The 57,671-nt window shown below is 73.1% G+C and carries 42 protein-coding genes; 9 read left to right on the forward strand and 33 right to left on the reverse strand.

The annotated features are described in order from the left end of the window. Window positions 1-459: 459 nt before the first annotated feature. The 9 genes from ACGF0D_RS30190 to eccD form a co-directional block, all read right to left on the reverse strand. On the reverse strand, window positions 460-2,145 hold the full coding sequence (locus tag ACGF0D_RS30190; protein ID WP_392921578.1) for a ribonuclease J: 1,686 nt from the start codon (window positions 2,143-2,145) through the stop codon (window positions 460-462). A 170-nt stretch (window positions 2,146-2,315) separates the two neighbouring features. Then, a complete protein-coding gene (gene dapA / locus ACGF0D_RS30195; RefSeq protein ID WP_392884251.1) occupies window positions 2,316-3,215 on the reverse strand; it encodes a 4-hydroxy-tetrahydrodipicolinate synthase in 900 nt (299 codons plus the stop codon). Between the two features lie 215 nt (window positions 3,216-3,430). Next, window positions 3,431-4,162 (reverse strand): FAD-dependent thymidylate synthase, encoded by a 732-nt coding sequence (gene thyX, locus ACGF0D_RS30200; protein WP_392884249.1) that lies wholly within the window; start codon window positions 4,160-4,162, stop codon window positions 3,431-3,433. Then, window positions 4,159-4,617 carry a hypothetical protein gene (locus tag ACGF0D_RS30205; protein WP_392884248.1) on the reverse strand — a complete coding sequence of 153 codons (459 nt, stop codon included), beginning with the start codon at window positions 4,615-4,617 and terminating at the stop codon, window positions 4,159-4,161. Before ACGF0D_RS30205 ends, thyX begins: the two co-directional genes overlap by 4 nt. 25 nt (window positions 4,618-4,642) lie before the next feature. Further along, complete coding sequence (dapB, locus tag ACGF0D_RS30210) at window positions 4,643-5,389, reverse strand: 4-hydroxy-tetrahydrodipicolinate reductase (protein ID WP_392884247.1); 747 nt, start codon at window positions 5,387-5,389, stop codon at window positions 4,643-4,645. A gap of 32 nt (window positions 5,390-5,421) precedes the next feature. Beyond that, window positions 5,422-6,774, reverse strand: a complete 1,353-nt coding sequence (locus tag ACGF0D_RS30215) for a M16 family metallopeptidase (RefSeq protein ID WP_392884245.1) — start codon at window positions 6,772-6,774, stop codon at window positions 5,422-5,424. 119 nt (window positions 6,775-6,893) lie between these two features. Further along, a complete protein-coding gene (locus ACGF0D_RS30220) occupies window positions 6,894-9,101 on the reverse strand; it encodes a polyribonucleotide nucleotidyltransferase (protein WP_392921580.1) in 2,208 nt (735 codons plus the stop codon). Between the two features lie 454 nt (window positions 9,102-9,555). Next, window positions 9,556-9,846, reverse strand: a complete 291-nt coding sequence (gene rpsO, locus ACGF0D_RS30225; RefSeq protein WP_209416808.1) for a 30S ribosomal protein S15 — start codon at window positions 9,844-9,846, stop codon at window positions 9,556-9,558. 213 nt (window positions 9,847-10,059) lie between these two features. After that, window positions 10,060-11,517 carry a type VII secretion integral membrane protein EccD gene (gene eccD / locus ACGF0D_RS30230; protein ID WP_392884241.1) on the reverse strand — a complete coding sequence of 486 codons (1,458 nt, stop codon included), beginning with the start codon at window positions 11,515-11,517 and terminating at the stop codon, window positions 10,060-10,062. Between the two features lie 359 nt (window positions 11,518-11,876). On the opposite strand from eccD, the gene eccCa reads away from it, so the two are divergent. Further along, complete coding sequence (gene eccCa, locus ACGF0D_RS30235) at window positions 11,877-15,821, forward strand: type VII secretion protein EccCa (RefSeq protein WP_392884240.1); 3,945 nt, start codon at window positions 11,877-11,879, stop codon at window positions 15,819-15,821. A 467-nt stretch (window positions 15,822-16,288) separates the two neighbouring features. Then, window positions 16,289-17,692 (forward strand): APC family permease, encoded by a 1,404-nt coding sequence (locus tag ACGF0D_RS30240; protein WP_392884238.1) that lies wholly within the window; start codon window positions 16,289-16,291, stop codon window positions 17,690-17,692. Between the two features lie 66 nt (window positions 17,693-17,758). On the opposite strand, the gene ACGF0D_RS30245 is transcribed toward ACGF0D_RS30240, so the two are convergent. From ACGF0D_RS30245 to ACGF0D_RS30270, 6 genes are all read right to left on the reverse strand, one after another. Next, window positions 17,759-19,024 (reverse strand): hypothetical protein, encoded by a 1,266-nt coding sequence (locus ACGF0D_RS30245; protein WP_392921582.1) that lies wholly within the window; start codon window positions 19,022-19,024, stop codon window positions 17,759-17,761. A gap of 83 nt (window positions 19,025-19,107) precedes the next feature. Continuing rightward, the gene (locus ACGF0D_RS30250) at window positions 19,108-19,647 is read right to left on the reverse strand and encodes a SigE family RNA polymerase sigma factor (RefSeq protein ID WP_392921585.1); all 540 of its coding nucleotides are present in this window, start codon (window positions 19,645-19,647) and stop codon (window positions 19,108-19,110) included. Between the two features lie 111 nt (window positions 19,648-19,758). Next, window positions 19,759-20,991, reverse strand: a complete 1,233-nt coding sequence (gene mycP, locus ACGF0D_RS30255) for a type VII secretion-associated serine protease mycosin (RefSeq protein ID WP_392884234.1) — start codon at window positions 20,989-20,991, stop codon at window positions 19,759-19,761. 98 nt (window positions 20,992-21,089) lie between these two features. Continuing rightward, window positions 21,090-21,380 (reverse strand): WXG100 family type VII secretion target, encoded by a 291-nt coding sequence (locus ACGF0D_RS30260; protein ID WP_392884232.1) that lies wholly within the window; start codon window positions 21,378-21,380, stop codon window positions 21,090-21,092. Between the two features lie 119 nt (window positions 21,381-21,499). Then, window positions 21,500-21,805: a WXG100 family type VII secretion target gene (locus tag ACGF0D_RS30265; protein ID WP_392884231.1), complete on the reverse strand. Its 306-nt coding sequence runs from the start codon at window positions 21,803-21,805 to the stop codon at window positions 21,500-21,502. A 180-nt stretch (window positions 21,806-21,985) separates the two neighbouring features. Further along, a complete protein-coding gene (locus tag ACGF0D_RS30270; RefSeq protein WP_392884229.1) occupies window positions 21,986-23,671 on the reverse strand; it encodes a type VII secretion protein EccB in 1,686 nt (561 codons plus the stop codon). A 186-nt stretch (window positions 23,672-23,857) separates the two neighbouring features. On the opposite strand from ACGF0D_RS30270, the gene eccE reads away from it, so the two are divergent. The 3 genes from eccE (at window position 23,858) to ACGF0D_RS30285 (ending at window position 28,310) form a co-directional block, all read left to right on the forward strand. Further along, window positions 23,858-25,285: a type VII secretion protein EccE gene (eccE, locus tag ACGF0D_RS30275; RefSeq protein ID WP_392884228.1), complete on the forward strand. Its 1,428-nt coding sequence runs from the start codon at window positions 23,858-23,860 to the stop codon at window positions 25,283-25,285. Then, entirely contained in the window at window positions 25,285-26,052 is a 768-nt protein-coding gene (locus tag ACGF0D_RS30280) for a hypothetical protein (RefSeq protein WP_392921588.1), read from the forward strand. Before eccE ends, ACGF0D_RS30280 begins: the two co-directional genes overlap by 1 nt. A gap of 131 nt (window positions 26,053-26,183) precedes the next feature. Beyond that, complete coding sequence (locus ACGF0D_RS30285; protein ID WP_392921591.1) at window positions 26,184-28,310, forward strand: MinD/ParA family protein; 2,127 nt, start codon at window positions 26,184-26,186, stop codon at window positions 28,308-28,310. Window positions 28,311-28,368: 58 nt separating this feature from the next. On the opposite strand, the gene ACGF0D_RS30290 is transcribed toward ACGF0D_RS30285, so the two are convergent. The 10 genes from ACGF0D_RS30290 to rimP form a co-directional block, all read right to left on the reverse strand. Beyond that, the gene (locus tag ACGF0D_RS30290; RefSeq protein ID WP_392921594.1) at window positions 28,369-29,313 is read right to left on the reverse strand and encodes a bifunctional riboflavin kinase/FAD synthetase; all 945 of its coding nucleotides are present in this window, start codon (window positions 29,311-29,313) and stop codon (window positions 28,369-28,371) included. Between the two features lie 65 nt (window positions 29,314-29,378). Continuing rightward, a complete protein-coding gene (locus tag ACGF0D_RS30295) occupies window positions 29,379-33,032 on the reverse strand; it encodes a serine protease (protein ID WP_392921597.1) in 3,654 nt (1,217 codons plus the stop codon). Window positions 33,033-33,243: 211 nt separating this feature from the next. Continuing rightward, window positions 33,244-34,173: a tRNA pseudouridine(55) synthase TruB gene (gene truB / locus ACGF0D_RS30300; RefSeq protein WP_392921599.1), complete on the reverse strand. Its 930-nt coding sequence runs from the start codon at window positions 34,171-34,173 to the stop codon at window positions 33,244-33,246. A gap of 35 nt (window positions 34,174-34,208) precedes the next feature. Beyond that, complete coding sequence (locus tag ACGF0D_RS30305; RefSeq protein WP_392921602.1) at window positions 34,209-35,312, reverse strand: bifunctional oligoribonuclease/PAP phosphatase NrnA; 1,104 nt, start codon at window positions 35,310-35,312, stop codon at window positions 34,209-34,211. 2 nt (window positions 35,313-35,314) lie between these two features. Then, a complete protein-coding gene (gene rbfA / locus ACGF0D_RS30310) occupies window positions 35,315-35,755 on the reverse strand; it encodes a 30S ribosome-binding factor RbfA (protein ID WP_392921604.1) in 441 nt (146 codons plus the stop codon). A gap of 153 nt (window positions 35,756-35,908) precedes the next feature. Further along, window positions 35,909-36,205, reverse strand: coding sequence for a DUF503 domain-containing protein (locus ACGF0D_RS30315; protein ID WP_238741325.1), 297 nt, complete (start codon window positions 36,203-36,205; stop codon window positions 35,909-35,911). Between the two features lie 150 nt (window positions 36,206-36,355). After that, window positions 36,356-39,478, reverse strand: coding sequence for a translation initiation factor IF-2 (gene infB, locus ACGF0D_RS30320; protein WP_392921607.1), 3,123 nt, complete (start codon window positions 39,476-39,478; stop codon window positions 36,356-36,358). A gap of 229 nt (window positions 39,479-39,707) precedes the next feature. Beyond that, complete coding sequence (locus tag ACGF0D_RS30325) at window positions 39,708-40,001, reverse strand: YlxR family protein (RefSeq protein ID WP_392884220.1); 294 nt, start codon at window positions 39,999-40,001, stop codon at window positions 39,708-39,710. A 75-nt stretch (window positions 40,002-40,076) separates the two neighbouring features. Next, window positions 40,077-41,078, reverse strand: a complete 1,002-nt coding sequence (gene nusA, locus ACGF0D_RS30330; RefSeq protein ID WP_392884219.1) for a transcription termination factor NusA — start codon at window positions 41,076-41,078, stop codon at window positions 40,077-40,079. Between the two features lie 55 nt (window positions 41,079-41,133). After that, window positions 41,134-41,673: a ribosome maturation factor RimP gene (gene rimP, locus ACGF0D_RS30335; protein ID WP_392884218.1), complete on the reverse strand. Its 540-nt coding sequence runs from the start codon at window positions 41,671-41,673 to the stop codon at window positions 41,134-41,136. A gap of 284 nt (window positions 41,674-41,957) precedes the next feature. Here rimP and ACGF0D_RS30340 point away from each other — a divergent pair, with 284 nt between their 5' ends. Together ACGF0D_RS30340 and ACGF0D_RS30345 are read left to right on the forward strand one after the other, a co-directional pair. Continuing rightward, window positions 41,958-42,878, forward strand: coding sequence for a ferritin-like domain-containing protein (locus ACGF0D_RS30340; RefSeq protein WP_392921609.1), 921 nt, complete (start codon window positions 41,958-41,960; stop codon window positions 42,876-42,878). Between the two features lie 93 nt (window positions 42,879-42,971). Then, entirely contained in the window at window positions 42,972-43,886 is a 915-nt protein-coding gene (locus tag ACGF0D_RS30345) for an aminoglycoside phosphotransferase family protein (protein ID WP_392921612.1), read from the forward strand. Between the two features lie 20 nt (window positions 43,887-43,906). On the opposite strand, the gene ACGF0D_RS30350 is transcribed toward ACGF0D_RS30345, so the two are convergent. The 5 genes from ACGF0D_RS30350 to dxr form a co-directional block, all read right to left on the reverse strand. Beyond that, the gene (locus ACGF0D_RS30350; RefSeq protein WP_392884215.1) at window positions 43,907-44,470 is read right to left on the reverse strand and encodes a GNAT family N-acetyltransferase; all 564 of its coding nucleotides are present in this window, start codon (window positions 44,468-44,470) and stop codon (window positions 43,907-43,909) included. A gap of 101 nt (window positions 44,471-44,571) precedes the next feature. Then, window positions 44,572-45,447: a GNAT family N-acetyltransferase gene (locus ACGF0D_RS30355; RefSeq protein WP_392921640.1), complete on the reverse strand. Its 876-nt coding sequence runs from the start codon at window positions 45,445-45,447 to the stop codon at window positions 44,572-44,574. A gap of 215 nt (window positions 45,448-45,662) precedes the next feature. After that, window positions 45,663-46,823, reverse strand: a complete 1,161-nt coding sequence (ispG, locus tag ACGF0D_RS30360) for a flavodoxin-dependent (E)-4-hydroxy-3-methylbut-2-enyl-diphosphate synthase (RefSeq protein WP_392884214.1) — start codon at window positions 46,821-46,823, stop codon at window positions 45,663-45,665. Window positions 46,824-46,966: 143 nt separating this feature from the next. Next, window positions 46,967-48,271, reverse strand: a complete 1,305-nt coding sequence (locus ACGF0D_RS30365) for a M50 family metallopeptidase (protein ID WP_392884212.1) — start codon at window positions 48,269-48,271, stop codon at window positions 46,967-46,969. Between the two features lie 69 nt (window positions 48,272-48,340). Beyond that, complete coding sequence (dxr, locus tag ACGF0D_RS30370; protein WP_392884211.1) at window positions 48,341-49,582, reverse strand: 1-deoxy-D-xylulose-5-phosphate reductoisomerase; 1,242 nt, start codon at window positions 49,580-49,582, stop codon at window positions 48,341-48,343. A gap of 150 nt (window positions 49,583-49,732) precedes the next feature. Between dxr and ACGF0D_RS30375 the strand changes: the two genes are divergently transcribed. Continuing rightward, window positions 49,733-50,398, forward strand: coding sequence for an NAD(P)H-binding protein (locus ACGF0D_RS30375; RefSeq protein ID WP_392921615.1), 666 nt, complete (start codon window positions 49,733-49,735; stop codon window positions 50,396-50,398). Between the two features lie 88 nt (window positions 50,399-50,486). On the opposite strand, the gene ACGF0D_RS30380 is transcribed toward ACGF0D_RS30375, so the two are convergent. The 3 genes from ACGF0D_RS30380 to ACGF0D_RS30390 all read right to left on the reverse strand — a co-directional run bounded on the left by ACGF0D_RS30380 (window position 50,487) and on the right by ACGF0D_RS30390 (window position 55,926). Continuing rightward, a complete protein-coding gene (locus ACGF0D_RS30380) occupies window positions 50,487-51,929 on the reverse strand; it encodes an aldehyde dehydrogenase family protein (RefSeq protein ID WP_392884208.1) in 1,443 nt (480 codons plus the stop codon). A 199-nt stretch (window positions 51,930-52,128) separates the two neighbouring features. After that, entirely contained in the window at window positions 52,129-53,697 is a 1,569-nt protein-coding gene (locus tag ACGF0D_RS30385) for a PucR family transcriptional regulator (RefSeq protein ID WP_392921618.1), read from the reverse strand. Between the two features lie 153 nt (window positions 53,698-53,850). Continuing rightward, a complete protein-coding gene (locus ACGF0D_RS30390; protein ID WP_392921621.1) occupies window positions 53,851-55,926 on the reverse strand; it encodes an ATP-binding protein in 2,076 nt (691 codons plus the stop codon). A 242-nt stretch (window positions 55,927-56,168) separates the two neighbouring features. On the opposite strand from ACGF0D_RS30390, the gene gabT reads away from it, so the two are divergent. Then, window positions 56,169-57,509 (forward strand): 4-aminobutyrate--2-oxoglutarate transaminase, encoded by a 1,341-nt coding sequence (gene gabT / locus ACGF0D_RS30395; protein WP_392884205.1) that lies wholly within the window; start codon window positions 56,169-56,171, stop codon window positions 57,507-57,509. Window positions 57,510-57,671: the final 162 nt, after the last annotated feature.

Raw genomic sequence — 57,671 nt, forward strand, 5'->3', positions numbered from 1 at the left:
ACACCCGCGTTGAGCGGCACGGCAACCACCGGAATAGGGCGGCCCCGCGCACTGCGTCCTCGCTAGTGTTTATTTCAAAAGGAATCTCCAACCCCGATCAAACGATCAGGGCCGGGGATGTCAACATATCTGGCGTTGACTTTTGGCACGCTGTTGAGTTCTCAAGGAACGAACGCTTCCTTCGGACTGCCTTCCAGCAGGCCCTCCGGGCTTCGTTCTTTCGTGTTTCCAGCTTATCAGATGTTTTCCGCTCCGTTTTCCGGAGTTTCATTCATCCGATTTGCTTTCGCCTTTCGGCGCTCCCGAACTCTATCAGAGTTACTCGGTCCGTTTTCCCCGTTCGTTCTCGAATTCAGATTCGAGCCCGTTTCCGAGGGGCCGTCCCGTGGGGCAACCCGGAGAACATTACGCACCGGGTCGCCCCACGTCAAACCGGCCTCAGCCGGTGTTGAGCGAGCGTCAGACCTCGACCACGACCGGCAGGATCATCGGCCGGCGGCGGTAGTTGTCCGCGACCCACTTGCCGATGGTCCGGCGGACCAGCTGCTGCACCTGACGGGGCTCCAGCACACCGTCGCTCGCCGAGCGGTCCAGCGCCTCCTGGAGCTTGGCGACCACCGGGGCGAACGCATTGTCGTCGATGCCGGAGCCGCGGGCCTGGATGGTCGGGCCGCCGACGATCTTGCCGTTGGCCGAGTCGACTGCGACGAAGACCGAGATGAAGCCCTCCTCGCCGAGGATCTTGCGGTCCTTGAGCGAGGCCTCGCTGATGTCGCCGACCGAGGAGCCGTCCACGTAGACGTACCCGGCCTGCACCTTGCCGGCGATCCGGGCGACGCCGCCCTCCAGGTCGACGCAGACGCCGTCCTCGGCGATGACCACGCGGTTGCGCGGCACCCCGGTGGCGATGCCCAGTTCGGCGGCCGCGCGCAGGTGGCGCCACTCGCCGTGGACCGGCATCAGGTTGCGCGGCTTGCAGATGTTGAAGAAGTACAGCAGCTCGCCTGCCGAGGCGTGGCCGGAGACGTGCACCTTGGCGTTGCCCTTGTGCACGACCTTGGCGCCCCAGCGGGTCAGGCCGTTGATCACCCGGTAGACGGCGTTCTCGTTGCCCGGGATCAGCGAGGAGGCCAGGACGACGGTGTCGCCCTCGACGATGCGGATCTGGTGGTCGCGGTTGGCCATCCGGGACAGCGCGGCCATCGGCTCGCCCTGCGAGCCGGTGCAGATCAGCACGACCTCCTTGTCCGGCAGGTCGTCCAGCTGCTTGACGTCCACGACCATGTTGCCGGGGACCTTCAGGTAGCCGAGGTCGCGGGCGATGCCCATGTTGCGGACCATCGAGCGGCCGACGAAGGCGACCTTGCGCTTGTACTCGTGGGCGGCGTCCAGGACCTGCTGGATGCGGTGCACGTGGCTCGCGAAGGAGGCCACGATGATGCGCTTCTCAGCGTTCGCGAAGACGTTCCGCAGCGCCGCCGAGATGTCCCGCTCGTGCGGGATGAAGCCGGGGACCTCGGCGTTGGTGGAGTCCACCAGCAGGAGGTCCATGCCCTCCTCCGCCAGCTTGGCGAAGGTCGGCAGATCGGTCAGGCGGCCGTCCAGCGGCAGCTGGTCCATCTTGAAGTCGCCGGTGGCCACGACCATGCCGGCGGGGGTCCGGACCGCCACCGCCAGGGCGTCCGGGATGGAGTGGTTGACCGCGATGAACTCGCAGTCGAAGGGGCCGATGCGCTCGCGCTGCCCCTCCTTGACCTCCAGCACGTACGGCCGGATGCGGTGCTCGACGAGCTTGGCCTCGATCAGCGCGAGGGTCAGCTTGGAGCCGATCAGCGGGATGTCCGGGTTCTCCCGCAGGAGGAAGGGGACGGCGCCGATGTGGTCCTCGTGCCCGTGGGTGAGGACGATGCCGTCGATCTTGTCGAGGCGGTCCCGGATGTAGCTGAAGTCCGGCAGGATCAGGTCCACGCCGGGCTGCTCGTCCTCGGGGAAGAGGACGCCGCAGTCGACGATCAGGATGCGGTCGCCGTACTCCAGGACCGTCATGTTGCGGCCGATCTCGCCGAGGCCGCCGAGCGGAGTGATGCGGAGGGCGCCCTCCTTCAGGGCCGGGGGCGCGCCGAGCTCGGGGTGCGGGTGGCTCAAAAGACTCTCCTCACGACGCACGCCATATGCCCGGGGTCCTCCCCCTGGAGACATATGGCGTGCGTTCTCAGTGTCGTTTTCCTACTGGGTCTGTGCTCTCGCGCCTTCGGTCCGGTCCAGCGGCGGACCCTGGGAGGTCCGGCGAGCCGGGGCGCGCACGTCCGTGTCTGTTAGAGGTGTACCCCGCCGGCGGCGAGATCCTGCTTCAATCGCTCGATCTCCTCGGGCGTCGCGCCGACCAGCGGCAGCCGCAGCGGGCCCGCCGGCCGGCCCTGGAGTTCCAGCGCGGCCTTGGCGAGGATGACGCCCTGGGTGCGGAACATACCGCTGAACACCGGCAGCAGGCGCTGGTGGATGCTGGTGGCCTTGACCACATCGCCCGCCAGGAAGGCCTCGACCATCGCCCGCAGGTCCCCGGCCACCACGTGCCCGACCACACTGACCACGCCGACGGCTCCGACGGACAGCAGCGGCAGGTTGAGGATGTCGTCGCCGGAGTACCAGGCGAGGTCGGCGCGGGCGATCGCCCAGGCCGCGGCGCCGAGGTCGCCCTTGGCGTCCTTGTTGGCGACGATCCGCGGGTGCGCGCCGAGGCGGACCAGCGTCTCGTGGCTCAGCGCGACCCCGCTGCGGCCCGGGATGTCGTACAGCATGACGGGCAGCCCGGTCGCGTCGGCGACGGCGACGTTGTGCCGGTACAGGCCCTCCTGCGGGGGCTTGTTGTAGTACGGCGTGACGACCAGCAGGCCGTGGGCCCCGGCCGCCTCCGCCTGGCGGGCCAGCTCGATGCTGTGGTGGGTGTCGTTGGTGCCGACGCCGGCCACCACGTGGGCGCGGTCCCCGACCGCCTCGACCACGGCGCGGACCAGCTGGGCCTTCTCGGCGTCGCTGGTGGTCGGGGACTCACCGGTGGTGCCGTTGACGACGAGGCCGTCGTTGCCGGAGTCCACGAGGTGCGTGGCGAGGCGCTGGGCGCCGTCGAGGTCGAGCGCGCCGTCGGCGGTGAACGGGGTGACCATCGCGGTCAGCACCCGGCCGAACGGCGTCTGGGGGGTGGAGGTCGGAGCCATGCGTCCAAAGCTACTCGTAGGCGGTGGGGCGGTACCCATGCCGGTCCGGTGTTCGGACAGGTGCGGCGCATTCGTGGCGCGGACGTGGGATTCCGGTGCTGCCCGCTCGGGGGTTCGGACAGCACCGGAATCCGTGTTCACGAATGTAGGGAGCGGCCAGAAAAGCCGCAATCCAGACATGCCAGACACTCTGCCCGTATGCCTGTCGTCCCAGGTCAGGGGGCGACTCGGCCGTGCTTCTCGAAGGCCGCATGGGTGAGCGGCATGAGCCGGGCCCACTGCTCCTCCATCTGCTCCGCGACCATCTCGATCTCGCGCTGCGGGAAGGACGGCACCGCCGAGTTCTCCCGCCGGGTGCGCAGCGACAGGAAGTGCATCAGCGAACGCGAGTTGCAGGTCGCGTACATCGAGGAGAACAGGCCCACCGGCAGCACCGCGCGGGCCACCTCGCGGGCGACGCCGGCCGCCAGCATCTCCTGGTAGCGGGCGTAGGACTCGACGTACGCGGCCTCCATCGCCTCGGTGGTGGTCCGGTGCTGCTCGGGCGTGCCCTCGTGGAACTCGTACTTGCCGGGGCGGCCCTGCTGGACCAGCTTGCGCTCCTCGCCCGGGACGTAGAAGACCGGCTGGAGCTCGCGGTAGCGGCCGGACTCCTCGTTGTACGACCAGCCGCTGCGGTGCCGGTGGAACTCCCGGAACACGAAGATCGGCGCGCTGATGAAGAAGGTCATCGAGTTGTGCTCGAACGGCGTGCCGTGCCGGTCGCGCATCAGGAAGTTGATCAGGCCCTTGGACTTCTCCGGGTCCTGGTCGAGGGCCTCCAGGGACTGCTCGCCCGCGGTCGAGACCCGGGCCGCCCAGATGACGTCCGAGTCGGCGGCGGCGCTGCGGACCAGCTCCACCGTCACGTCGCTGCGGAAGCTGGGGGCCGTCGGTTCGTCGCTCACGCGTTACTCCTTGCGGGTTCGGTGCTGTGCAGCTTGATGGCGTGCTGCATGGTCTTGCGGGCGCGCGGGGTGTCGCCGGCGTCGGCGTAGGCCACGGCGAGGCGGAACCAGACCCGCCAGTCGCCCGGCGCGTCCTGCGCCTCGGCCTGGCGGCGGGTGAACACCGCGTCGGCCGAGGCCCGGTCGATCCGCCCGCCCTTGCTGCGCTCCAGCTCGTCCACCGGAAGGCCGCCCTCGGCCTCCAGCTCGCGGGCCAGCCGCTCGCTGTCCCGGCCGAAGCGGACGGTCTGGCGCAGGAACCAGACGCCGATCACCGGGATCACGAAGGCGCAGATCCCGATGCCGATGCCGAGCGGCTTGCCGGTCGCGATCAGCTGGACGCCCTCGCCCACGCAGACCAGGGCGACCAGCAGCAGCACGCCGGACAGGACGAAGAAACCGGTACGAGAGGTCATGACGCCCTCCTGGAGGTCGACACTGTCACAGGTCCAGGAAGTGTTCGAGGCCGAAGGTCAGCCCCGGCGTCCCGACGACCTTGCGCACGCCCAGCAGGATGCCCGGCATGAAGCTGCTGTGGTGCAGCGAGTCGTGCCGGATGGTGAGCGTCTCGCCGGTGTCGCCGAACATCACCTGCTGGTGGGCGAGCAGGCCGCGCAGCCGCACCGCGTGCACCGGCACCCCGTCCACGTCGGCGCCGCGCGCGCCGGGCAGGCTGTGGGTGGTCGGGTCCTGCTGCGGCGGGCGGCCGGCCTCGGCCCTGGCGGCGGCGATCAGCTGGGCGGTGCGGGTGGCGGTGCCGCTGGGGGCGTCGGCCTTGCGGTCGTGGTGCAGCTCGACCACCTCGACCGACTCGAAGTACCGGGCGGCGACCTGCGAGAACTTCATGCCGAGGATGGCGCCGATGGAGAAGTTCGGGGCGATCAGCAGGCCGAGCTCCGGGGCCTGGTCCAACCAGCCGCGGACGGTGGCGAGCCGCTCGTCCGTCCAGCCGGTGGTGCCGGTGACCACGTGGATGCCGTGGTGCAGGCAGTGGTCCAGGTTCCCCATCACCGAGTCCGGGTGGGTCAGCTCGACGGCCACCTGGGCGCCCGCCTCGGTCAGCTCCTCCAGCTTGGAGCCGCGGCCGAGGGCGGCCACCAGCTCCAGGTCCGGCGCGGCCTCCACGGCCTTGACCGCCTCGGAGCCGATCCGTCCCTTGGCGCCGATCACGGCGACACGCAGCGTCATAGCAAAATTCCTCTCACCCGGAAATCGGCGGATCAGACCAGCAGATCGGCGAGCTTGGCGGCCCGCTTGTCGTTGACCGGGCCGATCAGGGCGAGCGACGGCCGGTACGCGCCCAGCACATCACGGGCCACCGCGTGGACGTCCTCCAGGGTCACCGACGCGATCCGCTCCAGCATGTCGTCCACCGACAGGTGGTGCCCGTAGCTGAGCTCGGCCTTGCCGATCCGGTTCATCAGCGAGCCGCTGTCCTCCATGCCGAGCACGGTGGAGCCGGAGATCTGGCCGATCGCCCGGTTCAACTCCTCCTCGGTGATGCCCTCCTCGACCACCTTGGCCAGCTCGGCGCGGCAGATCCGCAGCACCTCCTCGACCCGCTTGGGCTGGCAGCCGGCGTAGATGCCGAACAGGCCGCTGTCCGCGTAGGACGAGGAGTACGAGTAGACCGAGTACGCCAGGCCCCGCTTCTCGCGGACCTCCTGGAACAGCCGGGAGCTCATCCCGCCGCCGAGGGCCGCGTTGAGCACGCCCATCGCCCAGCGGCGCTCGTCGTGCCGCGGCACCCCGGGCACGCCCAGCACCAGGTGGGCCTGCTCGGTGGAGCGGTTGAGCACCTCGACCTTGCCGGCCGTGCGCAGCGCCTTGTGGCCGCGGCGGGCCTCGGCGGGGGCCGCGGTGGAGGCCGCCAGCACCGGCGCGAAGGCCTGCTCGACCTGCTTGACCACCTTGCGGTGGTCGAGGTTGCCGGCCGCGGCGACGACCAGGTTCTCGGGCCGGTAGCGGCGGCGGTAGAAGCCGGCGATCTGGTCCCGGGTGAGCGTCCTGATGGTCTCCTGGGTGCCGAGGATCGGGCGGCCGAGCGGGCCGCTGCCGAAGATCACCTTGGCGAACAGGTCGTGCACCACGTCGCCCGGGTCGTCCTCGGCCATCGCCATCTCCTCCAGGATGACGCCGCGCTCGGACTCCACGTCCTCGGGCCGGATCAGCGAGCCGGTGACCATGTCGCAGACCACGTCGACGGCCAGCGGCAGGTCGGTGTCCAGGACCCGGGCGTAGTAGCAGGTGTTCTCCTTCGCGGTGAAGGCGTTCATCTCGCCGCCGACCGCGTCCAGGGCCGCCGAGATGTCCAGCGCGCTGCGCCGCTCGGTGCCCTTGAAGAGCAGGTGCTCCAGGTAGTGGGTCGCGCCGTTGAGCTGCGGGGTCTCGTCCCGCGAGCCGACGCCGACCCAGATGCCGAAGGTCGCGGAGCGCACCGTCGGCAGGGTCTCGGTGACGACCCGAAGGCCGCCGGGGAGGACGGTGCGGCGCACCGTGCCGGCGCCGTCGACGCCCTTGAGCAGGGTCCGGGTGGTGCCGGGACGCTGCGTTACCGCCGGGGCCTGCGCCACGGGGGGTACCTCCAGAGAAAACGCACGTGCGGATGGGCACGTACGGACGAACGCGTGGACAACGGGGTGCGGCCCGCACGCCGGGAGGCGTACGGGCCGCGGGGTCAGCTAGCGGCGCTTCACTCGGAAGCGGCCTCGCCGCCCTCCTCGCCCTCGATGACCGGGATCAGGGAGAGCTTGCCGCGCGGGTCGATCTCGGCGATCTCGACCTGCACCTTGGCGCCGACGCCGAGGACGTCCTCGACGTTCTCGACGCGCTTGCCGCCGGCCAGCTTGCGGATCTGCGAGATGTGCAGCAGGCCGTCCTTGCCCGGCATCAGCGACACGAACGCGCCGAACGTCGTGGTCTTGACCACGGTGCCCAGGTAGCGCTCGCCGACCTCCGGCATGGTCGGGTTGGCGATCTGGTTGATCGTGGTGCGGGCGGCCTCGGCGGCCGGGCCGTCGGCGGCACCGATGTAGATGGTGCCGTCGTCCTCGATCGTGATCTCGGCGCCGGTGTCCTCCTGGATCTGGTTGATCATCTTGCCCTTGGGGCCGATGACCTCACCGATCTTGTCCACCGGGATCTTGATGGTGATGATGCGCGGCGCGTTCGGGGACATCTCGTCGGGCGAGTCGATGGCCTCGTTCATCACGTCGAGGATGTGCAGGCGGGCGTCCTTGGCCTGCTTCAGCGCGGCGGCGAGCACCGACGCCGGGATGCCGTTCAGCTTGGTGTCCAGCTGGAGGGCGGTGATGAAGTTGCGGGTACCGGCGACCTTGAAGTCCATGTCGCCGTACGCGTCCTCGGCGCCGAGGATGTCGGTCAGCGTGACGTAGTGGGTCTCGCCGTCGATCTCCTGGGAGATCAGGCCCATGGCGATGCCGGCGACGGCGGCCTTCAGCGGCACACCGGCGTTCAGCAGCGACATGGTCGAGGCGCAGACCGAGCCCATCGAGGTGGAGCCGTTGGAGCCGAGCGCCTCGGAGACCTGGCGGATGGCGTACGGGAACTCCTCGCGGGTCGGCAGCACCGGCAGCAGGGCGCGCTCGGCCAGCGCGCCGTGGCCGATCTCGCGGCGCTTGGGCGAGCCCACGCGGCCGGTCTCACCGACGGAGTACGGCGGGAAGTTGTAGTTGTGCATGTAGCGGCGACGCGTCTCCGGGGAGAGCGTGTCCAGCTGCTGCTCCATCCGGAGCATGTTCAGCGTGGTGACGCCCAGGATCTGGGTCTCGCCGCGCTCGAACAGGGCGGAGCCGTGCACCCGCGGGATGGCCTCGACCTCGGCGGCCAGGGTGCGGATGTCGGTGACGCCGCGGCCGTCGATGCGGACCTTGTCCGTGATGACGCGCTCGCGGACGATCTTCTTGGTCAGCGCGTTGTAGGCGGCGCTGATCTCCTTCTCGCGGCCCTCGAACTCGGGCAGCAGCTTCTCGGCGGCCAGCGCCTTGACGCGGTCCAGCTCGTTGTTGCGCTCCTGCTTGCCCGGGATGGTCAGGGCCTGGGCGAGCTCGTCCTTGACGGCGGCGCTCAGCGCGGCGAGGACGTCGTCCTGGTAGTCCAGGAAGACCGGGAACTCGCCGGTCGGCTTGGCGGCCTGGGCGGCCAGCTGCGACTGCGCGGCGCACAGGACCTTGATGAACGGCTTCGCGGCGTCCAGGCCGGAGGCGACGATCTCCTCGGTCGGCGCGTCGGCGCCGCCCTCGACCAGCTTGATGGTCTTGTCGGTGGCCTCGGCCTCGACCATCATGATCGCGACGTCGCCGTCCGGCAGGACGCGACCGGCGACGACCATGTCGAAGACGGCCGACTCCAGCTCGCTGTGGGTCGGGAAGGCGACCCACTGGCCGTTGATCAGCGCGACGCGCACGCCGCCGATCGGGCCGGAGAACGGCAGGCCCGCCAGCTGGGTGGAGGCGGAGGCGGCGTTGATCGCGACCACGTCGTACAGGTGGTCGGGGTTGAGCGCCATCACGGTGACGACGACCTGGACCTCGTTGCGCAGGCCCTTGACGAAGGACGGGCGCAGCGGGCGGTCGATCAGGCGGCAGGTGAGGATCGCGTCCTCGGAGGGCCGGCCCTCGCGACGGAAGAACGAGCCGGGGATGCGGCCGGCGGCGTACATCCGCTCCTCGACGTCCACGGTCAGCGGGAAGAAGTCGAAGTGCTCCTTCGGCTGCTTGGACGCGCTGGTGGCCGACAGCACCATGGTGTCGTCGTCCAGGTAGGCCACGGCGGAACCGGCGGCCTGACGGGCCAGACGGCCGGTCTCGAAGCGGATGGTACGGGTGCCGAAGGAACCGTTGTCGATCACGGCCTCGGCGTAGAACACGTTCTCTTCCACCTGGAAGATCTCCTCTTTCGTACGTCTCCGGGAGAGCGTCCCCGCGCACTGCCTGCGGTGGGCCCCGGGCCCTCGTCAGGGAGGGCGGCAGTCGGGCCGGTCTTCGATCGAAGCCTCCGGAGTGCCCCGCTCGGTCTGCGGGGGTTCCGACGGCCACTACCGAGGACCGGCGCCTCACGGCTGCCGGGCCGGGATGGGCGGTCCGCGTCTGGACGCTCTCTCGGATGCGGGCGGCTTCCGTTTGAAGCCTTCGTCCCGCGGGGGGGTCGGGTCCTACTGCCCGGGTGGCGCGCTGGTGCGCCATCACCCGACATGCCCACAACCCTACGGTGCAATCCTCGGCCACCTGGGGAGGTGCGCGCGAGTTGTTATCTCAGGGTGCCGCGGCCGGACGGCCACGGCATACGCGCGAGGGGCGGCTCCCCGGTGTGGGGAGCCGCCCCGTACGGCGGTCTTAGCGGGCGCCGCCGGCGGCACCGCGGCGGATGCCCAGGCGGTCGACGAGCGTACGGAAGCGCTCGATGTCCTTCTTGGCCAGGTACTGGAGCAGGCGGCGACGCTGGCCGACCAGGATCAGCAGGCCACGACGCGAGTGGTGGTCGTGCTTGTGCGACTTCAGGTGCTCGGTCAGGTCCGAGATGCGACGGGAGAGCATGGCCACCTGGACCTCGGGGGAGCCGGTGTCGCCCTCCTTCTGGCCGAACTCGGCGATGATCTGCTTCTTGACGTCAGAGGCGAGAGCCACTGCAACTCCTTCGGGGTCTACCGAGCGGTCCTGGTCGACAACACAGGACTCATCGAGAACTCGGTGTCGTGAGCGCGGCCGGCGCTCTGCCGCCCACGGGTGGGCTGCGGACACACGGCTGCGCTCGGTGGCCAAGCGTACCAGTGCCGCCCACCCGGCCGTCCGGCGGGTGGCGCAGGGCGACGGGTGGGCAGCACGGGTGGGCGGCGCGGGTCAGCTGGTGGCGCCGCGGACCAGCCGGTAGACGTCCAGGACGGCGAGCGCCAGCGGGACGAGCGAGATCAGGGTGAGGCTGTCCACCAGGTCCAGGATGCGCCCCCAGAACGGGGAGACCCCGAGCCGCGGCACCACCAGGGCGATCGCGGTGAGCAGCGCGGCGCCGAAGGCGATGGAGGCGGTCAGCCAGATCGTGCGCAGGTCGAGTTCGGTGGTGGAGCCGGCCACCCGCAGGAAGAACTGCGGGGTGTGCAGGGACAGCCCGACGATCAGCAGGCTCAGGCCGAGCAGGCCGGCCACGGTGAGGCTGAGCACCTGCGCGGTGTAGCGGAACAGTCGGGCGCGCAGCATGGTGGTCAGGCCCAGGGCGAGCGCGAGCAGCTCGGGGAAGGTCTCGTCGGTGAAGCCGAGGACGGCGCAGGCGCCGACCACGACCGCGGCGCAGCCGCCGACCAGGCCGACCAGCACCTCGTGGCCGCGGCGGGCCTGGTGCGCGATCCGCTCGTACTGGACGGCCTCGGCGCGCTCGGCCTCCTCGTCGTAGTCGCGGCTGCGGGTGCGGGTCTGGCCGGGGGCGCTGAAGCCGACCGGCAGCCGGGCGAAGCGGGCGGAGAGGCTGGGCAGGAAGCCGACCACGGCGACGGCGGCGACGCCGGTGACGGCGGCGATGTGCCCGGCCGGGGTCTGCGGGAGCAGGACGGCCGCGAAGGTGGCGAGCGCGCCGGCGGTGGAGACCAGGGCGGCGGCGACGAACACCGCGTCCTTCTCCGGCAGCAGGCCGGCCAGCAGGACGGAGACCACCAGCGCGGCGACGCAGCCGGCCAGGAACTGGAGCCGGCCAGGGCCCTCCCACGGGTGGGCGACGGCGATCAGTCCGCTGCCGCCGATCATGGCGTGCGGCAGCGCGCCGAGGCCGAGCGCGACGGCCGCGTGGGCGTCCTGGTAGACCCGGGCGCGCACCCCGGCGAGCGCGGTGAGCACGACGGCGGTGACGCCGGCCAGGACGCCGGGCAGGCCGTGCATGTCGTGGCGCAGGTCGGAGAACCAGAGCGCGAAGCCGAGCAGGGTGAGCAGCACCCCGGCGCCGATCAGGCCGAAGCCGCGCATCAGTTCGGCGGTCCAGAACCGGCGGTCGGCCTCGACGGCGCTGGCGATCGCGTCGGCGACGTCGTCGTAGACGGCCGGCGGGAGCGACTCGGCGAAGGGGCGCAGCGCCAGCAGGTCGCCGTCGCGGACCTGCTGGGCGGCCAGCGGCAGTCCGCTGTCGAGCACCGTGCCGTCGCGGCGGACCAGGTGGAAGCCGGTGGGGGTGCCGTCGGGCTGGCTCTGGTTGGCCAGGCGCAGCACCTCGGGGTAGACGTCCGCGAGCGGGACGTCCTCGGGCAGGGCGACGTCGATCCGGCGGTCCGGGGCGACGACGGTCACGCGGCAGTAGCCGGTTGTGGCGGCACTCATGCGCCCACCTCGCTGCGCTCGCCGATGCGGGCGCCCACCTCGATCCTTCGACGCACTTGGCGCTCCCCCTTGTTGACGGTGCCGAGGCCCGGCGGCGCTCGGTGTTGCTGCGGAACCGGCCCGACCGGGCCGCGAGTTGGCGCGGCGTTACCCTACCCGTTCGGTTCGCGTCCGCTGCCGGTGCGTACCCGGGCGCTGGCGGGCGGTGCGGGGGCGACCGTTAGGATCGGCGCCTGCGCAAGGTACGGGGGCTGCGCTGGGTGGGGCGTCCTCAGCCACCGGATTCCCGTACGGACCGTACGCAATCGCGTGAGGGCTGATGCCGAAGTGATCGATCGACGCCGCGGGGTGGATGACACATGGGTGTGATCACGGTCAAGCGACCGGCGAGGGCGTATCCGCCGACCGTGCCGGACGAACCGGTGGAGCTGGTGAGCCCGCCCGAACTGCCCAGGCAGGGCGGCGAGGACTGGCTGATGAGCATCCTGCCGATGCTGGGCATGGGCGGCTCGGCGGTCTTCTTCTTCTCGCCCGGGGCCGCGGCCCCGATGAAGATCATGGGCGGTCTGATGATCGCCTCGACGCTCGGCATGGTGCTGGCGCAGATCGTCCGGGCCCGCAAGGGCGGTTCGACCGCGATGGCGGACGAGCGGCGCGACTACCTGAAGTACCTGCAGCAGACCCGCCGCCAGGTGCGCCGCACGGCGGAGCGCCAGCGCGGCGCGCTGCTGTTCCTGAACCCGGCGCCGGACCAGCTCTGGTCGATCGTCGAGGACGGCCGGCGGCTGTGGGAACGGCGCATCGGGGACGGCGACTTCGCGCAGATCCGGGTGGGCCTCGGGCCGGTGCAGCTTTCCACCCCGCTGGTGGCGCCGCAGACCGCGCCGATGGACGAGCTGGAGCCGCTGTCGGCGGCCGCGATGCACTCCTTCCTGAAGGCCCACGGCACCCTCCAGGACCTGCCGTTGGCGGTCTCGCTGCGGGCCTTCTACCACATCACGGTGTGCGGGGACCCGGACTCGGTGTACGGGAACGTGCGCGCGATGATCGCCCAGCTGACCACCCTGCACTCGCCGGACGACCTGATGGTGGCGGTCGCGGCCGCGCCCGGTGCGGCCGAGGAGTGGGAGTGGACCAAGTGGCTCCCGCACAACCAGCACCGCAAGGAGGCCGACGGCGCGGGCTCGCGCCGGCTCTTCGCGAACGACCTGGGCGACCTGGAGTACCTGCTCCAGGACGAGCTGGCCGGCCGCCAGCGCTTCGTGCGGGAGGTGGCACCGCCCGCCGACCAGCCGCACCTGGTGGTCGTCATGGACGGCGCCGGGGTGCCGCACGACTCGCTGCTGGCGAGCCCGGAGGGCGTGCAGGGCGTGACGGTCATCGAGGTGGTGCCGGGCGAGGTCGACGAGCCCAGCGGGCACCTGATGGTGACGGTCGGCGCCGAGGAGCTGGTGCTGCGCTCGGCCTCCGGCGCGACGTACACCGGCAAGCCGGACCTGCTCTCGGTGTGGCAGTCCGAGGCGCTGGCGCGGCAGTTGGCGCCGTACCGGATCTCGGCCGGCGGGGACGACGAGCCGCTGCTGTCCAACCTCGACTTCACCGACATGATGAGCTCGGGCGACCCGGGCTCCTTCGACGTGGCCCGCAGCTGGCGTGCGCGCGCCCAGCATGAGCGGATGCGGGTGCCGATCGGCGTCGGCGCCAACGGCGAGCACGTCTACCTGGACATCAAGGAGGCCGCGCTGGAGGGCATGGGCCCGCACGGCCTGTGCGTGGGCGCGACCGGTTCCGGCAAGTCGGAGCTGCTGCGCACGCTGGTGCTGGCGCTGGCGATGACCCACTCCTCGGAGATCCTGAACTTCGTCCTCGCCGACTTCAAGGGCGGTGCGACCTTCTCCGGCATGGCGGACATGCCGCACACCTCCGCGGTGATCACCAACCTCGAGGGCGAGCTCACCCTGGTCGACCGCATGCGCGACGCGATCGAGGGCGAGCTGCACCGCCGCCAGGAGCTGCTGCGCTCGGCGGGCAACTACGCCAACATCCACGAGTACGAGCGGGCCCGGGCGGCCGGCGCGGCACTGGACCCGCTGCCCTCGCTGGTGCTGATCATCGACGAGTTCTCCGAACTCCTCACCGCCAAGCCCGACTTCATCGAGATGTTCATCCAGATCGGCCGGATCGGGCGTTCGCTGGGCGTGCACCTGCTGCTGGCCTCGCAGCGCCTGGAGGAGGGCAAGCTGCGCGGCCTGGACACCTATCTCTCGTACCGGATCGGTCTGCGCACCTTCTCGGCCGCGGAGTCCCGGGCGGCGATCGGCGTACCGGACGCCTACCACCTGCCGCCGGTGCCGGGCGTCGGCTACCTCAAGTTCGGCGAGGACGTGATGGACCGGTTCAAGGCCGCCTACGTCTCGGGCCCGTACCGGGCGCCGGGGCAGCAGCGGTCGACCGGCGGGCGCCGGGTCGACACCCGCCCGGTGGAGTTCACCGCGGCCTTCGTGGAGCTGCCGGACCCGGTGGAGGAGGAGGTCGCGCCGCAGGTCCCGGAGCAGGACGACGCGCTGGTGGACACCGTGCTGGACGTGTTCGTCCAGCGGATGGCCGGCCAGGGCCCGGCCGCGCACCAGGTGTGGCTGCCGCCGCTGGAGGACGCGCCCAGCATGGACCACCTGCTGCCGCCGCTGCAGGTGGTGCCGGAGCGCGGGCTGACCGCGCCCGGCTACCCGGCGGGCCGGCTGCGGGTGCCGATCGGCATCGTGGACAAGCCGCGCGAGCAGAAGACGGACATCCTCGAGGTCGACTACGCGGGGGCGGCCGGCCACGGCCTGATCGTCGGCGGTCCGCGGTCCGGCAAGTCGACCGTGGTGCGCACCATGGTCGCCTCGTTCGGCCTCACCCACACCCCGCTGGAGGTGCAGTTCTACCTGCTCGACTTCGGTGCGGGCAGCTTCCAGTCGCTGGCCGGGCTGCCGCACGTCGGCGGGGTGGCCGGGCGCCTGGACGTGGACAAGGTGCGCCGGATGGTCTCCGAGGTGCACGGGGTGCTCAACCGGCGCGAGGAGCTGTTCCGGGTCGCCGGGATCGACACCATCGCCACGTACCGGGCCACCCGGGCGGCCGGCCGGCTGCCGGACGAGGCCTTCGGTGACGTCTTCCTGGTGATCGACGGCTGGAACACCTTCAAGCAGGAGTTCGAGGGCCTGGAGCCGGTGATCGGCGACATCGCCCAGCGCGGTCTCGGCTACGGCGTGCACCTGGTCATCACCGCGGCCCGGTACGCCGAGGTGCGCCCGGCGCTGAAGGACCTGCTGCAGAACCGGACCGAGCTGAAGCTCGGTGACGCGATGGAGTCCGAGGTCGACCGCCGGGTGGCGCAGAACGTCCCGGCGCTGGCCGGGCGCGGCATCACCCCGGAGCGGCTGCACTTCCTGTCCGGCCTGCCGCGGCTGGACGGCTCCTCCTCGGTGGACGACCTGCAGAACGGCGTGGCCGGGCTGGTCGGCGCGGTGGACGGGGCCTGGACCGGCCCGCGCGCCCCGCAGGTGCGGATGCTGCCGGCCGTCCTGGACGGCGACTCGCTGCCGAAGGGCTTCGAGCACCCGGAGCGCGGCGTCGCGTTCGGCGTGGACGAGGCGGAGCTGGCGCCGGTCTTCGTCAACTTCGAGACCGACCCGCTGTTCATCGTCTTCGGCGACACCGAGTCCGGGAAGTCGGCGGTGCTGCGGATGCTGATCAAGCAGATCACCGAGCGCTACACCTCGGACCAGGCCGGCATCGTGATCGGCGACTACCGGCGCGCGCTGCTCGGCACCGTACCGCCGGAGTACCTGGTGGAGTACGCGGCCGCGCAGCCGGCCATGGCGGCCATCGTCGACATGCTGCGCGGCGCCTGTGCGCGCCGCCTGCCGGGCCCGGACGTGACCGCCGAGCAGCTGCGCAACCGCAGCTGGTACAGCGGCAAGGACATGTTCGTGATCGTCGACGACTACGAGCTGGTCTCGACGAGCTCGGGCAACCCGCTGGCCCCGCTGGCCGAGTTCCTGCCGTTCGCCCGTGACATCGGCCTGCGGGTGATCGTGGCCCGCAGCGCGGGCGGCGCCGGCCGCTCGCTGTACGAGCCGGTGCTGCAGCGGATGCGCGAGCTCGGTGGCCAGGGCGTGATCCTGTCCGGCAACCGGGACGAGGGCGCGCTGCTGGGGACGGTCAAGCCGCAGGCGCTGCCGCCCGGCCGAGGGGTCTACGTGTCCCGCCGCGCGACCGGCGGGCAGATGATCCAGACGGGCTGGCTGCCGGTGGCGTAGCCGCGCCGACCGTCACGGACGGTGAGCGAAAGGGGTCGGACTCGTGGAGTCCGACCCCTTCGGCGTCCCGGGTGCCGAAACGTTACCTAGATCTTTGCGGGCGGAAGCTGCGGTTCCCGCACCCGGCCGGGGAGTTGCCGGGCTCCTCGGGAGTGCCTGGGCGTACCACCGTCCACCCGGAGCACGACCTTTGAATCACGGCACTCCCCGCTTTGTTCACCTTCGATTCAATCGCGATGTGGCTTAGGTAACAAGTCGGACAAAGCTCACAATGACTGAACGTGATCATCGGATCGCATGTTTATGCCGTTCGCCACAACGGATTCCGAAGCAGTTCCGACATTGACGCAATCAATACGCCGATGTTCCATTGCGGCCAGGGAGCGACTGGAACCGGACACCGAGCAACCAGCCAGCGGAGGCGATACCGCTCCCACCCCAGCACCGCACAGCCGATCGGAAGCCACATGACCGACACGCTTCGTCCGCCACAGACCGTAGCCGCCACGGCGGCCGAGGCGGCAGCGCCCCAGCAGCTCAAGCGCTCGATCGGCGTCGTGGGCGGCACCCTGCTCACGCTGTCCTGCGTCACGCCCGCCTCGACGCTCTTCGTGATCGTGCCGGAGCTGTTCTCCAGCATCGGCAGCGCCACGGCGCTGGCGATCGCGATCGGCACCGTGCTCTGCGTCGCGGTCGCGTTCTGCTACTCCGAACTCGGCACCCTGATCCCCAGCGCCGGCGGCGAGTACGCGATGGTCGGCACCCTCGCCGGGCGGCTGATGGGCTGGCTGGTCTTCGTGCTCTCGCTGATCGTGGTGATGATCGTCCCCTCGGTCATCGCCCTCGGCACCGCCGACTACCTCGCCCCCGTCCTGCACCTGGACAAGGCCATGACCGGCGCCGCCGTGATGCTGGCCGCCACCCTGGCCGGCCTGCTCGACCTGCGCGCCAACGCCTGGATCACCGGCATCTTCCTGGTGCTGGAGGTCATCGCGGCCGGCGTGGTCTCGGTGCTCGGCTTCGCCCACACCAACAGCGACGCCCCCAGCCTGCTGCACGGCGTGGTCGCCGGGGAGGGCGGCGCGACCACCACGGTGAGCGTGGGCGCCATCGTCGGCGCGCTCGGCATCGCCCTGTTCATCACCCAGGGCTTCTCCACCGCGGTCTACCTGTCGGAGGAGCTGGAGAACCCCCGCCGCAACGTCTCGCGCACCGTGCTGTGGACGCTCGGCATCTCCTCGGCCATCATCCTGGTCCCGGTCGTCGCCATCACCATGGGCGCCCCCGACCTGCAGACCCTGTCCTCCGGCGACATCTCCGGCATGGTCACCGCCTGGAGCAACTCGGCCGTCGGCACCTTCATCAGCCTCTGCGTCGCGCTGGCCATCATCAACGCCGGCATCGTCATGGTCATCCAGAACTCCCGGGTGCTGTTCGCCTCCGCCCGCGACAAGGCCTGGCCGGAGCCGGTCAACAAGGCCTTCGGCACCCTCGGCCGGTTCGGCTCGCCGTGGATCGCCACCCTGGCGGTCGGCCTGCCCGGCGCCGCGCTCTGCTTCGTCAAGGGCGAGCTGCTGAGCAACATCACCGGCGTCGCCGTCACCGGGATGTACCTGCTGGTCGCGATCGCCGCGCTGCTCTCCCGCCGCGCCCACCACAAGCACGCCTCCGCCTGGCGGATGCCGCTGTGGCCGGCCGTCCCGGTCGTGCTGATCGCCGTCCTGGTCTACGTGATCACCAAGCTGGACACCGAGCCCCTGCTGTGGACCGGCGGCATCACCGCCGCCGCCACCCTCTACTGGCTGTTCTACCTGCGCCCCCGGCAGGACACCCGCTGGGTGATCAGCCTTCCCGAGGACCAGCAGGACTGATCCCCACCCCTCCCCCACACGGCGGTGCCCCGGGCCTCCCCCAGCCCGGGGCACCGCCGTGTTCCGCTACTTCCTGGCCTTCCAGGCCGGGCTGGTGACGATCGTCTTCAGCTCCGCCGCGGTCAGCAGCGGGTCGCCGTTCGACGCCGTCACGACCAGGACCTCCAGGCCGTCCGGCCTCGTCGCGTCCGCGATCAGCTTGCCCGGCAGGATGGGGGCGGCCGGGGCGTGGGTGAGGAGCTTCGTCCCGTCGGGCAGGATCTCCGCGTCCTGGTACCAGTGCTGGGCCGGCCGGTCGTCGGGGGCCTTGGCCCAGTTCTTCACCAGCACCGACAGCGTGCCGGCCCGCCCGGCCCTGGCCAGCTCGAAGGCCACCCCGGTGTCCTGGCCCTTGCGGCCCGTCACGGTCGCCCCGGACGGCAGCAGCCCGGTCAGGACGGTCTCGTAGTCCGCCGGCGACAGGCCCGGGTCGATCGCCTCGGTGTCGATGCCGTCGAACCTGAGGGCCTTGACGACCCGGTCCCAGGACTTGTCGGTGACGACGGCCTTCAGCTGGTCGAGGGTGAGCGGCGGGTTGGGGCGGCTGTCCGGCGCGCCCTTCTCCTTGGGCGCGTTCCACTCGTGCACGGAGACGGACCGGCCGTCCGGGCCGTTCAGCACGGCGAACCACTCCTTGGTGTCGGCCCGGCTGTCCGAGTACTCGTACCCCTGCTGCAGCAGGAGCTTGGAGCCGTCCGGCAGGACGGTGTCGGTGCAGGCGTCGACCCGGACCAACGTGAGGTCCGGCGGGCAGCCGGGCAGCTGCACCTGACCGGGCCGGTGCTTGCTGATGTTGAACTGGATCAGCGACTTGCCCTGGCCGTCGTCGAAGACCAGGTTCGCCGAGGCGTCGGTGGCCTTCGGCCCGCGATCGGTGCCTTGCCCCGTGGCCTCGGTGATCTCCCCCTTGGGCAGCAGGGCCCGGAAGGTGGCCAGCACCTCGTCGCCGGAGACCGCGGCCTGGGCCACGGACTGCAGCGCGGTCGGGGTGGTCGCGGCGGCGCTGCCGCCCGCGGTGATGCCGACGGAGGCCGCCGGGGCGGAGGCCGCGCTCACGGTGCCCGCGTCCCCGGCACCCGGGGAGGCCAGGTACACCGTGCCGGTGCCCACCAGGGCCAGCGCGGCCGCGCCGCCCACCACGGCGGCGGCCGAGCGGCGGCGCCAGCGGCGGCGGCCGAGCCGGTAGCCGTCCGCGACCAGGCCCGCCTGCTCGGCCGGCTCGGTGCGGAAGCCTTCGCCCGTACGGGTGAGGGCGTAGAGAAGATCGTCTTCGAACTTGTCCGGTTCGGACATGGGTGTTCACCGTCTCCTTGCGTCGCGGGTTGCGAGAGAAGTTCCTTGCGGCCGGCAGGCGCCGGCCTCGGCGGGCGCCGGCCTCAGCGGGCGGCCAGCTCGGCCAGCGAGTCGCCGAGCAGGGCGCGCAGCCTGGCCAGGGCCCGGGTGGTGCGGGTGCGGACGGCGCCGGAGGAGGCCCGCATGGCCTCGGCGGTCTCCTCGACGCTGCGGTCCTCCCAGTAGCGCAGCACCAGGACCGCGCGGTCCTTGGGCGGCATCCGGCCGAGCGCGTCGAGGAGGGTCAGCCGCAGGGCGCTGTCGGCGTCCTGCCCCTCCTGCTCCGGCAGGGCGGCACTGGGGCGCTCGCCGCTGGAGCGGCGGCGCTGCTGGGCCAGGAAGGTGCGCACCATGACGGTGTGGGTGTAGGCCGCCGGGTTGTCGATCCGGCCGCGGCCGGTGAAGGCGCTTCGCCGCCACAGCACGTACATCCGGCTGAGGGCCTCCTGTACGAGGTCCTCGGCGTAGTGGGTGTCGCCGCTGGTGAGCAGGCAGGCCGAACGGTACAGGTGACCGGTCCGGCCGGAGACGAGCTCCAGGAACTCCGCGTCCTTGGCCTCCCGGCCCGACCCGATCCACCCCATGCGCCCTGCCCCCCGTGGTCCGCCCTCCCTGACACTTCATCGATGCGGCGGGCGGGCGGCGGTGTTACAGGGGTTCCGGCGGGTCGCCGGGCGGCGGGCGCAAGCCGCGGGTCAGGAGGAGGACTTGCGCCGGTGGTCGCGCAGCACCACGCCGCCGCCGATCAGCAGCGCGACCAGCAGCGCGCCGACACCGAGGACGTACGTCGCGGTGCGGCCGTCGCGGTCGGCCTGGGTCTCGCCGAGGCCCACCGGGCGCGGCACGATCGGCGCGGCGGCGAGCTGCACCGGGGCGTCCGGGACGGCGGCGAGGGGTGCGTCGACGGGGGCCGTGGTGACGGCCTTCACCGGGTCCACCACGCCCCAGCCGATGAACGTGTCCGGGTCGCGCTGGGTGCGCTGCGCGGTCTGCTCGATCCAGGCCCGCACCTGGGCCGGCTTCCAGTTCGGGTGGGCTCCGACCAGCAGCGCGGCAAGGCCGGAGACGTACGGGGCGGCGAAGCTGGTGCCGTTGTCCACGCACTGGCCGCCACCGGGCACGGTGGACAGCATGTCGACGCCGGGCGCGGCGACCTTCACGAAGCCGCCGTACTGAGAGAAGGGCGCCCGCTCGTTGTTGCGGTCGGAGGCGCCGACGGCCAGCACGGTCGGGAAGGCGCCCGGGTAGGTGTCGCCCTCCTTGCCGTCGTTCCCGGTGGAGGCGACCACCACGGCCCTGTTCTCCTCGGCGTACTCGACGGCGGCCTTCAGCTCCTGGTAGCCGCCGAACCGGGCGTCGCCCGCCCCGCGCACGTCCTGGGAGATGTTGATGACCTTGGCGCCGCGCCTGACCGCCTCCCTGATCGCCGTGACCAGGGTGGAGACGTCGCCGTTGCCGTCGCTGTCGTTCTGCCGGATCGACAGGATCCGGGCGTCGGGAGCCAGCCCGACGAAGCCGGTGGTCTTGCTGGGCCGGGCGGCGATGATGCCGGCCACCTTGGTGCCGTGGCCGACCGGGTCCTCGGTGGAGCTGCCCTGGATCGCTTCCTTGGTCTCCCGGTTGACCAGCAGGTTCGGGCCCGCGTCGAGCTTGCCGGACAGCTGCGGGTTGCCGTTGTCCACCCCGGTGTCGATGACCGCGACCGTCACGCCCGCGCCGGTGGTCTTCCCGTCCTGCCACAGCTCGTTCAGCAGCAGGCGCTGCAGCGACCACGGCACGGTCTGCACGTCGGGCGCGGGCTTGGGGCAGTCGCCGGCCGCGGCCAGGCCGGGCCCGCTGTCGGCGTACGCCGGGGCGGCGAGCGGGCCGCCCAGCACCGCGAGCGCGGCGATCGCCGCGGCCGCCTTCCGGTACCCGTGTCGGGTCACCCTGCCACCCCTCATGTCGTCCACCCTTGCCGCGCGCCGGGGGCGGGTGCCCGGAATCCGGGTACCCGCCCCCTGTCGTTCCCTACGGAACCCGAACGTCAGCCCCAGAGCTTGGCGTTGGCGTCCTCGGTGGTCCGGTAGCTCTGCGCGGCGTTCTCGAGCGAGGTCGCGATCTGCGCGCAGACCTGCTGGAGGTCGTTGGCCTTGGCGTCCCACTTGGCCTGGTGGGCCTGGTAGCCCTGCTGGGCCGCACCCTGCCAGCTGGAGGCGATGCGGGTCACGTTGCCCTTGAGGTCGTTCAGCAGGTGGTCGATGCGGCTCGCCGAAGCCTTGACCTCCTCGGCCGCCTGGTGAACGGTCTGGAAGTTGACGAGGATGTGTTCGGACACGTTGTCTCCCTTACGAGGATGAGGAGCACCGCGCGGTCAGCGGCGGGCGCTCCGCAGAGCGGTGGAGCGGGACAGAACGGCGGTCGGCGCAGGTGCGGCGATCAGCGCGGATGCGGTGATCAGCCCTGGGCCGAGGAGAACATCGCCTTCTGCTCCTCTTCGGTGCTCGCGTAGTGCTTGGTGGTCATCTCGATCGCGTGCTTGATCGCGTTGAGCGACTCCTTGAGGCTCGCGATGTCCTCGTTGACCCGGTTCTGCAGGTTCGTGTAGGCCGTCGCGGCCTGGCCCTGCCAACCGCTGGTGATGCCGGTGACCGTGCTGATCAGCTTGTTCTTCTCAGCCTCGATCTTGCCGATGGCCTCTTCGATCTGCTTGGCGAAGGCCAGCATCTCCTGCGCGGTCATCGTGAACTGACCCTGAGCCATGCTCCACGTCCCCCATGAGACAACATTTGCGTGTACGGAGGGCCCAGCGGGCCGACCGTCGCATCACCTGTGTGATGTCCAGCAGCACTGTAGTCGGCACACGCAACTCACCCAACACCGATCATCGAGTAGTTACCAGACCATGACACTGGGGCCAATTCGGTTGCCGCGCTTGGCCGATCAGGCGTTCTGCGGCTGGGTGGCGCTCTTCGCCGTCAGCGGCGGACCGGCCGGAACCAGGTTCGACCACTCCTTCGGCACCGGCAGCGGCTGGACCCCCTGGTAGCCCAACCTCGCCTGGTTGCCGCCGGGTTCGTCCTGCTGCTGCCCCGGCTCCTGGGACGGCGCCCCGGGGGTCGGCGTGGCGGTGGGCTGCGGCGCCGACGGCTTCGGGGAGCCGCTCTGGCCGGGCTGCGGCGAGGCCGCGGGGCGCTGGCCGCCGTCACCGTTGGACGGGACGGAGTAGCGCAACCCGGTCTCGGTGATCAGGAAGTCGGTCCCGGAGCCGGCGGCCGCGTTGTCCATCGAGCGGTAGAACAGCCCGTGACCGGGGGTCACGTACGCCGCCCCGGCACCGTTGTTGTACGGCGCGGGGTACGAAGTCCCGGCCCAGACGCTGCGCTTGGCGGTGCTGCCGTCCGCGGCGACACCGTCGTAGGTGCTGCACACGACCATCCGGGCGTCCTGGCGGTCCTGCCAGTTGTTCACCGGCGCGCCGGTCTTCAGCGGCCAGTCCGGGGCGGTGCCCTTCAGCGGGACGTCGCCACCCCACTGGGCGTTGTCGGCCGGGGTCATCTCGTCGCTGCGCGGCTTCTTGTCCTGGTCGTACTTGTAGAGCATCTGGTACGCCGGGTTCTGCCGGATCAGCTCCGCCTGGAACGGGGTGACCAGGAAGAGCTGGTCCTTGCCGACCACGTAGTGGCGGTCCTGGTAATGCACCAGCCGGCCGATCCGACGGTCGGCCGGGTTGCTCAGCTCCACCTTGGAGTTGGCGCCCTGACTGTCGGCGACCGCCTCGACCTGCGGGAAGGTGATCGGGGTGGCGTTCACCAGGGTGTCCAGCCAGTCCCGCTTGACCCGCTGCGGCACCGCGTTGGGCCCGAACACCGCGGTGACCAGCGCCTTGCGCTCCTTGTCGTCCGACTGCGGCGAGCCGATCGGGTGCTTGCGCCCCTGCGCGTCGACCACGAACAGCGCGGCGCCCCCGCCGGCCGGCTGACCCGGCGCCGGCGCGGCCGAGATCTGCTGCTCGTCGGCCTGCTGCACCAGCATCAGCTGGTCCGGGCCGAGCATCCGGTCCTTGGCCGCCAGCGCCGCCGCATCCGCTCCGGCCGCCACGAACACCGCCTGGTTGACCGTCTCCTGCTTGTCGTCCGAGCCCGGGCGGTCGCACACCGCCCACTTCATCGGCTTGCTGGCGTTGTCCGTGGTCGGCAACTTGTCCGGCGCGTAGGGGATCCCGATCGTCGGCCCGTGGTTGGGGTAGCGGTCGAGCACCCCGTCGTCCACCACCACGACCTTGGCGCCCGCCGGCAGCACCAGCCGCGCCGAGGACATGTTGAGCACCTGGTGCAGCCGCTTGGTCTTCTGGTCCTGGTCGGTGAGCACCACGTACCGGGTGGTCGACTGCTTGCCCTGGATGATGTTCTTGCCGTCGTCCCACTTCACCGGCGCGCTCGGTTTGAAGACCCCCCAGATCCCGAACCCGGCCACGAACACGGCCCCGGCCAGCACACTCGGCAGCACCGCCTTCACCGGACGCGGCGCGTCCTCGTCGCTGCCGCCGCCGGCGGGCAGCAGGAAGGCGCCCACCGTGCGCTTGCGGGCGAAGGTGTACGCGTTCAGCTCGTCCCGGCGCGATGCCATACCTCGTCGTCCCCCTAGTCAGACGTCGTCGGGCCTCCTCGGACCGACCTGCCCCGTGGTCACCCGCCGGGCACGAACCGGCGCGAACCCTCTACGATGCGGCAGCAGACGGTGAGTACGGTACGGGTACGGTCCGCGACACAGCCAGCCGGGCCGCGACAACGGATCAGAGAGGGCCACCGGGGGATGCCAAGCCAGACCGCTCCAGGACGCCGCCGCAGCGCGGGCGGCGGGAGGCCGCGCCGGGCCGGCCGGGCGCAGCGCAGCGCGCCGCCGACCGGGACGGGAACGGGGACCGGACCCGCGAGCACGGAACCGCAGCCGACCGGCACCGTGGGCGGCGGCGCCGTCCAGGTGCGGGTCAACCCCCGACCGGGGCTGCTGGGCGGGCGGTTGAAGCTCCAGCAGCTCGTCCTGGTCGAGGTCGCGGCGGCCCTGGTCGCGGTCGGCTGGACGATCAGCCGCACGGTCGCGGCCGGCTTCGGCGCGGTCGCGCTGGTGCTGGTCCTGCTCGCGCTCGTCCCGGTGCGCGGCCGCACCGTCCCCGAGCTGCTGCTGGTCCGCGCCGCCCTCAAGTCCCGCCGCAGGCAGGCCAGGACGCTGCTGCCGCCGGCCGGCACCGACCCGGCGCTGGCGCCGGCCCTGGAGCTCGAACCGGGTCTGCGCACCTGCACCCACGCCACCGAGGCCGAGTTCGGCGGCCGCCCGGTCCGCCGGGAGACCGGCATGGTCGGCGACGGGACCTTCCTCAGCTCGGTGCTGCTCGTCCAGGCCAAGGACCAGCCGCTGCGCCCGGCGCGCACCGCCCTGCCGCTGCCGCTGGACGTGATCTGCTCGGCGCTCACGGTCGACGACATCACCCTGGAGTCGGTGCAGCTGGTCCAGCACACCCAGCCCGCCCCGGCCCAGCACCTGCCCGACCAGTCGCTGGCCGCCCGTGCCTACCGCGAGCTGCCGGACGGCACCGCCACCCCCGGGCTGCGGCTGACCTGGATCGCCCTGAAGCTCGACCCGGAGCGCGCGGCGACCGCCGTCCGGGCCCGCGGCGGCGGCGAGGAGGGCGCCCGCAAGGCGCTGCAGCGGGTCACCGACCAACTGGCCGGCCGGCTCAACAGCGCCGGCTTCAACGCGACCGTGCTGGACGAGCGCGAGCTGATCGCCGCGCTGGCCATCTCCACCTGCGCCAACCCGATCGCGGTGGCCGGCCGCCAGGGCACCGGCAGCGGCGGCGGCACCACCCGCCGCACCCAGGAGGGCAACCGGTTCTGGCGGATCGACGACCGCTGGCACACCACCTACTGGATCTCCCGCTGGCCGCAGCTGAGCCGCCCCGGCGGCGCCCCCGGCCGGATCGCCGCGCCGGACCTGGTCAACCTGATCACCGGCTCCCCGGCCCTCGCCAGCACCTTCAGCCTGACCGCCGGGCACGGCACCGGCGGCTCGGTGACGGTCAGCGGGCACCTGCGGGTGACCGGCCGCAACGAGAGCGAGGTCGGCGACATCGGCCGCCTGGTGGAGACCCGGGCCCAGAACACCGGGCTCGGCCTCGTCCGGCTCGACCTGGAGCAGGCCCCCGGCATGCTCGCCACCCTGCCACTCGGAGGGGCCTCCTGATGGCGTACCAGACCTACCCCACCGCCGGACCGCAGCCCAGCGCCGAGCAGCGCCGGGCCCGGCCGCGGATCCTGCCCGGCTTCGGGCTGCGCGGCCCGCGCCGGGAGAAGCACGTGCTGGAGCCCGCCGACCTCGCGGCGCTGGCCTTCCCCGTCGGCGACGACGGCGTGGTGATCGGCGTCGACCCGCAGGGGCTGCCCGCGGTGCTCGGCCTGTTCCGCCCGACCTCGTACGACCTGGTGCTCGTCGGCGGCATGTGGACGGCTCAGGTCATCGCGCTGCGGGCGGCCGCGATCGGCGCCCGGGTCGCGGTGGAGACCGCCCGCGGACAGCTGTGGGGCCCGATGGCCCAGGCGGCCGGCGGCGGCCAGCCGTGCGTGACGATCCACCAGGTCGGCCGACTCGGCCCGCAGGGCGCCTCGGTGGCCTCGCCGGTCCTGGTGGTGCGCGACCTCGGCGCCCGCCCGCCGCGCAGCCGGCTCTCCGCCGCGCCCTGGCAGACCACCCTGACGCTGCTGCCCTACCTGGGCCCGAACGCCTCCCGGGTGCTGAACGCGGCCGACCTGGTCGGTGTGCAGCGGATCTCGCCGCAGGAGGCGGAACTGACCGGCCGGGTGCTGTCGCTGCCGCCGGAGGACGTGGCCGCGCTTCCCACCCTCGGCGACGACCTCACCCTGTGGGCGACCCGGATGCGGCGACAGTACGTACGGGCCGTGGCCGGGCAGGCCGAACAGCAGGTGCTCGGCGGGCCGCGCCGGATGGACTGAGCGCCGGCTCGCCGCACCGGGCGGGCCGGCGGGGAAGCGAAGCCGCCTTCAGCGGGGGTTGCCGTACGGCCTAGTCTTTGATGCGGCAACGGCACCGCTGAACAAGCGGCGGCGAACACGAGGGAGCCAGAGTGAGCAGCGATCGGGACGGCGTCTACGTCGGCGACAACGCGGCGGAGGACGACGACGACTGGTCGGACGCGCCTGACTACACTCCCCCGTCCTGGTACGTGCAGACCGAGCCCGCGGGGGCTTCCGGCGCGGCCGCGCCGGCCGCTTCCGCACCGGCCTCCCCCGCTCCGGCCGAGGCCGGCGCACCGGTGCCCACCGTCGTTCCGGGGCAGGCCCAGCAGGCTCCGGTGCAGCAGCAGGCCCACGCCCCGGTGCCCGGCCAGGCCGCCGCCCCGGCGGCCGAGGCCGCGCCGACCGCCACTCCCGTCGCCCCCGTTCCGGCGCCCGCTGCCACGCCCGCCGCGCCGGTCCCGCCGGTGCAGGCCGAGGCGCAGCACGTCCCGTTCCCGGTTGCCGCCCCGGTCCCGCCGGTCGCCGAGCAGCCGCAGGCCGGCGCCCCGGCCTGGCCGACGCCGGAGGCCGCGGCGCAGCAGCCCGTAGCGCAGCCGTACCCGGCGGCGGGGCCCGCAGCGGCGGCGCAGCCGGGGCAGCCCGTCCAGCCGCAGAACTTCGCGCAGCCGCCGGTCCAGCAGGCCCCGCCGCAGCACCCCCAGGACCCCCAGGGCCCGCCGGCGGGCTGGGACCCGCAGGCCGCGTGGGCCGCCCAGCAGGCTCAGCACGCCCAGCAGCCCGTCACCCCGCAGCAGCCCGTCGCCCCCCAGCAGCCGGGCCCGCAGGCCCAGCCCGGCCAGCCGCAGCCCGGCCCGGTGGACCCGCGCCAGGGCGGCTGGCCGCAGCCCGTCGCGTACCAGCAGCCGGCCCAGCCGCAGCCCGGCCCGCAGGCCCAGCCCGGCCAGCCGCTGCCCGGCCAGCCGTTGCCGGGGCACCCCGGGCAGCCGTGGCAGCAGCCGCAGGCCCCGCAGCCCAGCGCCTTCCAGCAGGCCGCCGCCCCGCAGCAGACCGCGCACGGCGCACCGCTCGGCTACACCGCGGCCGTCGAGCTGTCCTCGGACCGGCTGCTGCGCAGCCAGCCCAAGCAGCAGCGCCAGCAGCCGCGCTTCCAGTTCGGCGGCAAGGCCGCGGCGGCCGAGAAGGCCCGCAAGCTGGAGATCATCCGCACCCCGGTGCTGAGCTGCTACCGGATCGCCGTGATCAGCCTCAAGGGCGGCGTCGGCAAGACCACGACCACCACCGCGCTCGGCGCGACCCTGGCCAGCGAGCGCCAGGACAAGGTGATCGCGATCGACGCCAACCCGGACGCCGGCACCCTGGGCCGCCGGGTCAAGCGCCAGACCGGCGCGACCATCCGCGACCTGGTGACGGCCATCCCGCACCTGCGCAGCTACATGGACATCCGTCAGTTCACCTCGCAGGACCTGAACTCGGGCCTGGAGATCCTGGCCAACGACGTGGACCCGGCGGTCTCGACCACCTTCAACGACTCGGACTACCGCCAGGTGATCGACGTGCTGGGCCGCCAGTACCCGATCATCCTGACCGACTCCGGCACCGGCCTGCTGTACAGCGCGATGCGCGGGGTGCTGGACCTGGCCGACCAGCTGATCATCGTCTCCACCCCCAGCGTGGACGGCGCCTCCAGCGCCTCGACCACCCTGGACTGGCTCTCCGCGCACGGCTACGCCGACCTGGTGCAGCGCAGCATCACGGTGGTCTCCGGGGTGCGCGAGACCAGCAAGATGATCAAGGTCGAGGACATCGTCGCCCACTTCCAGACCCGCTGCCGCGGCGTGATCGTGGTGCCGTTCGACGAGAGCCTGGCGGCCGGCGCCGAGGTCAACCTCGACATGATGCGGCCCAAGGTCCGGGAGGCCTACTTCGAGCTGGCCACCCTGGTCGGCGAGGACATCGTCCGGGCCCAGCAGGCCGCCGCCCAGCAGGCCGGCTGGCAGCAGCAGGCCCAGCCGCAGCCCGGCTACCCGCAGCCGTACGCCGACCCGCGGCAGCCCCAGCCCTACCCGCAGCAGGCGGGCCAGCCCGCCCCCGGGGCGCCGTGGGCCCCGCAGCCCGGCCAGGCCCCGCCGCCCCCGCCCGGGTACGGCTACCCGCAGCAGCCCGCTCCCGGGGCGCCCTGGCCGCAGCAGCCGGGCCCGGGCTACGGCTACCCGCCGCAGGCACCCCAGCAGTGAGACGGCGGAAGGGGCCCACCGACACCCGGTCGGTGGGCCCCTTCCGGCGTCCCGGCGCTCAGACGCCGTCGGTCAGCTCGCGGGCCCGCTTGACGTCGTCGGCCATCCGGTCCAGCAGCGCGTCGATGGAGTCGAACTTCTCCATCCCGCGCAGGTAGGCCAGGAAGTCCACGGCCACGTGCATCCCGTACAGGTCCAGGCCGACCCGGTCGATGGCGTACGCCTCCACGGTGCGGGCGGTGCCGTCGAAGGTCGGGTTGGTGCCGACCGAGATCGCCGCCGGCATCCTCTCGCCGTCCGCCGTCAGCCAGCCCGCGTACACGCCGTCGGCCGGGATCGCGCTGTGCGGCACGGTCTCGACGTTGGCGGTCGGGTAGCCCAGCTCGCGGCCGCGCTGCGCGCCGCGCACCACCACGCCCTCGACCCGGTGCGGGCGGCCCAGCACCTCGTTGGCGCCGGCCATGTCCCCGGTCTCCACCAGCCGGCGGGTCAGGCTGGAGGAGAACGGCTCGCCGTCCCCGGCCGTGCCGCACACCCGGAGGTCGACCACCTCGACCTCGAAGTCGTCCGCCCGGCCCAGCTCGCCGAGCAGCGCGACGTCCCCGGCCGCCCGGTGCCCGAAGCGGAAGTTGGGGCCCTCGATGACGACCCGCGTGTGCAGGGCGTCCACCAGCACCTGCCGGACGAAGGCCTCCGGGGACTCCTGGGAGAACTCGGTGGTGAACGGCAGCACCAGCACCGCGTCCACGCCCAGCTCCGCGATCAGCTCGGCGCGGCGCGGGTGCGGCGCGAGCAGCGGCGGGTGGCTGCCCGGGCGGATGACCTCGCGCGGGTGCGGGTCGAAGGTCACCACGACCGCGGGGATTCCGAGTTCGCGGGCCCGCTCGACCGCCCGCCCGATGATCAGCTGATGTCCGCGGTGCACCCCGTCGAACGAGCCGATGGTGACGACGCTGCGTCCCCAGTCCCCGGGGATCTCCTCCAGGCCACGCCAGCGCTGCACCTGACCGCTCCTTGTTCCGTACGGTGCGTACCCTCTGTACGCTCAAACGCTCAAAACCCGAACCCCTATAGCGTGCCATGCGCCTGCCCCGGCTCAGGCACCGGAATACGGGTTGAGCCCGCCGAGGGCCCCGTCGACCGCCCGGGCACGGCCCGCCCGGCCTCCTCGGCGGCGTACCGCGCGTCCCGTCCGGCCGCCGCCAGGGCCCGCATCCGGGCCGGCCGGGGGTCGTCCTGGGCGGTCGGCGCGGCACCGGACGGCCACCGGGCGAGCAGCCGGGCGAAGGCCGCCGACCGCCCGGCGCAGCGCACCAGCAGCTCGTCCGCGCCCGGCAGCCCCTGGGTGGCCCTGGCCAGCACCACCCGGGCCCGGGCCGGGTCCTCGGCCGCGCAGTGCTCGGCGAGCCGCTCCACGACGGCGGTCAGCACCGCCGGGTCGGTCTCGGTGGCGAGCAGGGCGTCCAGCAACTCGCGGCGCAGCGCGTCCGCCGCCGGGTCGGCCACCGGGACGGACAGCGCCTCGGCGAACGGCCGCCGGACCGCCGCGCTGCGGTCGGCCAGCGCGGCGCCGAGCAGCATCCTCAGCTCCGGCCGGCCGCCCGGGCCGACGGCGGCGGGCCGGGCCAGCCGACGGCCGAGGTAGTCGACGGCGACCGGACCGGCCAGCGCCGGGTTCCCGCGCAGCAGCCCGGCGGCCAGCTCGGCGCCCCGCCGCAGGGCCGCCGGGGCGGTGGCGTCGGCCAGCACCCGCAGCGTCTCGGCGGGGGCCGCGCCGGGGGCGCCCGCCCGGTCGGCGAGCGCGGCCAGGACGGGTTCCGGGTCGCTCTCCAGGGCCGGGCCGAGCGCCCTCGGGGTGAGGAAGGCGTCGCCACCGGCCCGGAACCGGGCGAGCGCGGCCGGCAGGTACTCGGCCCTGGTCACCGGATCGCCGACCAGCAGCGCCAGCGCCGCCCCGTGCAGACCGGGCTCGTCCTCGCGGGCGAGCAGGGTCAGCGCGGTGTACCGCAGCAGCTCGACCCCGGCACCGGAGGCGTACGGGGAGGTCCGCAGCGCGTGCACGGCGGCCGCGACGTGCCGCTCGGGCCGCCGGTCGTGGCTCCAGCGGTCCACCGCGCGGCAGAGCGCGGACGGCTCCTCGGCGGCCAGCACGGTGAGCAGCGCGTCCGCCCGCGGGTGCGCGGCGGCCGCCAGCGCGTCGGCCAACTCGTCCAGGGCGAGCCGGCGGTGGGCGTGCAGCAGGTCGTGGGCGAGGTCGGCCGTCGTGCGCCCGGGGCGCCCCGGCAGGCCGTGCGCGTCCTCGAACCAGGCGCAGAGCAGCGGGAACACCGCGACCGGGTCGGCGCGCAGCCGCTCTGCCACCACGGCGAGGAAGCGCTGCCCGGGGCCGTCGGCGGGCACCAGGCGGCCCAGCAGGGCGAGTTCGGTCTCGACGGGCAGGCCGAGGCCGGTCCAGAAGGCCGGGCCGAAGCGGCCGAGTCCGGCCGCCGGGAGCGCCACCGCACCGGCCGCGCCCGCCCGTTCGGCGATCCGGGACGCCAACTGGTCGAGCAGGGCCAGGTGTTCGGACCGGTCCGGGCTGGCGGCGAGGCCCGCGGCGAGCAACCGGGCCGCCCACCAGGCGGGTTCGCTGCCCGGCGGGCGCAGGTCGAGGGCGCGCCAGATCCGGTGCAGCCACGGGTCCAGGGCGCCGGCGCCCCAGGTCTCCGCCACCCGGCGCAGTGCGGCGGCGACCGGACCGATCCGGTGCCGGGCGACGGCGTTCGCCCCGGCCGGCTCCCCCGCCGGGTGGCCGCCGGGCTCCCGCGCCTCGTCGGCGGGCCACGGCGGGGTGTCCTCGGCCTCGCCGAGCAGCAGCCGCAGCGCCGCGTCCAGGTCCAGGTGCCGGCCCTGCAGCCAGTCCGCGAACTCCCCGTGCGCGAAGCGGAATCCGGGCCCGGCCGGGACGAACAGGCCCTCGGCGAGCACCGCCTTGACCCAGCCGCCCTCGACCGGGAACAGCTCCTCGAAGACGGCCCGGTCCAGCCCGCCGCCCGACCGGTCGCCGAGCATCCGCCGGGCCGCCTCGTGCACCCGTCCGGCCACCGCCGCCGCGAGCCGGCGCACCCGGCGGTGCCGCGGCCCGCCCTGGCGCACCGCGCCCCGCCGGTGAGCGCCCGGGCGGCGCGGCCGGCCGTCCTCGGCCAGCCGCTGGGCCACCCGCAGACAGCGCAGGTCCAGGACGGCGCCGAACAGTTCGCTCCGGCGCACCGGCCCGTCGTGCAGCCCCTGCGCCCACAGCTCCCCGGCCAGCCGGACGGCCAGCGGGTGCCGGGCGTCCTCGGCGGCGGCCGGGTGGCCCGGCGGCAGCCCGTACCGGCGGCGCACCCGCTCGGCCGCCTCGGGGGGCAGCGGGCCGAGCCGCTGCCCGGCCAGGCTCGGCCCGCCCGCGCCGCGGCCGTCCATCCGCACGGTGGGGGCGCTGCCCAGGTCGCCGTCCGGGTGCGGCTCCTGCGCGCGCCGGGGGCCGGGGGTGCCGTTCCCCCAGGTCTCGGCCGCGAGCAGCTCCCACAGCTCCTCCCCGCAGGCCGTCACCAGCCTGGCCCCGCAGCCGGTCAGCCACTGCCCGGCGCCGCGCAGCCAGCGGGCGTCCACCGGCAGCGGGGCCTCCTCGGGGCCGTCCAGGACCACCAGCAGCGGCCGGCCGGCCGCCGCGCACAGCGTCGCCACCGGCTCGGGCGCGGGCGCCGGGGTGCCGAGGACGGCCGCCGCGGCGGCCAGCGCGCGTTCCACCGGTTCGGCGAGCGAGCGGTCCCCGGCGCGCAGGTCGGCGCCGCGCAGCCAGAGGGTGGGCAGCGGGTGGGCGCCGCCGGTGCGGCGGGCGGCCAGCGCGGCCAGTTCGGTGGTGCGCCCGCTGCCGGGGGCGCCGACCAGCGCGGTGACGGTCGCGACCGGCTCGTCCCCGGCCAGGCCGTCCGGCCGGTCCACCCGGTCGGCGGCCAGGTGGGGCAGCCGGCCCGGTCCGGCGCCGGCGGCCGCCACCTGGGCGGCGGTCAGCCGCAGCACCCCGGCTAGGTTGAGCGCCGGGCCGTAGCCGGGCACCGCCGCCGCGTTGCTCGCCAGCAGCCCGGCCAGCACCTCGGCGGCGCCCGTTCCACCCGGAGGGCCGTCCCCGACCGCCGCCGCGCCCACCGGCACGGCCGGCAGTGCCCCGCCGTGCCGGGGACCGCGCACGGCGGGCGCGGCCAGGGCGACCACGGCCCCGCTGCGGGCGTCCAGCACCGGCGAGCCGGCCGGCACCGCGACCCCGCCGACCACCGGCACGTCCAGCAGCAGCACCCCGGCCGACCGGTGCCCGCCGTACGCCGCGCCGGCGACCCCGAGCAGTCCGCAGCGCAGCGCGACCACCCGTCCGTCCTCCCCCGCCAGCGCGGGCAGCAGCACCTCGGGCCCGGCGGCGACGGCGGCCAGCGGCAGCGGCGGCACCGGCAGCCCGCCGACCGCCTCGGTGCGCAGCAGAGCCAGCCCGTGCCCGGGCAGCGGCAGCACGGCGTCCGGGCCGAGCACCCTGGTCTGCCCGCCGGGGGTGTGCAGGACGACCCGGTCCAGTCCGGCCACACTCTCGTGCGCCGTCAGCACGACTCCCTGCGGGTCGGCGACGAACCCCAAGCCGTGCAGCCGGCCGTTGAGGTCGCGGATCCGCAGCAGGTACCGCCCCGGATCGCCCTCCGGAAAACCCGGCATCTCGTGCCCCCTCGGCCGTCGCTCGCCCGCTGCCCGGAGCCTGCCCGCCGAGGTGCCCGCCCGACCGCGCCCGCGCCGCTCACCACGGGCGTTCACTCCGCGCGCTCCCTCGTGCGGGTGAACGACGTCCGGGAACGGCGGAGCCCCCGTCGGGGTGACTCCCGACGGGGGCTCCGAACGGCGACCGGACCGTCAGCCGGCGACCGGACCGTCAGCCGACGAAGACCGCGACCGGCTTCGCCTGCCCGCCCTGCTCCTCGACCAGCGCCAGGAAGCGCCCGTCCGGCCCGAACACCGCGATCGGCCCGTCCACGCCCATCCCGGGCGCCTTCAGCCGGGCGCCGTGCGACAGCTTCTGCGCCGAGGCCTCGTCCAGGTCCCAGCGCGGGAAGGCGGCGGCCGCGGCGTCGGCGATCGGCAGCACCTCCAGCGGCTTGGCGGACTCGCCGGTGACCTCGGCCTCCAGCTGCTCCAGGGTGCGCGCCGACTCCACCCCGTACGGCCCGACCTTGGTGCGCCGCAGCGCCGTCAGGTGCCCGCCGACGCCCAGCCCGGCGCCCAGGTCCCGGGCCAGCGCCCGGATGTAGGTGCCGGAGGAGCACTCGACGGTGACGTCCAGGTCGATCACCGGGGTGCCGTCCTCGGCGACCGCCGCGCGCTGCTCGTGCACGCTGAAGGAGTGGATCGTGGTCGGCCGGGCCGCGAGCTCGAAGTCCTCGCCCTCGCGGACCCGGGCGTACGAGCGCTTGCCGTCGATCTTGATCGCGCTGACCTTGGACGGCACCTGCATGATCTCGCCGGTGAGCGCCGCGATCCCGGCGTCGATCGCCTCCCGGGTGACGGCGTCGGCCGGGGTCGAGGCGGTCACCTCGCCCTCGCGGTCGTCGGTGACGGTGGTCTGGCCGAGCCGGATGGTCGCCTCGTACGTCTTGGCGGTGAGCATCAGGTGGCCGAGCAGCCGGGTGGCCCGCTCGACGCCGATCACCAGTACGCCGGTGGCCATCGGGTCCAGGGTGCCGGCGTGCCCGACCTTCCGGGTCCCGGCCAGCCACCGCAGCTTGGCGACGACCCCGTGCGACGTGATGCCCTCGGGCTTGTCGACGATCACCAGGCCGTCCGGGCCGGTGCCTTTGCGCTTCATCGGGTTCTTTCTCTCAACAACATCAGCGGAGACGATCAACGTACCGGTCTCAGCGCGCCCCGGAACCGGTCGACCACCGCGGCCACGTCCTCCCGGACGCTGAATCCGGCCGCGTAGACGTGCCCCCCGCCGCCCAGTTCGGCACAGGCCGCCGCGACGTCCACCGCCCCCTTGGAACGCGAGGAGCCGCGCAGCGTGCCGTCCGGGTCCTGCTTGAGCACCAGCGCCACCTCGGCCTCGGCCGGGCGGCGCAGGATGTCGATCAGTCCCTCGATCTCCTCGACCGTGACGCTGAACAGCGCGAGGTCCTGGTACGGCACCCAGGTCCACACCAGGCCCAGCCCGTCCGCCGCCTCCGGCTCGTAGACGGCCCGGTCGAGCGCGCCGGCGAGCACCTTGAGGTAGCCGAAGGAGGAGGTGTCCCACAGCTGCCGGGAGATCAGGTCGTGCCGGATGCCGGTGGCCAGCAGCCGGCCGGCCAGCTCGTGGGTGGCGGGCGTGGTGGCCCGGTACTTGAACGAACCGGTGTCCGTGGCGACACCGGTGTAGAGGCAGGTGGCCAGCTCCTGGTCGAGCACCACGCCGAGCCTGCGCAGCAGTTCGTCGACCAGCACGGCGGTGGCCGGCGCGGTCGGGTCGATCAACTGGTGGGTGCCGAAACCCGGGTTGGAGGCATGGTGGTCGAACACCACCAGGACGGGCGCGGCGAAGGCCTTGTCGCGGAGCAGGCCGAGCCGGCTCTCCGCGGCCACGTCGAAGCAGAGCACCAGTTCGGGCACGTCCGGCACCTCGCCGGCCGGCACGATCAGCTCCTGGCCGGGCAGGAAGGCCAGCGACTCGGGCACGATCTGCGGGTCGTCGCCGAAGGAGACCCGCACCCGCTTGCCGAGCGCGCGCAGCGCCAGCGCGGCCGCCAGCGAGGAGCCCAACGCGTCACCGTCCGGGCAGATGTGGCAGATCAGGTCGATCGAACGGGCCCGCCCGATCTCCGCCACCACCTGCTGCCAGAGCAGCTCGAACCCGCTCTCCTCGGCGCGCGGGCCCGGGAGTGCCGCGAGGGCACCCTCCACCGTGCTGGTGGAGGACGCCCCCGTGGTCGATCCGGCTCGCGAGGCGACCCGCGCCGGCTCACCCGCCATGACTACTCGTCCTCGTCGTCACGCTCGGACCCCGGAACCCGGTACGGGTCCGCGTCGCCGGCGTAGCTCGCCCCCGCGGCCTGGGTGCGCACGGCGGCGTCCGAGGTGCGGGCCCGGTCGAGCAGGTCGTCGATGTTCCGGGCGTTGTCCGGCAGCGCGTCCGCGACGAAGGTCAGCGTCGGGGTGAAGCGCACCCCGATCTTGCCGACCTCGGAGCGGATCACGCCCTTGGCGCTCTCCAGCGCGGCCGCGGTGGCCTCGCGCTCGGTCTCGTCACCGAAGACGGTGTAGAAGACGGTGGCCTCGCGCAGGTCTCCGGTCACCCGGGTGTCGGTGATGGTCACGAACCCCAGGCGGGGGTCCTTGATCCGCCGCTCCAGGGTCTGGGCGACGACCACCTGGATGCGGTCGGCGAGCTTGCGCGCCCTTGCGGTGTCGGTCACGTTGCCTCCTCGTGCAGTGGGCCCGGTACCCGGGCGAGCTGCGCACCCGTCGGGGCCCACGCCCCAAAGTACCGGCCCGCGCCCGGCCTTGCGGGCGCTCTCGGTCCTGATCCGTGTGAGAACGGCGACTTCCGCCGGCCGGCTCCACGGTCCTCATTCGTCGTCGTCGTTGTGGTACCGCCTCCTCGTGGAGAGGAGTTGCACCTCGGGGCGGCCGGCGACCAACCGCTCACAGCTGTCCAGGACCTCGGTGACGTACCCGGCTTCGCCGGATACCACCGCGAGGCCGATCTCGGCCCGGCGGTGCAGGTCCTGGTTCCCGGTTTCGGCAGCGCACACGCTGTACTTGCGCTGCAGTTCGGCCACGATGGGCCGCACGATCGAACGCTTCTCCTTGAGCGAGTGGACGTCGCCCAGCAGCAGGTCGAAGGTGAGTGTTCCCACGAACATGTGTGACAGGTCTCGCCGACCTGGAAGGCCTCGGGGGCAGCCCGGAACCGGGCTGGCGCCACTGTTTCTGACTACTCCCGGACCCTACACAGCGAGACCGGGGCCGGTCGACGGAAATACCACCCGTCGACCGGCCCCGGCTGACACCGACTAGGCGCGCGGCTTCTCGCGCATCTCGTAGGTCTCGATGATGTCCTCGACCTTGATGTCGTTGAACGACCCCAGGGTGACACCGGCCTCGAAGCCCTCGCGGACCTCGGTCGCGTCGTCCTTGAAGCGGCGCAGACCCTCGATGGTGAGGCTCTCCGCCACGACCTTGCCGTCGCGGATGAGGCGGGCCTTGGCGTTGCGGCGGATGATGCCGTCGCGGACCAGGACACCGGCGATGTTGCCGAACTTGGAGGAGCGGAAGACCTCGCGGATCTCCGCGGCGCCGAGGCGCACCTCCTCGTACTCCGGCTTGAGCATGCCCTTGAGGGCGTTCTCGATCTCCTCGATCGCCTGGTAGATGACCGAGTAGTACCGGACGTCCACGCCTTCCTTGTCGGCCGCGGCACGCGCACGGCCTTCGGCGCGCACGTTGAAGCCGATGATGATGGCGTCCGAACCCATCGCCAGGTCCACGTCGGACTCGGTGATGGCACCCACACCGCGGTGCAGGACCCGGAGCTCGACTTCCTCGCCCACGTCCAGCTTGACGAGGGCGTCCTCGAGGGCTTCCACCGAACCGGAGACGTCACCCTTGATGATGAGGTTGAGCTGCTCGATGGAGCCGGCCGCGATGGCCTTGTCCAGGTCCTCCAGGGACACCCGGACGCGACGCTGCGCGAAGGCGGCGTTGCGGTCGCGGGCCGAGCGCTTCTCGGCGATCTGACGGGCGGTGCGGTCCTCGTCGACGACGATGAAGCTGTCGCCGGCGCGGGGCACCGAGGTCAGACCGAGCAGCAGCACCGGGCGGGACGGGCCGGCCTCGGTGAGGTTGTTGCCGTTCTCGTCCAGCATGGCGCGGACGCGACCGTAGGCGTCGCCCACGACGATCGAGTCGCCGACGCGGAGCGTACCGCGCTGCACGAGCACGGTCGCCATGGCGCCGCGGCCCTTGTCCAGGTGCGCCTCGATGGCGATACCCTGCGCGTCCTGCTCGGGGTTGGCCCGCAGGTCCAGCGAGGCGTCCGCGGTCAGGACCACGGCCTCCAGCAGCTGGTCGATGTTCAGGCCCTGGCGCGCGGAGATGTCGACGAACATGGTGTCGCCGCCGTACTCCTCGGCCACCAGACCGAACTCGGTCAGCTGACCGCGGACCTTGGTCGGGTCGGCGCCCTCGACGTCGATCTTGTTGACGGCGACCACGATCGGCACACCGGCGGCCTTGGCGTGGTTCAGCGCCTCGACCGTCTGCGGCATGACACCGTCGTTGGCCGCGACCACCAGGATCGCGATGTCGGTGGACTTGGCACCACGGGCACGCATGGCGGAGAACGCCTCGTGACCCGGGGTGTCGAGGAAGGTGATCGGACGCTCTTCGCCGTTCACCATCGTCGCCACCTGGTAGGCACCGATGTGCTGGGTGATGCCACCGGCCTCGCCGGCCACCACGTTGGACTTGCGGATCGCGTCCAGCAGGCGGGTCTTACCGTGGTCGACGTGGCCCATGACGGTGACGACCGGCGGGCGCGGGGCCAGCTGGTCCTCGTCGCCCTCGTCGGCGCCGAAGTCGATGTCGAACGACTCCAGCAGCTCGCGGTCCTCGTCGTCCCGGCTGACGATCTCCAGCTGGAAGCCCATCTCGCCGGCCAGCAGCTCGAGGGTCGCGTCGGAGACCGACTGGGTCGCGGTGACCATCTCACCGAGGTTGAACATGACGGAGACGAGCGCGGCCGGGTTGGCGTTGATCTTCTCCGCGAAGTCCATCAGCGAGGCGCCGCTCGACAGGCGAACGGTCTGGCCGTTGCCGCGAGGCAGCATCACACCGCCGACGGACGGGGCCTGCATGGCCTCGTACTCCTGGCGCTTCGCCCGCTTCGACTTGCGGCCACGCGCCGGGCGACCGCCCGGGCCACGACCGAAGGCGCCCTGCGTGCCACCACGGGCACCCGGGCCGCCGGGACGGCCGCCGAAGCCGCCGGGACGCGGACCGAAGCCGCCGCCGCCACCCGGGGCACCGCCACCGGGACGCGGACCGCCGAAGCCACCGCCACCGGCCGGACGCGAGCCCGGACCGGCCGGACGGCCCTGGAAGCCGGGACGGGCGCCACCGGCACCCGGACCACCCGGACGACCGCCGGGGCCACCCGGACCACGGCCACCCGGACCCGGACGCGGGCCGGCCGGACGCTGCGGCATCATGCCCGGGTTCGGGCGCGGCATGCCGGACGGGGTCGGGCCACCGGGACGCGGCGCGGCCGGACGCGGCATGCCGTCGGGACGCGGACGGTCGCCACCCGGACGGGGGGCACCGGCACCGGGGGCACCGGCCGGACGCGGACGGTCGCCACCCGGACGCGGAGCGCCGGCACCCGGAGCACCGGCCGGACGCGGACGGTCGCCACCCGGACGGGGAGCACCGGCACCGGGGGCACCGGCCGGACGCGGACGGTCGCCACCCGGACGGGGAGCACCGGCACCCGGGGCACCGCCCGGACGCGGACGGTCGCCACCCTGACCGCCCTGACGGCGCTCGCCGGGACGGCCCATGCCGGTGGCGCTACCCGAGGTGAACGGGTTGTTGCCCGGACGCGGACCGGCCGGACGCGGGCCCGGACGGGCACCGCCGGCGGCCTGGCCACTCGGGCGCGGGGCCTGGGTGGACGGACGCGGGGCGTCGCCGGCCGGAGCCGGCGAGGAGAACTCGGCCGCGGGCGCGGCCGGGGCCGCCGGAGCGGCGGGACGCGCGGCCGGGCGCGGGCCCGGAGTCGGCGCGCCCGGCTTCGGGGCGGCGGGGGCGGCCGGCGCGGAAGGCGCGGCGGCAGCCGGGGTCGGACGGGGACCAGGGGCCGCGCCGGGGCGCGGACCCGGAGTCGGAGCCCCCGGCTTCGGGGCACCCGAGCCGGCGGCGGGGGAGGGCGCCGCGGTCTTCCGCGGGCCCGGCTTGGCAGCGGAACCACCACCGGTGGGGGCCACACCAAGCGCGTCAGTCAGCTTGCGTACGACCGGCGCCTCGATCGTCGAGGACGCCGAACGGACGAACTCACCGAGCTCGGTGAGCTTGGCCATGACGGCCTTGCTCTCCAAGCCAAGTTCCTTGGCGAGTTCATAAACCCGGACCTTAGCCACTTCACTCCTGTCTATGAGTCCGGGGGTCTCGTCCGCCGGACTGTCGCTACTTCATGGGCGTACCCATCGCGTACTCATCGCGTACTCATCGAGTGCTCATCGCAATCTCGACCTACTTCCACATCGCGAGGTACCTGACTGGTGGCACGACGCGCGGCTGCCCGCGTGCCGTGCTTGTTGCGGTGGTTCTCCGCCGCGCGAGCGGCGGCCGTCGCGGGAGGCGGTCCTGCTACGAGGCTTCGCCCGCCCGCTCCCCGATGAACCCGCGGAGCCGCTCCGTGTCGAGCGCTCCCTGGAGCCGGAAGGCCCGGGGGAACGCCCGACGGCGGACCGCGAGGTCGAGGCAGGCCGGATCGGGGTGCACGTGAGCGCCCCGGCCCGGGAGTGCGCCACGGGGATCAGGGACGCACTCGCCCTCGACCGCCGTGACACGCAACAGCTGGTGCTTGGCCGCGCGCTTGCGGCAGCCCACGCAGGTGCGTTCCGGGCGTGCTCGGACGTGCGTCCGGCCAGACGAAGGCAAGTCTACCCCTCCGGAGCGACATGGCGCCGCCCCGCCGATCCTGGAGGACGGCGGGCTCGGCAACGACAACACTGACTACCGGGCCTGCGATTCCTCGGACTGGCCCTCGGTGTCCGGGCGGATGTCGATCCGCCAGCCGGTCAGGCGCGCGGCCAGGCGGGCGTTCTGCCCCTCCTTGCCGATCGCCAGCGACAGCTGGTAGTCCGGCACGATCACCCGGGCGGAGCGCTGGGCGGCGTCCACGATCTCCACGCTGGTCACCCGCGCGGGCGACAGGGCGGCTGCCACCATCTCCCGGGGGTCCTCCGACCAGTCGACGATGTCGATCTTCTCGCCGTGCAGCTCACCCATCACCGCGCGCACCCGGGAGCCCATCGGGCCGATGCAGGCGCCCTTGGCGTTCAGGCCCTGGCGGCGCGACCAGACCGCGATCTTGGTCCGGTGGCCGGCCTCGCGGGCGATCGCCGCGATCTCCACGCTGCCGTCCGCGATCTCCGGGACCTCCAGCGCGAACAGCTTCTTCACCAGGCTGGGGTGGGTGCGCGACAGCGTCACCGAAGCCCCGCGCACGCCCCGGCGAACGGCCACCACGTAGCACTTCAGCCGGGTGCCGTGCCGGTAGTCCTCGCCCGGGACCTGCTCCTGCGGGGGCAGGATGGCCTCCAGCTTGCCGATGTCGACCAGCACGTTCTTCGGGTCGTTGCCCTGCTGGACGACACCGGTGACGATGTCGCCCTCCTTGCCCGCGTACTCACCGAAGGTCTGGTCGTCCGCGGCGTCGCGCAGGCGCTGCATCATCACCTGGATGCCGATGCTGGACGCGATCCGGCCGAAGCCGTTCGGGGTGTCGTCGAACTCCTTCGGCTCGACGCCCTCCTCCAGCTCCGCCGGGTCCTCCATGGCCCACACGGTGACATGGCCGCTCTCGCGGTCCAGGCGCACCCGGGCCCGGCGGCGCGAGCCCTCGGTGCGGTGGTACGCGGTGAGGAGGGCGGACTCGATGGACTCGACCAGCAGGTCGAAGGGGATGTTCTTCTCGTTGACCAGCGTGCGCAGGGCACTCATGTCGATGTCCACGGCTACGCCTCCTCGTCTTTCGTCACGTTCGTCATGGTCGTACGGCACCCAGGGGTCACTCGGCGCCGTCCTCCCCCTCGTCGAAGTCCGCGGCCTCGTCCAGGAGCTTCTCGTCGTCCTTGCGGTTGAACTCGACCTGGACCCGGGCGCGGGCCACCTCGGCGTACGCCAGACGGCGCTCCTTCGGGCGGCCACGGCCCTTCACCGGCTGCACCTCGACCAGTGCACCGTCCTCGTCGGCCTCCAGCACCCGGGCGACGATCTCCCCGCCGTCCACCAGGTGGATCTTGGCCAGCCGACCCTCGGCGCGCTGCCAGTGCCGGGGCAGGGCCAGCGGACGCTCCGCACCCGGCGAGCCGACCTCCAGCAGGTACGCGTCGTCCCCCATCAGGTCCGACTCGTCCAGGGCCTCGCCGACCACCCGGCTGAACTCGGCGATGGCGTCCATGTCCACGCCGCCATCGGTGTCGACGTCGATCTGGACCTGCCGGCGGCTGCCCGCCCTGGTGACCCTGACGTCCTCCAGATCCAGTCCGGCCTGCTCGGCCAGCGGCTCCAGCAACGCTCGCAGCCGGTCGGTGTGGGTGGTGCTCATCCGGGTGGACTCCTCGGCCGCGTCTGCTGTTGTCAGAAGGTCGCCCCGCGCCCCCGGTGTCACGCACCGGATCACGGCAGCTCGGCCCAAAGCCTATCCGGTCAAGCCCCCAACCACCGATTCCGGACCTCCGCCGACCGCGCGCACGCCACCCACTGCGAGCAAGCTCACACCCGGCACGGCATCCCCGAACCGGGCCCGGGAACGTGGGGATTCTGTAATCATTCACGCCAACGAGGGCAGGCGGGGAGGCCGTCCTCCCGTACCCGCCCGGAGTGATCCCGATGCATCCGCCCAGCCGACGGACCTTCCTGGCCCTCGGACTGCTCACCACCCTCACCGCCTGCACCGCCGACCCCGGCGGCCGCCCGGTCGGCCCCACCCCGACCAGCGACCCGGACACCCCCGCCCGCCTCCGGGCGATCGCCGACACCGACCTCCTGCTCGGCGCCTACGACAACCTGCTCACCGTCCCCGGCGCCCAGACCGCCCTGCTCCAACCCCTGCGCGACGACACCGTCCAGCACCGCGCCGCGCTCGTCCAGGGCCTGCCGGCCGCGACCCCCTCCCCCACCAGCACCCCGTACCGCTCCCTGCCCACGCTCCCCGAGCTGGCCCTCATGGAGCACCGAACCGCCGAGTCCCACCTCTACGGCTTCGACGAGGTCAGCCCGGACCTCGCCCGGCTGCTCGCCTCCGTCTCCGCCTCCAACGCCCTGCACGCCGCGACCCTCGGCGACCAGACCCCCGTCAACACCCCGGCCGGCCAGGCCCGCGCCGAACGCGCCGCCGACCCCGTCCCGGCCTTCCAGGCCGCGCTCAGCGCCGAACACGCCGCCGTCTACGGCTACGGCGTGGTCGGCGCCCACCTCCCCGACGACCCCCAGCGCACCGACGCCCGCACCACCCTCGCCGCCCACCAGGCCCAACGCGACGCCTGGCAGCGCCTCCTCACCGCCGCCACCGCCGCTCCCACCCCGGCCGCCGGCGGCTACCAGCTCCCCTTCCCCGTCACCTCCCCCGCCGAGGCCACCAAGCTCGCCGTCCACCTGGAGACCCGCCTCACCGCCACCTACGCCGACCTGGTCACCACCCTCCCCGCCCTCCACCGCCCGCTCGCCGCCACCGCCCTGCGCGAGACCGCCCTGCGCGCCCGCCGCTGGGGCGCCCCACCCACGGCCTTCCCCGGCATCCCCGCCATCTGACGCGGCGGGCACGCGGGGCAAGGGCCCGCACGTCCGCCACCCCGAACCCTCCCGAAAGCCCCACACCGGCCCCCAAACCCCGACAATGGACCCATGTCGGGAGCCGAACCCACCATCACCGTCCCCAGCTGGCTGACGAACTCCGTCACCGCCACCCACGGCGAGACCGGCCGCCAATGGCTGGCCACCCTCCCCGCCAGGGCCGCCGCCCACCTCGCCGCCTGGGACCTCACCCTGGAACGGACCCTCGACCCCGGCGGCAGCCTCAGCCTCGTCGCGTACGTCCACCGCGACGACCTCTCCCCCGCCGTCCTCAAGGTCGGCCTCCCCACCGCCGAGACCGCCCACGAGCACACCGCCCTGAGCCACTGGGCCGGCCGCGGAGCCGTCCTCCTCCTGGACGCCGCCCCCACCGAGGGCGCCCTCCTGCTCGAACGCCTCCACGGCGAGATCCCGCTGCGCTCCCTCGCCGAGCCCAAGGCCATGCTGGAAGCCACCAGCCTGCTGCACCGCCTCTGGACGGAGCTCCCCGAGGGCCACCCCTTCCCCGCCCCCGCCCAACGGATCGCCACCACCGCTCGCCTGGCGGAACTCCCCCACGCCGCCGACGAGGCGCGGCAGCTGATCGCCGAGGCCCTGGACACCGCCCGGGCCCTGGCCGACTCCGCCGACGAGTCCTTCCTCCTGCACGGCGACTTCCACCACGGCAACGTCCTGGCCGCCGACCGCGCCCCCTGGCTGGCCATCGACCCGCGCCCGCTGGCCGGCGAACGCGCCTTCGACCTGGCCCGCCTCGCCCTGGACCGCGCCGACACCCTGTTCGGCTCCCCCGGCGCCCCCGCCGCCGTCCGCCGCCGGCTGGGCCGACTCTCCGAAGCCCTCGAGGTCGACCAGGACCGCCTCCGCGGCTGGACCCTCTTCCGCGCCGTCGACCTCGCCCTCCGCGCCCTCGCCGCGGACCGCCGCGAGGACGCCGAGCTCTACCTCGAGTTCGCCAACACCCTCTGACCCGACGGCCGTTGAGGGCTCTAAGCCCCGAGTGCCCCGACCTCGGCCCCGCGCAGGGGCAGCCGAGCCCCCATCACCGCGTACAGCCGCTCCGTCGCCGGGAACTGCACCGCCCGCGCCAGGTCCCGGTACCCCAGCGCCCGGTACAGCCGCCGCGCCGGCGTCTCCGCGTCGATCGCCGAGAGGATGCTCCGCTCCAACCCCGACCCCTCGCACAGCATCCGGATGAGCCGCGAGCCGATCCCCTGCCCCTGGAACTCCGGCAGCACGTGCAACTCGGTGATGGCGAAGACCCCGTCCAGCCAGTCCCCGTGCCCCCGGGCGGTCAGGTAGGGCTCGATCACCGTGCTCCACCAGTGCTCCCGCTGGTTGGGCATCCCGTACCCGAACCCGACCAGCCGCCCCCCGCTCATCGCCCCGAGCGCGATCACCCCCGGCTGCAGGGCGTGCCGCCCCACGATGTGCAGCCGTACCGCGACCTCCTCGGGCGTCAGCCCGAACGCCACCGCCTGGACCTCCAGCGCCTGCGGCGCCCAGGCCGCAAGGTCGATGGCCTCGATCGTCACCCCGGTCAGCTGATCCATGCTCCGGACGTTACTACCAGCGGCCCCGCGGCGCGGCCGAAGATCCCAACAGCACCCCGCCCGGAACCTCGCGACCCACCCCACGGTCCGCCACGGGCCCCTCAGAACAGCACGCTCATGAACGCCCCGACCTCGCGGAACCCCACCCGCCGGTACGCCGCCCGGGCCCGCAGGTTGAAGTCGTTGACGTACAGCGACGCCACCGGAGCCACCTCCCGCAGCGCGACGTCCAGGACCGCGGCCATCCCCGTCTTGGAGAGCCCCCGCCCCCGGTGCTCCGGAGCGACCCAGACCCCCTGGATCTGACAGGCCCCCTCCGTCACCGCCCCGATCTCCGCCTTGAAGACGACCTGCCCGTCCTCCCCGAAGCGCGCGAACGACCGTCCGGTGGACACGAGTTCGGCCACCCGGGCCTGGTAGAGGAGCCCCCCGTCCCCCGCCAGCGGCGACACCCCCACCTCCTCGGTGAACATCGCCACGCACGCCGGCATCAAGGTCTCGACCTCGTTGCGCCGCACCCTGCGCACCAGCGGATCCGGCGCGATCTCCGCCGACGGCACCGCGGTCGCCAACAGCGGCTGGTGCGCCCGCACTTCCCGGGCCGGCCCCCAACTGCGCTCCAGCAGCGCCCAGAAGGCCGCCGTGGCCGCCGCCGGCCCGACGATCGAGGAGCAGCGCCGCCCCTGCCGGCGGGCACGCTCCGCGAAGGCCGCGACCGCCTCGGACCCGGCGTTGATCAGGACCAGGTTCGCCCCGGCGTAGCAGAGCGCGTCCAGCACGCCCTGCCCGTCGTACCAGCCCCACAACTCCCCGCCGAGCCGCCACGGATCCAGCCCGACGGCCTCGACCCTGGTCGCGACGAAGGCGTTGGCGACCGGGTCGCGGTGGAGGATCTCCAGGGCGTCCGGGAGGTCCGGCGGCTCCAGCACGCGGGTGGTGGCCAGGGCCCGGGCGGCCTGGAAGGAGCTCGGGAGCATCACACCTCGATCGAGCATCGAGACAGCACCTCACTGAGACGACTCTGGCCGCACCCTATCCGTGGCCCCACCCGGCTACGGCCGCGGGGCCGTCCGCGAACGGACGGCCCCGCTTCCGGAAAACACCGCACGGGCGCTCCCGCGCGGTCAGGACTGCCGACAACCCACGGCTGTCGGGACGAACGACGAACCACGAACGGCGAACCGCGCGGGGTTCACTCCCCGGCGACCACCGTCGGCGCCCCCGCCTCGACGCCCGCCGCCTGCATCTGCTCGGCGAGCTTGAGCGCCTCCTCGATCAGGGTCTCGACGATCTTCGACTCCGGAACGGTCTTGATGACCTCGCCCTTGACGAAGATCTGCCCCTTGCCGTTGCCGGAGGCGACCCCGAGGTCGGCCTCGCGCGCCTCGCCCGGGCCGTTCACGACGCAGCCCATGACGGCCACCCGCAGCGGCACCTCCATGCCCTCCAGCCCGGCGGTGACCTCCTCCGCGAGCTTGTAGACGTCCACCTGGGCGCGGCCGCAGGACGGGCAGGAGACGATCTCCAGGCCGCGCTCGCGCAGCCCGAGCGACTCCAGGATCTGGTTGCCGACCTTGATCTCCTCGGCCGGCGGCGCGGAGAGCGAGACCCGGATGGTGTCGCCGATGCCCTCGGCCAGCAGCGCGCCGAAGGCGACCGCCGACTTGATGGTGCCCTGGAAGGCCGGGCCGGCCTCGGTCACGCCGAGGTGCAGCGGGTAGTCGCAGGCGGCGGCGAGCTGGCGGTAGGCGTTGATCATCACGACCGGGTCGTTGTGCTTGACCGAGATCTTGATGTCGCGGAAGTCGTGCTCCTCGAACAGCGAGCACTCCCAGAGCGCCGACTCGACCAGCGCCTCCGGGGTGGCCCGGCCGTACTTCTCCATCAGGCGCTTGTCCAGCGAGCCGGCGTTGACGCCGATCCGGATCGGGACGCCCGCGTCCTTGGCGGCCTTGGCGATCTCGCCGACCTTGTCGTCGAAGGCCTTGATGTTGCCCGGGTTCACGCGCACCGCCGCGCAGCCGGCGTCGATCGCCGCGAAGACGTACTTCGGCTGGAAGTGGATGTCCGCGATGACCGGGATCTGCGACTTCTTGGCGATGATCGGCAGCGCGTCGGCGTCGTCCTGCGAGGGCACGGCGACCCGGACGATCTGACAGCCGGACGCGGTGAGCTGGGCGATCTGCTGGAGCGTGGCGTTGATGTCCGACGTCACGGTGGTGGTCATCGACTGCACCGAGACCGGGGCGTCGCCGCCGACCGGCACGTTGCCGACCATGATCTGCCGGGAGTGACGGCGCTTGGCCAGCGGCTTGAGCGGCAGGGACGGAATACCGAGCGAGATCGCGGTCATGTGCGCAGGGTTCCCCGGGGTTGAGGTGTGGTCGACCGCCCGGCCGTGACACGGCCGAGGCCGGGCGCGCTGACGATCGCGCACCCGGCCTCCACGGTACGGCACCGCCATGGCGCCCAGCACACCCGTGGTACCCGAACGCCCTAACTGATCTTCACCGGGTTCACCAGGTCGGCGACCATCACCAGCAGGGTGAAACCGATGAAGATGCTGGCCACCACGTACGCCACCGGCATCAGCTTGGCGACGTCGAAGGGGCCCGGGTCGGGCCGCCTGAACAGTTGTGCGAAGCGGCGCCGCACGGCCTCCCAGGCCGCGCCGGCGATGTGCCCGCCGTCCAGCGGGAGCAGCGGCAGCATGTTGAAGAGGAAGAGCGACAGGTTGATGCCGGCCAGCAGGTTCACGAAGATCGCGATCTTCTGGGTGGCCGACTCGTGCAGGGAGAACACCTCGCCGCTGACCCGGGCGGCGCCGACCATCCCGATCGGCGAGTCCGGGTCGCGCGGGGTGTCCCCGACGACCGCGTTCCACAGCCCGGGGATCTTGCCGGGCAGCGCGAGCAGCGACTTCACCCCGTTCTCGGCCATGCCGTACATCCGGTCGACCGACTGCCCGAATCCCAGCTGGACCACACCGCTCGCCGGAGTGAATCCGAGGAACCCTGCCTGGACGGTCTGGCCCTTGAGCGGAACGCCGTTGCCGTCGTACTTCTGGACGTCGTTGACCGCGATGGCCGGGTTGAGGGTGATCTGCTCCCCGTCCCGCTCGACCACGACCGGCACGGTCCGGCCGGCCGACCGGCGGATGTCCGCCTGGAGCTGCTCGTAGCTGCCGATCCGGTCGCCGTCGAAGGAGAGGATCCTGTCGCCCGCCTTCAGCCCGGCCTGGGCGGCCGGGGTCTGCGGGGCACCCTCCGGGCAGGTGTCCCTGGGCTGACCCACCTTGACCAGGCACTTCTCGACGGAGCTGACCGTCGGCACGCTCATGTTGACGCCGAAGCCCATCATGACGGTCAGGAAGAGCCCGAACGCCAGGATCAGGTTCATGAACGGTCCGGCGAACATGACGATCATGCGCTTCCACGGCTTGCGGGTGTAGAAGAGCCGGTCCTCGTCACCCTCCTGGATCTCCTCGTAGGAGGCCTCGCGGGCGTCCTCGATCATGGTGCGCCAGGGCGAGCTGCTGCGCTTGGTGATCCGGCCGTCCTCGCCCGGCGGGAACATCCCGATCATCCGGATGTACCCGCCGAACGGGATCGCCTTGATGCCGTACTCGGTCTCGCCCTTCCGGCGCGACCAGAGGGTCGGGCCGAAGCCGACCATGTACTGGGGCACCCGGATGCCGAACAGCTTGGCCGTGGAGAGGTGGCCGAGTTCGTGCCAGGCGATCGAGACGAGCAGCCCGATGACGAAGACCAGGATGCCGACCACCGTCAAAACCGTTGCCACCGCTGGTCCTCCGTCATGCCGCTCCGCTCATCGTTTCGTCCTACTGCAATCGGGGTCGTCAGCCGACCGTCAGCCGGCCGCCAGCTCGCGGGCCCGGGCACGCGCCCAGTCCTCCGCGTGCAGGACGTCCTCCACCGTCAGGGAAGTTCCCGCCGCCGAACCGCCGTCCCGCCGACCGTGCTCGGCCACGACCTTGGCAACAGTGTCCACGATTCCGGTGAAAGCGAGGCGACCCTTCAGGAACGCCTCCACGCACTCCTCGTTGGCCGCGTTGAACACCGCCGGGTTGGTGCCGCCCAGGGTGCCCACCTCACGGGCCAGCTCGACCGCAGGGAAGGCCTCGTCGTCCAGCGGGAAGAACTCCCACGTGGCGGCCTTGGTCCAGTCGCAGGCAGGGGCGGCGTCCGGCACCCGGTCCGGCCAGCCCAGGCCCAGCGCGATCGGCATCCGCATGTCCGGTGGGCTGGCCTGGGCGAGGGTCGAACCGTCGGTGAACTCCACCATCGAGTGCACCACCGACTGGGGGTGGACCACGACCTCGATCCGGTCGAACGGCACGTCGTACAGCAGGTGCGCCTCGATCACCTCCAGGCCCTTGTTCACCAGGGTGGCCGAGTTGATCGTGACGACCGGGCCCATCGCCCAGGTCGGGTGGGCCAGCGCGTCCTGCGGGGTCACGCCGGCCAGCTGGTCACGGGTGCGGTTGCGGAACGGGCCGCCGCTGGCGGTGACCACCAGCTTGCGCACCTCGGCCCGGGTGCCGCCGGCCAGCGCCTGGAACAGCGCGGCGTGCTCGGAGTCCACCGGCACGATCTGGCCCGGCTTCGCCACCGCCTTCACCAGCGGACCGCCGACGATCAGCGACTCCTTGTTGGCCAGCACCAGCACCCGGCCCGCCCGCAGCGCGGCCAGCGTCGGCCGCAGGCCGATCGAACCGGTGATGCCGTTCAGCACCGAGTGGCACTCCAGGGCGGCCAGCTCCGTCGCCGCGTCCGGGCCCACCAGCACGGTCGGCAGCGGACGGCCCGCCGCCTTCGCGGCCAGCGCCTCGCGCAGCGCCGGCTCGGCCGCCGGATCGGCCACCGCCACGGTGTGCACGCCCAGCCGCACCGCCTGCTCGGCGAGCAGCTCCACCCGGCCGCCGGCCGCCGACAGGGCGACCACCCGGAAGCGGTCCGGGTTGCGGAGCACCACGTCGATGGCCTGGGTGCCGATCGAACCGGTGGAGCCCAGGATCACCAGCTCCCGGGGGCCGGAGGGGTCCGCCACGGTGGGCGTGAAGCGCAGCTGCGGGTGGGCGAGCGAAGTCATGCGCCCATTGTGTCCTGTCCGCGGCACCGTCCCCGACCTCCGCGGGGTTCCCCGGACTTCCGCGGAGCGCCCCTGGTCCTTCCCCGCCCTTGACGGCCTTTCCCGGGATTCCCCGGGCCACCGCGCCCGGTCCGGGCTACCGTCGGAGCCATGCGTACCGTCATCGCCGGGGGCCACGGACAGATCGCGCTCCGGCTGGAACGGCTGCTCGCCGCGCGCGGCGAGCGCCCCGCCGGGATCATCCGCCGCCCCGAACAGGCCCAGGACCTCGTCGACGCCGGTGCCGAGCCGCTGCTGCTCGACCTGGAGGCCGCCACCGCCCCGCAGCTCGCCAGGCTGCTGACCGGGGCCGACGCGGTGGTCTTCGCCGCCGGCGCCGGACCGGGCAGCGGCGCTGCCCGCAAGAACACCGTCGACCGGGACGCCGCCGTGCTGCTCGCCGACGCCGCCGAACTCGCCGGGGTCCGCCGGTACGTGATGGTCTCGACGATGGCCGCCGACGCCGGGGCGCACCACCCCGACGAGGTCTTCGAGGCCTACCTGCGGGCCAAGGGCGCCGCCGACGACACCGTCCGCTCCCGCACCGCGCTGGACTGGACGGTGCTGCGCCCCGGGCGGCTCACCGACGGCCCCGGCACCGGCCTGGTCCGGCTTGCCCCCTCGGTCGACCGCGGCACGGTGGACCGGGCCGACGTGGCCGCCGTCCTGGCCGCCCTGCTGCACGCACCCGGCACCGCCGGACTGACCCTGGAGCTGGTCGCCGGGAACGCCACCGTCGAGGAGGCGGTCGCCGTGGCCGCCGGGCACGACGGCTGAACCCGCCGGGCGCGAACGCGAGGAGGGCCCGGTTCGGCCGAACCGGGCCCTCCTCCACGACACCGCTACGGCGCCGTCACGGCCTCTCTCAGAGGTCGAGGCCGCTCAGGACCATGACCTTCTCGACCGTGTAGTCGTCCATCGCGTACTTGACGCCCTCGCGGCCGACACCGGAGTCCTTGACACCGCCGTACGGCATCTGGTCGGCACGGTAGGACGGCGCGTCACCGATGATCACACCGCCGACCTGCAGCTCCCGGTGAGCGCGGAAGGCGGTCTGGAGGTCGTGGGTGAACACGCCCGCCTGGAGGCCGAACGCGGAGTCGTTGACGGCCGCGAAGGCCTCGTCCACGCCGTCCACCCTGTGCAGCGACAGCACCGGGCCGAACACCTCGGCCTTGGCCAGGATGGCGTCCTCGGGCAGCTCGGCCAGCACGGTCGGGGCGTAGGTCGCACCCTCGCGGGTACCGCCGGTGAGCACCTTGGCGCCCTTCGCGACCGCGTCCTCGACCCAGGACTCGACGCGCTTCGCGGCGTTCTCGTCGATCAGCGGGCCGACGTCGGTCGCGTCGTCGCTCGGGTCACCGGTGACCTGCGCCCTGACCTTGGCGACGACCTTCTCCACCAGCGCGTCGTACACCGACGCGTCGGCGATCACCCGCTGCACCGAGATGCAGGACTGGCCGCCCTGGTAGTTGGCGAACATCGCGATCCGGGTGGCCGCCCAGTCCAGGTCGGCCTCCGAGGACCAGTCGGCGAGGACCACGGCCGCGGCGTTGCCGCCGAGCTCCAGGGTGCAGTGCTTGCGCGGCACCGAGTCCATGATCTGGTAGCCGACCTTGTCCGAACCGGTGAAGGAGATCACCGGCAGGCGCTCGTCCTGCACCAGGGCCGGCATCCGGTCGTTCGGCACGGTCAGGATCGACCAGGAACCGGCCGGCAGGTCGGTCTCGGCCAGGATCTCGCCCAGCACCATCGCCGACAGCGGGGTCGACGGAGCCGGCTTCAGGATGATCGGGGCGCCGACCGCGATCGCCGGGGCGACCTTGTGGGCGACCAGGTTCAGCGGGAAGTTGAACGGGGCGATCCCGAGCACCACACCGCGCGGGAAACGGCGCACCAGCGCGAAACGGCCCACGCCGCCCGGGTCGGTGTCCAGCCGCATGGTCTCGCCGTTGGTGCGGCGCGCCTCCTCGGCGGCCCAGCGGAAGACCGACACCGCGCGGCCGATCTCACCGCGGGCCCACTTGATCGGCTTGCCGTTCTCGGCGCTGACCAGCTGGGCCAGCTCCTCGGTGCGCTCGGTCAGCCGCTTGGCCACGTGGTCCAGGGCGGCGGCACGCTGGTGCGCCGGGGTGGCGGCGAACACCGGCAGAGCGGCGACGGCGGCGTCCAGCGCCTCGTCGACCTGCGCCTCGGTCGGGATGCTCACCTTGCCGACCAGACGGCCGTCCCAGCTGTTGTGCACCTCGAAGTCGGCGTCACCGCTCGCCCGGCGGCCGGCGAGCCAGAAATCGTACGTGGTGGTCACCGTGGTACCGGCCCTCTCCTCGTCTGTCCTACGGCCCACGGACGTGGGACCCGGATTTGAGGGTAGGCGGGGCGGCACGCCGACCGGATTGGCCGACTAGGAGCGTTCGCCCCCGGGGCCACTCCACCACGTCCTACCGGGGCGCGGCCGCCGGCCCGCACTCCCCGCGTCTCACTCCCCGCGTCTCACTCCCCGCGTCTCACTCCTCGCCGGAACGGAGCGCCAACCACAGCTCCATCCGCACGTCCGTGTCGTCCAGCGACCGGCCCAGCAACTCCTCGACCCGGCGCATCCGGTAGCGCAGCGTGTGCCGGTGCACCCCCAGGTCCGCCGCCGCCGCGTCCCACTGGCCGTGCCGGGACAACCACGCCCGCAGCGAGGCCACCAGGTCCCCGCGCGCCGTCCGGTCGTGCTCCCGCAGCGGCCGCAACAGCCCCTCCGCGAAGGCCGTCACCGCGTCCTCACCGAGCAGCGGCAACAACGACCCCGCACCGACCTCCTCGTGGTCCACCGACCGGCGGCCGCCACGCAGCGCCACCGCCAGCGCCCGCTCGGCCTGCGCGTGCGCCGTCCCGGCCTCCTCCAGCGCGGCCGGCGCCGAAACGCCCAGCGACAGGCCCTCGTGCTCCTCCACCGCCCCCAGACAGGCCCGGTGCACCGCGCCGTTGTCCAACGCCAGCACCATCAGCCGCGGCCCGTGCGCACCGTCCTCCCGCGCCACCAGCAGCTTCTCGCCCACCCGGGCACCCGCCTGCTCGGCCCGGTCGCCCAGCTCCCCCAGCGCCTCCGCGGCATCCGTGCCCGCAGGCCCGGCCCCGGCCACCAGAACCCGTATCGTCCCCTCCGGCAGCCCCCCGAACAGCCCCACCGCCACCTGGCGGGCCGTCGCCACCTCACCGGCCAGCACCATCCGCAGCAGCGCCGCGCCCATCCGCTCCTCCGCCTGCCGCAGCTCCCGCGAGCGCTCCAGGGTGAGGGTCAGCAGCGCCACCGCCGCGTTCAGCACGTACCGCTCGGTCGGCGTGATCCGGTCCTCGGTCCCCACCGCCAGGAAACCCCGGGCCCGCCGGTCCGCCCCCAGCGACTGGACCACCACGTAGTCCTCGTCCGCCGTGTCTATCCCCGGCGCCCGCCCCTGCAAGGCCGCACTCGACGGCGCCGGCCGCCGACGCAGCCGGTCCACCTCCGCCGCCAGCCGCCCCGCCCGGCGCGCCGCCCAGTCCGGAGCCACCACCGACAGCGCACCCGACCCGTCGTACAGCGCCGCCCAGCCCCCCAGCCGGGCCGCCAGCCGGCGCACCACCGCCGTCGTGCCGTCCTTGCCGAGCGCCGCCCTCGTCAGCTCCTCCTGCGCCTCGAAGCTGGTCGTCACCGCCTCGTACTGCTCCGCGGCCAGCGCCGCCGACACCACCTTGCTGATCGCGATGAACGGCGTCGGCTCCGGCACCCGCAGCAACGGCAGCCCGCGCTGCGCCGCCGCGTCCACCAGCGGCTGCGGCACCTCCGTGTGCGACAACCCCACCCCGAGCCCCAGCCCGACCACCCCCGCGTCGGCCAGCCGGTGCACGTACGCCTGCAGCTGCGCCGCCGTACGGCCCAGCTTGATACCGGTGGTGAGCAGCAGCTCGCCACCCTCCAGGAACGGCGTCGGGTCGTCCAGCTCACTGGTGTGCACCCAGCGGACCTGCCGCTCCAGGTGATCCGCACCGGCGAGGACCGTCAGATGGAGCGACGTGTTGCGGACGACGGAGGCGAGTGTGGGGGGCATGGCACCTTCGGGGGATCGACCTGACCGCGCCGTTGCGGCCGGGCGAGGAGAGGGACGTGGGACTGGTGAGGGTCTCTCCCCTTCATTATGGACGCCCCGGACAACCCGCACTGCCGAATCCACCTCGAAGGCGACTTCCCCGCCGCCCCGCCATCAGCCCCTGAGGTCCACCAACAGCGGCGGCACCTGCTCCCCCGACACCGCCGTCAACGACACCACCGCATGCCCCGCCGGCAACGCGTGCGCCAGATCCGACGGCGACCACCGCAGCCGCTCCACGTCCCGCGTCGTCACCGACTCCGTCTGCGCCGTCGTCCCCGACAACGCCTTCCGCCCGATCCGGCCGGCGCGCCTTATCACGCCTCCGGAGGTGTCGGGGGTGTGGGTGACCGCGGTCTCCTGCACCAGGTGCGTCCCCCAGGCCTCCGAGAACAGCTTCCCGTCCCACGGGGCGATCCCCGGGAACGCCATCCGGCAACCGACCGCGCCGAACAGCGGCGCCCGCAGCGCCTCGGGCAGGTCCACCAGCGTCCGCAACAACAGCACCGCACCCGCGTTCACCCCGCGCATCCGCTGCAGCCCGCGCACCGCGGTGGCGTCCAACGCCGCCGAGGCGTCGTCCACCACCAGTCCGGCGAACAGCGAACGGTCCTCGCGGGCCCCGGCGGCCTGCACGAACTGCCCCACCACCAGCCTGGACAGCATCCGCGCCGCCTCCGGGTGGCTCCGCTCGGGCAACTTCACCCGCACCCGCAGCGGATGGTCCAGCACCCGCATCGCGAACGGAGGCCGCCCGGTGCCGTCGGTCGCGAAGGCGCCCTCGAAGGCCGGCCGCTCCAGCAGCGCCAGCCGGTCCGCCAGCAGCGCCCCGGGATCGTCCGCCCGGTCGCGCTGCCGCTCCCGGTACTCCAGGTCCCGCTCGTGGACCGCCAACCGGCCGGCCACCCCGAGCGCCTTCACCAGCGCCGCCAGCACGTCCGCCTCACCGGCCAACAGCGCCCGCAGCTCCCGCACCCCCGGATAGCGGCCGTACGCCGCGTGGAACGGACCCACCACCTGCTGCAACGCCGTACGGGCGTGCTCCGCGCGGGCGGTCAGCTCGTCCGGCAACAGCGCCTCGGCCAGCCGGGCGGCCGCCTCATCCGGATCCCGCGCGGCGCCGTAGAGGTCCAGCCCGTACAGCGAGGACGGATCGCCGGGCGCGATCACCACGTCGTACCAGGAATCCGGGCCGAGATCGGCGTCCGCCGCCCCGACGACGACCACGCAGGCCGTACCGGACAGCGCCTGCAGGCACAGCGCCTCGGCCACCGGCCGGGCCAGCCGCGCCGTCTTCCCCGTCCCGGCCGGGCCCACCGCCAACAGCGAGGTGCCCAGCACCGCCGGGTCCAGCGCGAAACCGGCCGATCGGTGACCCAACGGGTTCTTCGGGACGTCCTGGGCGGTGCCGAGCCGGACCTGACCGAGCAGCAGATCGTGCCGCTCGGCGCGGCCGGGCAACTCGCGCGCCTCGGAGGGATGGGCGAACGCCGCCGCACCGCGGGTGGCCACCTGCTCGGTGAAAGCGGGCACGAACGCCGGGTCCGCCTGGGCGGACTCCCAGGCGCGCCGGATCCGCACGTAGTCGACGTCCCCCACGGGCTCGCGGTCCAGCCGGGCGGCCGCCTCGGCCGCACCGCCCTGCCGCAGCCCGTCCCACGGGTCCTGCCCGCGCCCGGCCTCGGGCGTCCCCGGGGCGTCCTCTTCGGCGGGCTGCTCCTGCGTCACCGTGCGCGACAGCAGCGGCGCGGCGTAGCGGCGCCAGACTTCGGGCCAGCGGCCCATGCGGCCGAAGATCTTGATGACGATGCCCATCACCAGGACATTCAGTGTCAGGACCACCGATGTCGCGACAAAGGCCGACTGCGATGGAAGAACTCCGATCAGCGTTGCCCCGTCCGTGGCGAACTCAACGCCATAAACGAACGCCAGCCAGCCCACCACCGCATTCAGCCCCGCCCGCAGCAGCAGCGGCCAGGTCGCGACCTTGGCCGCCTCGGCCCGCTCCGGGTCGAGGCGGCGGTAGCCGAGCCGGTAGACGCCCGGGTCGGCCGCGGGTCGCGGGGTGCAGGCCCACGCCGGGAGGTCGAAGGCCCCGTCCGGGCCCGTGCCCGGGCGTTGGTGGGGCAGGGGGGTCGGGGGCCTGGTGGTGGTGTGCTCGCCGTGGTGGTGTGCCCCGTCCTGTGCCATGTACGGCCCCGCTCCCTCGCCCGCCCCGGCCCGACCGCCGTCGGTGCCGCCATACCCATGCCGCCGTGCCGGCGACACGCCCGCGCTCAGGGTAGTGGAGCGTGGCCTGCGGGTAGTCGCGCCACCCGCGCTGGCCGTGCCGGACAAGTCGGACGGCGCACTGCTACCGAGTGGCGCGTGCCGGGGTGGGGAGGGCGGCCGTAGCCTGCGAAGCACCGAGCCGAGAAGTCTGGAGAAACCCCATGAGCGCCGCAACGCCGCTCCCGCAGGAGCGCCGCCTGGTCACCGCGATCCCCGGTCCGAAGTCGCAGGAGCTGCACGCCCGCAAGCTGGGTGCGGTGGCGGCCGGTGTCGGCACCACCCTGCCGGTGTACGTGTCCCGTGCCAACGGCGGCGTGCTGGAGGACGTGGACGGCAACTCGCTGATCGACTTCGGTTCCGGCATCGCCGTGACGAACGTCGGCAACAGCGCCGAGGCCGTGGTGGCGAAGACGACCGAGCAGCTGGCCGCCTTCACCCACACGTGCTTCATGGTGACCCCGTACGAGGGTTACGTGGCCGTCGCCGAGCAGCTGAACGAGCTGACCCCGGGTGACCACGAGAAGCGCACCGCGTTGTTCAACTCGGGCTCCGAGGCCGTCGAGAACGCGGTGAAGATCGCCCGCGCCTACACCAAGCGCCAGGCCATCGTGGTGTTCGACCACGGTTACCACGGCCGCACCAACCTGACCCTGGCGCTGACGGCGAAGAACATGCCGTACAAGCAGGGCTTCGGTCCGTTCGCCCCCGAGGTCTACCGGGTGCCGGTCGCCTACCCGTACCGCTGGCTGACCGGTGCGGAGAACGCCGCCACCGAGGCCGCCGCCCAGGCGATCGACACCATCAACAAGCAGATCGGCGCCGAGAACGTCGCCGCGATCATCATCGAGCCGATCCAGGGTGAGGGCGGCTTCATCGAGCCGGCCAAGGGCTTCCTGCCGGCGATCGTGGAGTTCGCGAAGGCGAACGGCATCGTGTTCGTCGCGGACGAGATCCAGACCGGCTTCTGCCGCACCGGCCAGTGGTTCGCGTGTGAGGACGAGGGCATCGTCCCGGACCTGATCACCACGGCGAAGGGCATCGCGGGCGGTCTGCCGCTGTCGGCGCTGACCGGCCGCGCCGAGATCATGGACGCCGCGCAGACCGGTGGCCTGGGTGGCACCTACGGTGGCAACCCGGTGGCCTGTGCCGCCGCGCTGGGCGCCATCGAGACGATGAAGGAGCAGGACCTCAACGGCAAGGCGCAGCGGATCGGCGAGATCATGCTGGGCCGCCTGCGGGCCATGCAGGAGAAGTACGAGATCATCGGTGAGGTCCGCGGCCGCGGCGCGATGATCGCCGTCGAGCTGGTGAAGCCGGGCGGCAAGGAGCCGAACGCGGAGGTCACCGCGGCCATCGCCAAGGCCTGCCACGCCGAGGGCCTGGTCGTGCTGACCGCCGGCACCTACGGCAACGTGCTGCGCTTCCTGCCGCCGCTGGTCATGCCGGAGCACCTGCTGAACGAGGGTCTGGACATCCTGGAGGGCGCGTTCGCCGCTCTCTGAGCGGTGTCGCCCGTCGGGTCGTGAACCCCCTTCCGGAGGGTTGTCCGGACAGCGCTGAACGGCCCGTGGGGACCTCTGGTCCGCACGGGCCGTTCGGTTTCCGGGCGCACGCTGCGCATGGCGCGCACAGTGTGCCCGGCCGCGCGGTGCGCGCACCGCGGG

It is taken from the genome of Kitasatospora sp. NPDC048298, from assembly GCF_043201465.1.
Lineage (GTDB): Bacteria > Actinomycetota > Actinomycetes > Streptomycetales > Streptomycetaceae > Kitasatospora.

Bases quoted from the DNA above. Each gene is read 5' to 3' on its own strand.
- dapA (WP_392884251.1), bottom strand. From the start codon at position 3,215: ATGGCTCCGACCTCCACCCCCCAGACGCCGTTCGGCCGGGTGCTGACC.
- ACGF0D_RS30205 (WP_392884248.1), bottom strand. From the start codon at position 4,617: ATGACCTCTCGTACCGGTTTCTTCGTCCTGTCCGGCGTGCTGCTGCTG.
- dapB (WP_392884247.1), bottom strand. From the start codon at position 5,389: ATGACGCTGCGTGTCGCCGTGATCGGCGCCAAGGGACGGATCGGCTCC.
- eccD (WP_392884241.1), bottom strand. From the start codon at position 11,517: ATGAGTGCCGCCACAACCGGCTACTGCCGCGTGACCGTCGTCGCCCCG.
- eccCa (WP_392884240.1), top strand. From the start codon at position 11,877: ATGGGTGTGATCACGGTCAAGCGACCGGCGAGGGCGTATCCGCCGACC.
- ACGF0D_RS30240 (WP_392884238.1), top strand. From the start codon at position 16,289: ATGACCGACACGCTTCGTCCGCCACAGACCGTAGCCGCCACGGCGGCC.
- ACGF0D_RS30245 (WP_392921582.1), bottom strand. From the start codon at position 19,024: ATGTCCGAACCGGACAAGTTCGAAGACGATCTTCTCTACGCCCTCACC.
- ACGF0D_RS30250 (WP_392921585.1), bottom strand. From the start codon at position 19,647: ATGGGGTGGATCGGGTCGGGCCGGGAGGCCAAGGACGCGGAGTTCCTG.
- ACGF0D_RS30265 (WP_392884231.1), bottom strand. From the start codon at position 21,805: ATGGCTCAGGGTCAGTTCACGATGACCGCGCAGGAGATGCTGGCCTTC.
- ACGF0D_RS30270 (WP_392884229.1), bottom strand. From the start codon at position 23,671: ATGGCATCGCGCCGGGACGAGCTGAACGCGTACACCTTCGCCCGCAAG.
- eccE (WP_392884228.1), top strand. From the start codon at position 23,858: ATGCCAAGCCAGACCGCTCCAGGACGCCGCCGCAGCGCGGGCGGCGGG.
- ACGF0D_RS30280 (WP_392921588.1), top strand. From the start codon at position 25,285: ATGGCGTACCAGACCTACCCCACCGCCGGACCGCAGCCCAGCGCCGAG.
- ACGF0D_RS30295 (WP_392921597.1), bottom strand. From the start codon at position 33,032: ATGCCGGGTTTTCCGGAGGGCGATCCGGGGCGGTACCTGCTGCGGATC.
- truB (WP_392921599.1), bottom strand. From the start codon at position 34,173: ATGAAGCGCAAAGGCACCGGCCCGGACGGCCTGGTGATCGTCGACAAG.
- ACGF0D_RS30305 (WP_392921602.1), bottom strand. From the start codon at position 35,312: ATGGCGGGTGAGCCGGCGCGGGTCGCCTCGCGAGCCGGATCGACCACG.
- ACGF0D_RS30315 (WP_238741325.1), bottom strand. From the start codon at position 36,205: ATGTTCGTGGGAACACTCACCTTCGACCTGCTGCTGGGCGACGTCCAC.
- rimP (WP_392884218.1), bottom strand. From the start codon at position 41,673: ATGAGCACCACCCACACCGACCGGCTGCGAGCGTTGCTGGAGCCGCTG.
- ACGF0D_RS30340 (WP_392921609.1), top strand. From the start codon at position 41,958: ATGCATCCGCCCAGCCGACGGACCTTCCTGGCCCTCGGACTGCTCACC.
- ACGF0D_RS30345 (WP_392921612.1), top strand. From the start codon at position 42,972: ATGTCGGGAGCCGAACCCACCATCACCGTCCCCAGCTGGCTGACGAAC.
- ACGF0D_RS30350 (WP_392884215.1), bottom strand. From the start codon at position 44,470: ATGGATCAGCTGACCGGGGTGACGATCGAGGCCATCGACCTTGCGGCC.
- ACGF0D_RS30355 (WP_392921640.1), bottom strand. From the start codon at position 45,447: ATGCTCCCGAGCTCCTTCCAGGCCGCCCGGGCCCTGGCCACCACCCGC.
- ispG (WP_392884214.1), bottom strand. From the start codon at position 46,823: ATGACCGCGATCTCGCTCGGTATTCCGTCCCTGCCGCTCAAGCCGCTG.
- dxr (WP_392884211.1), bottom strand. From the start codon at position 49,582: ATGACTTCGCTCGCCCACCCGCAGCTGCGCTTCACGCCCACCGTGGCG.
- ACGF0D_RS30375 (WP_392921615.1), top strand. From the start codon at position 49,733: ATGCGTACCGTCATCGCCGGGGGCCACGGACAGATCGCGCTCCGGCTG.
- ACGF0D_RS30385 (WP_392921618.1), bottom strand. From the start codon at position 53,697: ATGCCCCCCACACTCGCCTCCGTCGTCCGCAACACGTCGCTCCATCTG.
- ACGF0D_RS30390 (WP_392921621.1), bottom strand. From the start codon at position 55,926: ATGGCACAGGACGGGGCACACCACCACGGCGAGCACACCACCACCAGG.
- gabT (WP_392884205.1), top strand. From the start codon at position 56,169: ATGAGCGCCGCAACGCCGCTCCCGCAGGAGCGCCGCCTGGTCACCGCG.